The sequence below is a fragment of the Rhodococcus sp. BH5 genome, from assembly GCF_027583855.1.
Classification (GTDB): Bacteria; Actinomycetota; Actinomycetes; order Mycobacteriales; family Mycobacteriaceae; genus Rhodococcus_F; species Rhodococcus_F qingshengii.
The window spans coordinates 1-52,685 of the sequence record NZ_JAJHVW010000021.1 but is presented as its reverse complement, the minus strand read 5'-3'; the positions used below and the strand labels follow the sequence as shown (position 1 = coordinate 52,685).

The window sequence follows — 52,685 nt, the reverse complement described above, 5'->3', positions numbered from 1 at the left end:
GTCTTTTCGTTGCCGCTCAACACCGAGACCAGCACCTTCACGGTCGGCGGAAATTCGGCAGTAGATGAAAGCTCGCATGGCGCCAACAGTACGTCATGTACAGTGACTGTTGTACTGGTTCATGCTGATCATGGTGCTGGGCGCCGAGATCACCGGGGCTTCGGCGATCGTGAACGACTGGGTGCCGTCGATCCCGCAATGGGTTGTCGCCCTGGTTTTCGTGGTGTTCTTCGCCGTGGTGAACCTGGCGAAAGTCAGCAACTTCGGTGAGTTCGAGTTCTGGTTCGCCGCAATCAAAGTCACCGTCATCATCGGCTTCCTGATCATCGGTGTCCTGCTGGTGTTCGGCCTCCTGCCCGATACCGACCCGGTCGGTACGAGCAATCTGTTCGGCCAGGGCGGCTTCATGCCCAACGGGCTGTCCGGCATTGCCGCAGGACTTCTCGTCGTGGCATTCGCCTTCGGTGGGATCGAGATCGTCACCATCGCCGCAGCCGAATCCGAGAATCCGGAACGCTCCATCGCCGTCGCTGTCCGGAGCGTCGTGTGGCGCATCAGCGTCTTCTACATCGGCGCCATCTCGATCATGGTTCTGGTGCTGCCCTGGAACGACCCCGAACTCGAGAGCGGCCCGTTTGTGGCCGTCCTGAACAAGGCGAACATTCCAGGCGTTGCCGGGTTCATGGAACTCGTCGTAGTGGTGGCGTTGCTTTCCGCCTTCAACGCCAACATCTACGGCACCTCTCGCATGGCGTTCTCACTTTCGCGCCGCGGCGACGGACCCGCCTTCATGGCGAAACTGTCGAGCACCGGAGTTCCGACCAATGCCGTTCTGCTGTCGGTGTTCTTCGGCTTCGTCAGCGTCCTGCTCAACTGGCTGCTCCCCGACGACCTGCTCGGCATCCTGCTCAACGCAGTCGGCGCTGCGCTGCTGGTCATCTGGATCTTCATCGTCGTCTCGCATCTGCGACTGCGAAAACAACTCGAAGCGTCGGGCAAGCTGACGGTTCGGATGTGGCTGTTCCCGTATCTGAGCTACGCGACACTCGCGATGCTTGGCGTCTTCGTCGTCCTCATGCTCTTCGACGCCGATGCCCGTGCACAGTTGATCTCGACCACCGTGTTGTTCCTCGTGATCGCGGCATTGGGTTTCCTGAACGCCCGTTGGCGTAAGCAGAATCAGCCCGTCTGATCCGTGTGCCTATGCATCCCGCCTGTTCACGACGACGATGCTGAGACCGAATACGACGAGCACGAAGAGGGCGAAGTAGATCAGGCTGCCCCAGGGTCCCCAGTGGAAATCGACGCCACCGCTGGAACCGAGAAAGTTGTTGGCGTTCATGAACGGCAGGAACGGCATGATCTTCTCGCCGATACTTCCGAACAGGTTGAAAAGATTCTCGATCAGCAAGGGCCACAACAGCAATAATGCGATCGCACCTGCAGACTGCCGGAGCAACGCGCCCACTCCGACTGCTAGAACTACGCAGAAGAACGCGTAGATCGGTGTTCCGTAGACGACCCGCCAGTTCTCGTCGCCGGACAGAGTCAAGAATCTTCCGGCGTCACCTGCCGTGGCCTTCGTGAGGGCGAAGGCGCCGAACGACAACACGAGAGTCAGCACCGCTCCGAACCCACCGATGAGGCCCGCTTTGGCGACGAGCACCGAGGCGCGGTTCGGAACTGCCTGGAAGGTGGTGCGGATGGTCCCGAAACGATATTCGCTGGTGATCGCGAGAGCCGCCATGATCATCAGAACCAACACACCGAAGCCGGTCACTCCACTGAGTGCCCCCGAAACTGTCGGCATCATTGCACCGTTGGGGCTGCTGAGCGACGACTTGGCGCTCAGTCCGAAAACGGTAGCGAGTCCCAACCCGAGCACGATGATGATGATCGTGCACCACAGCGGCGACTTGGTCGTGGTGATCTTGATACGTTCAGCACTGAGAACAGCCATTACAGTGCACCTCCCATAGCCTGCTGCGTGTTTGCCTGCTGTGTATTTGCGTGGTGTGCACCGACACCCGGATCGATACCGGATGCGTGGTACTGGACATCGTCCCCGGTCAACTTCATGAACGCATCCTCGAGCGACCCCTGCTGAGAAGCCAACTCGTACAACACGATCCCCTGCGAACCAGCCAAACCACCGATCACATCGGTGGTCGAATCCACCACCACCAAAGCCGGGGCAACACCGGAACCGTCCTCACGCACCGTCAACCCCTGCGAGAGCAACACACTGCGCAACGCATCGAGCTGAGGACTACGCACCCGCACCGTCGACTCCGACGAACGATCCACGAACTCCGCAACCGTCGAATCCGAAATCAACCGACCCCGACCGATCACCACCAACTGCTCCGCCGTGAGCGCCATCTCCGACAGAAGGTGACTCGACACCAACACCGTGCGGCCCTCGGCCGCCAACCGCTGCATGAACTTACGAATCCAGACGATGCCCTCCGGATCGAGACCGTTGACCGGCTCGTCGAACAACAACACCTTCGGATCCCCCAACAACGCACCCGCCAACCCTAGACGCTGCGACATACCCAACGAGAACCCGCCGGCCTTCTTACCCGCCACCTCGGACAACCCGACCAACCCGAGCACCTCGTCCACGCGGGACTTCGGGATCCCGTTCGAAGCAGCCATCCACTGCAGATGCGCACGCGCACTGCGATTGGGGTGCACCCACTTCGCATCCAACAACGCACCCACCGTCCGCAACGGCGTCTTGAGCTCCCGGTACGGCTTGCCCTCGATCAACGCCGCACCCGACGTCGGCTGATCCAAACCCAGGATCATCCGCATCGTCGTCGACTTACCAGCACCGTTCGGGCCCAGGAAGCCCGTCACGATGCCCGGCTTGACCGTGAACGACAAATCGTCCACCGCTTTCGTCGGTCCGTAAACCTTGGTCAATCCCCTCAGCTCGATCATGAGGACCAGTCAACCATGAAAACCGAACTGTCGGAACTTTCAGACGCCAACGGAGAAAGGCGTTGCGTCCGTTCGCTGTCGAGGCTAGTATCGAATGTATGTTCGACACTACCGGGGGGTAAAAGTGACGACGTAAGTATCTGAACAGGCCATATCCAAACAGGCGATATCCGAAGAGACCATCGGACAATTCCGAGCATCACTCGTCAGCATGGATCGATCCATCGACAACGCAGCACGCGTGGATCTTCTGCGCGCTTTGGAAGAGTTGAAGGCCAGTTGCGCTGGTGCCCAGGCATTGCTGGCTGCCGATCTCGACGCGTTCACCCGCAACGACCGCAGCGAACGGGGAGTGCCGCGCGCATACCAAGGCCGTGGAATCAACGCGCAGATTGCCCTCGCACGGCGAGAGTCGGCTTGGTTCGGAACTCAGCATCTGAACCTGGCCCGCGCACTGAACGACGAGATGCCGCACACACTTCGACTACTCGTCGACGGCTCCATCAGTGAGCATCAGGCGACGATCCTCATGCGCGAGACTTCATGTCTCACCGCCCAGGATCGCGCTACGTTGGATCGCGAGTTCTGCTGCGACGCTGCAATCTTGGACGGATGCGGCAACCATCAACTGACACAAAGAATCCGCGCACGCGCTGCCGAAATAGACTCCGACAGTGTTGCCAGACGAGCACGCAAAGCCGTGGGAGACAGACGAGTGACGTCACGGCCTGCGCCCGACACGATGTGCTGGCTCAATGTGTTTCTTCCCGCGGCCGAAGGTATCGCCGTGCACGCCACGCTCAGGCGCGACGCAGATTCCGTACTTGCCGGCGGGGACAAGCGCACCCGAGCGCAAATCATGGCTGATCTCCTGGTCGAGCGGGTTACCGGAATCGGCCGCGCCACACCGACACCCGTCACCGTGAATCTGGTTGTCTCCGACCAGTCATTGTTGGGCGACAATTCCGCCCCGGCGTACGTCCACGGGTACGGACCTGTACCAGCCGCTATTGCACGCGAATGGATCACCAAGGCCAGCGAAGACTCCGAAACGGTGGCAACGGTCCGAAAGCTCTACGCACGCCCCGATACGGGCGCGCTGACCGCAATGGAATCCACGGCGAGAACCTTCCCGAAGGGGTTGGCGCGATTGATCGAACTCCGTGATCGAAGCTGCCGTACTCCGTGGTGCGACGCGCCGGTTCGCCACCGCGACCACATTCGCGATCACTCGAGGGGTGGACTCACCAGCGCAGCCAACGGTGCCGGGTTGTGTGCGGCATGCAATTACGCGAAACAGGGCTCGGACTGGACTGCCGAACCTGTACCAGGTAACCGGCACACCTTCACCACGACGACACCTACCGGGCACCGGTATTCGTCTGAGGCTCCGCCACTTCCGGCACCCTGGACCAGTCCGGATGCGGCCTAAGTTCCTCGGTGAGCCAATGCGTTCACGAACACCTCGGAAATCTCCGAGGGGTCACGAGCGATGTACGTCGAACCGCCCGTCACGCGGGAGATATCGGCGAGCGCCGCCGCATCTGCGTCATCGGTGATGCCGATGGTGACGATGATGACCGGACGCGCCGGATCCTGCTCGCGTGCAAGAACATCGAGTAACTGTTCACGGCTGATGCTGTCAGGATCTTCGTTTGCGCCGTCGGTCAAGATGATGACGCTGTTGACCGCTCGCGGATCGTACGATTCCTGAACCTTACGGAATGCGGCCAGAGTCGTGTCGTACAAACCTGTGGCGCCACGTTTGAGTTCGGTGAGCCGGTTCGCCTGATCTGCCATCAACTTTCGTTGAGTCACACCGTCGACGATCGTGTCGTAGCGCCTGATCGGCACCAATTCCTGGAAGTCCTGGGTTCCGTTCATACCTTGGGAAAACGCCCAGAGACCGGCAGCGACGCTGTCTGGGAAGACCTGATTGCCGGCCAGAGCAGCAGCAGTGGTCAACTGCATGCGCGTCTTGCCGCCTGCCGCCGGGTAGTCCATCGACGCAGACACGTCGATCGCAACGAGTGTCCGGATCGGCTTGGCCATCAGAGCCCAAGCGCCCAGTGTCTGATCGGCCACCGACTGTTCGGACACGGTCAGTGCCGTGACGTCACCGACTCCACCTTCGACGGCTCCACCGCCGGAAGTACGGAACCCGCTGCGCGTCAGCACTTCCTGAGCAGATTCACTGTGCAACAGCTCGGCGATGGCGTCACTCTTCTTGGCTGCGGCGTAGTGCCGGTCCGGTGCCGAAGCACTGACCACCAGGGGGTAATCCATGATCATGGTTCCCGTCGCCGGTACTGTCGCGGAAATCTTCGACTCAGCCTTCGTGAACTCGACGACCTGTTGCTCGGTCGAAACACCGACCTTTCCGGAGCTGACCAATTCGGTGAGCATCTTCTGTCCTACCGGCTGATCTTCGGTACGAACACTCTCCGCTTGCGCATGGGGTACGAGTGCCGCTCGAACGGATTCGGAGGTGGCCCCGGTCTCCGCGAGAGCTCCGAGAATGGGCGCCGACGCAACCCCTGTGAACAACGGATTGCCCAACGCCAGGTCGGGAACCTGAAGCGCCGTGAGCCAACTGGCAAACTGTTCGCCACCGCCGGAGGCGAGAACGACAGGCGAGGTGGCGATCGAACCTCCCGCGGCAGCGACCGGCCCCTTGGCCGTCAATGCAGCTTTGCCGACCCACGCTGTCGAATCCGGTATCCACATGTCCGGCGCGTCCACGCCCTTACCCAGGGTTCCCGCAACGTCCCCGGGCAGCGCAGAGGTAACCGTGATCCGCGAACAGCCTGTCTGCTCCGGCGACGATTCTGCGAGGATCTCCGTGACTGCCGGCGCGATCGCAGGATCCGCTGCCAGCGAGTACTCGTCGACGCTCTCGCAGGAATCGGACTGTGTTGCCTTGAAGACCACCACCCCGGTGGCGATTACCGCGACGGCAACCAACCCCCCCACTGCGTAGAACCCGATCGACCGCCCGCTGTCAGGACTCGAATGCCGTCCGCCCGCCATGAAATCTGCCCTTCCGAGGCCACTCGCACTCAGGCATACCGACGGTATGCGCGCGACTGGAACTGTCCCTACCGGGCGGTAGTGTAGCCAAGAACACAGAAATTCCAACTAGCGCTGAATCGTCGGAGAACCGGCGAGCCCACATTTCGGGACAGGCCGGCCGAATTCACGAACCTTCAAGCGTCGCAGCGACTTTTCAGCAAACTGACCTGCCTAGAGCAGCTCACGCTTCTGAACCTTGCCCATCGCGTTACGTGGCAGAGTCTCGGCAAATCGAACCTCACGGGGACGCTTGTGCGCCGACAACTCCGCCCCGACCAACTCGACCAATTCGGCTTCGGTGACCTCGGGAGTCCCGGGCTTACGGACTACGACGGCGATGATCCGTTGCCCCAGATCGGCGTCGGGGACACCGATCACCGCAACTTCGGACACCGAAGGGTGCCCGAGGATGGCGGTCTCGATCTCGCCGGCGCCGACTCTGAATCCACCGGATTTGATCAAGTCGATGGATTCGCGGCCGACGATTCGGTGGAACCCACCCTCGTCGATGACGGCGACGTCACCGGTCTTGAAGTAGCCGTCCTCCGTCCAGGACTCGGCGGTTGCGTCCGGACGGTTCAAGTAGCCGTCGAAAAGCATCGGCCCACGTACCTGTAGGCCGCCGATACTCTGGCCGTCGTGCGGCACATCGTTGCCCTTCTCGTCACGAAGACGAGTCTCGACTCCGCGCAGCGGCACGCCGACCCACCCCGGGCGTCGCTCGCCGTCGAAACGCGTGCTCAGGGTCAGCATCGTCTCACTCATGCCGTAACGCTCGATGAGCGTCAATCCTGTTCGCTCCCGCAGCTTTTCGAAGACAGGCACGGGAAGCGGCGCACTACCGGAGACCAGAAGTCGGGCACCGGACAACGCGCGGGCAGCTTCTTCGTCTTCGGCGATACGCGACCAGACGGTGGGGACACCGAAGTAGAGGGAGCCTTTGGCCCTTGCGTAGTTTTCCGGCGTCGGCTTGACGGTGTGGATCACCCGGCTGCCGATCCGGAGGGGGCCGAGGATTCCGAGAATCAGTCCGTGCACGTGGAAGAGCGGAAGCCCGTGTACGAGGGTGTCTCGCCACGTCCAGTCCCAGGCCTCGGCGAGCGCGTCGAGCCCGGCTGCGATAGCCGAGCGACTGAGCAGAACGCCCTTCGGTGGGCCGGTAGTTCCGGACGTGTACAGGACGAATGCTGTGGACTGCGGTGCCGGTTCGGGATAGCTGTGCCACGAGCGAGCGTGCAATCGGACGGGAACCACGGGCAGACCTTCGCAGTGGTCGTCCGTTTCGCCGAGCCACGCCTGGGCACCGGAGTCACGCAGAATGTGCTCTCGCTCAGCCTTCCCCGAGTCCGGCGGGACCGGCACAACGGTGACGCCGGCAATCAACGCCCCGACGACGGCGAGAATCGTTTTTGCTGTGGGAGTTGCCAATACGGCAACCCGATCGGCCTGCGCCACTCGCTCCGCGACCGAGGTCGCGGCACCGAGAATGGCACTCCGCGAGAGAACCGTGTCACCGATCGTCACGGCGTCATCGAGGTCGTCACCGCGGGCAACAGCAAGGGGGTTCAAGGATCTCAGCAGCACCACGACAGCATCTCACAGCGCGGATGGTCGCAAACTTTCTCCTGCCCGACGCGCGTCCATCGAGTGCGGAGGGAACAGCGTCACCAGCGCAGCCCCCAAGAGCGCCCCGGAAAGCACCGCGAATCCGTGTGCGTCGTCGACCGTCACCAATGTTGCGCCGCCGACGACAATCACGACCGTCAGAACAATCTCAGGCATTCGCGGGCGCACCAGAACGCCGATCCCCGCGGCCGCCGCTGCCAGAGCAAGCGTGGCACCGGAGTTGCCTGCGCCGGTCGACGGGAAGACTGCGGTGGTGAGCAAACCGAACAACAGTTGACCGAGCAGGAAGAGAGCCCAGCCACGTGCGGCGCCCCAGAGCCGAAACGCAAGCGGTGCAACCACGGCCAGCGTCGCGAGATTGGTGACAGTTCCTGCGGCCCCTCCGTCCTGAACGAGCACGGAGGTCAGAATGCGCCACCATTGCCCGTCACGAATCAACGCGGGATCACGACGAAACATCTCGAGCAGTCCCGGCATCGCCGCCTGCAAGATGGAAGGCACTGCAACCATCAGCCAGAGGAGAGCTGCCGAGAGTGGGAATTCTCCGAAAACTCGACGACTTTTCAACCACACGAGCATCAGTGCAACCGAGGCAGCAACGACAGCAAAAATCAGTACCGCGTCCAAGCCGCCGGTCCCTGAGGTGGTCACAGCGCGACCTTACATCGGACCGATACCGACATCAGGGAACCTGACACCTGGGAAAGCACACGATTCAGGCGGAGAGGCGCTTTGCTGCCGCGGCGATTCGTTCGTCTGGTGCAGTGAGCGCGATCCGCACGTGCTTGCTCCCGCTCGGTCCGTAGAACTCACCGGGGGCAACGAGGATCCCACGATCGGCGAACCAACTGACCGTCGCTCGACATTCCTCGCCGCGCGTCGCCCAGAGGTACAGACCTGCCTCGGAATTGTCGACGGTGAATCCGGCGCCTCGAACAGCTTCGATCAACACACTACGACGCTCGCGGTACCGCTCGCGCTGGATGTTCTCGTGTTGGTCGTCGCCCAAGGCTGCGGTCATCGCCGCCTGGATCGGTAGCGGCAGAATCATGCCCGCATGCTTGCGCACCTCGAGCAGTTCCGACACCAGAGCCGGATCACCGGTGACGAACCCGGCGCGATAGCTCGCGAGATTGGACGTCTTCGAAAGTGAGTGGACCGCAAGCAAACCGGTCAGATCACCGTCGTTGACACGAGGATCGAGAATGGAGAGCGCATCGGCTTCCCACGTCAATCCGAGGTAGCACTCGTCGGAGACGACGATGGCGCCGCGCTCGCGCGCCCAGGCCACGACCTTCTGCAAGTGCTCGAGGCCGAGCACCTTGCCGGTGGGATTCGAGGGCGAGTTCACGAAGATCATCGCCGCCGACTCGGGACCGAGCTTGTTCAAGCCGTCGGCGCGCAGGACACGAGCACCTGCCAGTTTCGCTGCGACCTCGTACGTCGGGTACGCCAACTCCGGAATGACCACCAGATCGCCGGCTCCGAGACCGAGCAATTTCGGCAGCCACGCGATCATTTCCTTGGTACCGATGGCCGGCAGCACCGCTGCCGGATCGACGTCGGGAATGTTGTAGCGGCGATCCAGTGACTCCGCCACGGCCTCGCGAAGCGCGAGCGTGCCATGAGTCGTCGGGTATCCGGGCACCTCGGCAACAGAGGCCAGAGCCTCCTGAATCACCGGGTCCACCGGATCCACCGGCGTCCCCACGGACAGGTTCACGATGCCGTCGGGATGAGAGTGCGCCTTCGCCGTGACATCGGCGAGCGAATCCCACGGAAAATCAGGAAGCCCAGCGGCCACCGGAGTACGAGACAAGATCTCTATTCCTCACCCATGGGAGGCAGCGCCTTGATGAACGGCGTGTCGTAGTCGACCTTGCCGAGCTTGGCCGCTCCACCCGGTGAGCCGAGATCGTCGAAGAAATCGACGTTGGTGCTGATGTACGCGTTCCACTGGTCCGGGACGTCGTCTTCGTAGAAGATGGCTTCGACGGGACAGACAGGCTCACACGCGCCGCAGTCGACACACTCGTCGGGGTGGATGTAAAGCATGCGTCCACCCTCGTAGATGCAGTCGACAGGGCATTCTTCGATGCACGCCTTGTCCATCACATCTACACACGGTTCAGCAATCGTGTAGGTCACTGCCGATCTCCCTGCCTTCCTGTCGTGCATCGCCGCCGCAACACGCAGTTGCAAGGGGCCGAAAATCCGATACGACTCTCACGTACCGCGGGAACAGCCTATTATCCCCCTGCCGACCGACTCTGAGCAGGCGGGGGTAACACATTTCAGCCTACTGCGGTGATGTTCCTCGACCGAATCGCGATCCACTTCTCCCCCAGAGCGGCCGCGCGTACCAGTGCGCCCCGCTCACCGAGGTAATCCGCCACGACGCCGACCACCGGAATCTTGCCGATGATCTCGTACGGTTTTGTCCGAGACGGCCGCTTGTGCAACTCGTCCGTGATGGCACGAAAAGTCTTGGACGTGCGCCACAACGTTCCGATGAGCGCGAACGGGCGCCAGGTCTCGTCGGCGCCGCCGGCTGATTTCTCGGCGAAGTCCTCTCCGGTGAGAAGCTCTCGAGACTTCGTCTCACGCCGGCACAGCACCGACGCCAGGAGGTCCACCTGCTGATCCCGTTCGGTCACTCCGTGTTCACGGGCAACCGCAACGAGCACAACGGCCTGATTCGCGAAGGCCAGCAGGTCCTGGATCGGCAACCGATTGAGGAGGACGCCGAAGATGCCGGGGAACGCCACGGCAACGGTGTTGAGTGCACCCAACCGGGTCGTCCACCACTTCGAGCGCTGCTCGTCGGTCATCACCGACCACGCCGCCGTCCCGGGGAACTTGACGACGTCGAGGACCCAAGCGGCCGCGTCCAACACCATCGCAGCAGCGTTTCGCTCGGGATCGGTCGGCTCGAACGTCCGACGCTTGATACCGAGCGGATCGCTGTAGGCGAGGTCGAGAACCGGGTTGATCCCCCACACCGCTCGATCGAGAACCTCGACGACCTTGCGGTCCCCCAGTACGTCAGCCATCAGGCAATCACTCCTTCGCGTCGTGCATGTGTGGTGGTTCGTTCGCGTGCCGGACGTCCGATTCCCTCGGCGATGGCGCGCAGTTCTGCGACGGTCTTCTCGGAACCGTGTTCGGAGCCGGCCATCCGCGAGATCGTCTCTTCCATCAGCGTTCCGCCGAGGTCGTTGGCGCCGCCGTTGAGCATCATCTGCGTTCCGGTGATGCCAAGTTTGACCCAGCTGGTCTGGATATTGGGTATGCGGCCGTGCAGCATGATGCGTGCCAACGCGTGTGCAGCGCGGTTGTCCCGATTGGTCGGCCCTGGCCGGGAAGCGCCCGCCAGGTACAGGGGCGCGCTCTGGTGAACGAACGGCAGCAGCACGAACTCCGTGAATCCGCCTGTACGGTCCTGGATTCCGCGAAGAACGTTCAGGTGCCCGACCCAATGGTGCGGCTGATCGACATGCCCGTACATCATCGTCGAACTCGACCGCAGCCCCACCTCGTGGGCCGTGGTGACCACTTCGATCCATTCCGCCGTCGGCAGTTTGCCCTTGGTGAGGATCCAGCGCACCTCGTCGTCGAGGATCTCCGCTGCCGTACCGGGAATGGTGTCCAGGCCCGCCTCACGAAGGGCCGTCAGCCAATCCCTGATGCTCTCACCACTGCGCGATGCACCGTTCACGATCTCCATCGGAGAGAACGCGTGGACGTGCATCGACGGCACGCGCTTCTTGACGGCCCGGACCAGGTCGGCGTAACCGGTGACGGGAAGTTCCGGATCGATACCGCCCTGCATGCACACCTCGGTTGCGCCGGCGACGTGCGCTTCCCACGCACGGTCGGCGACCTGCTCTGCCGACAGCGTGAACGCGTCGGCGTCACCCTTGCGCTGCGCGAACGCACAGAATCGGCAGCCCGTGTAGCAGATGTTGGTGAAGTTGATGTTCCGGTTCACCACGTAGGTGACGTCCTCGCCGACGGCATCCTTGCGCAGCGCATCCGCCAGTGCCACAACGGCTTCCAGGCCCGGGCCCTCCGCCGTGGCGAGGGCCAGGTACTCGTCGTCGGAACATCCGGCCGGGTCGCGTTCGGCACTGCGGAGCGCAGCCAGCAGATCGGTGTCGACGCGAATCGGAGCACTGAGCTCGAGAACCTGTTCGCGCACGGTCTCCCAGTCGCCGAACGCACTGCCCAGGTCACTGCGGGTCTCGGTGTTGCGCCCGTCCGTGTCGATCTCGGTATTGAGATCGACGCGTCCGCTCGATTCCCACGACTCGTCCGGTTCCTGCCACGGCCGACCCACCGGCTTGGTGTCGGGCAAGGCGAGACCGGTCTTGGGATCCGCCAGCGCCTGCACGTGACCCGCAATACGCGGATCGATCCACGGAGCCCCGGCCAGGACATATGCCGGCTGAGCCGCAGTGCGTTCGGTCAGCGTGAAGCCGCCCTCGGCGCTGATCTCGGCCAAGGTCTCGAGATTCGGCCAGGGACGCTCGGGGTTGACGTGATCGGGGGTCAACGGTGATACCCCGCCCCAGTCGTCCACGCCTGCGCCGAGCAGCGCGAGGCACTCGCTGTTCGAGACGAGATTCGGCGGACTCTGGATCCGCATCGTCGGCCCGAGCAGCAGGCGTGCGACGGCGATGGCCGCGAGAAACTCGTCGAGTCCAGCATCAGGCGTATTGCGCATCGCGGTATCGGGCTTGGCCAGGAAGTTCTGAATGATCACTTCCTGGATGTGGCCGAACGCCTTCTGCGACTTGCGTATCGCCATGATCGACTCGGCACGTTCGAGGAAGTTCTCCCCGATGCCCACAAGAATTCCGGTGGTGAAGGGGATGTTCAGTCGGCCTGCGTCGGTCAGGGTGCGTAGCCGAACCGCCGGGTCCTTGTCCGGGCTGCCGTAGTGGCATTCGCCCTTGTCGGTGAACAGGCGGGTTGCGGTCGTCTCGAGCATCATGCCCATCGACGGCGCAACGGGCTTGAGCCGCGAGAGTTCCTGCCAGCTCATCACACCGGGATTGAGGTGCGGGAGCAGTCCGGTCTCCTCGAGTACCCGGATCGACATCGCACGCACATAGTCGAGGGTGGAGTCGTAGCCGCGTTCGTCCAGCCATTGCTTGGCTTCCGGCCAGCGAGCCTCGGGGCGATCCCCCAGCGTGAACAACGCTTCCTTGCAGCCCAATTCGGCGCCTGCCCGGGCAATGTCCAAAACCTCGTCCGGTTCCAGGAACATGCCGTGCCCAGCGGCACGCAGCTTCCCCGGCACCGTGACGAATGTGCAGTAGTGGCACTTGTCCTGGCACAGACGGGTCAGCGGAATGAAAACTTTCCGCGAATACGTCACGGTGTTCGGCCGACCCGCTGCCAGCAGACCGGCATCGCGAACCTTGGCCGCCGAAGAACACAGATCGGTCAGATCGGTTCCCCGTGCCTGCAGCAGCGTTGCCGCCTCGTCGACGTTCAGGGTCGCTCCGTCGCGTGCACGACGGAGAACTCGCCGCATCGCCGACGCTGACGGGCCGGGCGACGGACTGGACGAGGCGGACGCGGAAATACCTGGCATCGGAAGCATGGTGGGTTTGCCGGAGTCATCACCAGTTCGGTTCACCTAGCGATCATGCGCCATGTGGGACGACTAGTGCCACCCGGTGCCAGAAGTAGGAGGCCTCACCGCCCCGACACCGCCTCGATCACGACGGCCGGTAGTCGTCGTCGACCGCAACCTCGACTCGTTGATCCACCACGTCAGCCACTGGCGCGTCGAGCGGAATGTCGGTCAGATCGGGTTCTTCAGGGGCGTTCGGATCTACGGGTGTCGATTGTTCGAGCGCATCTGATTCCGGAGCCTCCGGGTCGAATGTCGCATCTTGTTCGGTCATCACGTGCTCCCTTCGCGGTCGCCACACTCCACGATAGGGCCGATGTCGACAGATCGCCCCTCACTCGACCAAAGTAGTGCCCATGACTGCGCCGCAACCGCTGACCATGGCCGACCCCTTATGGCGACCCAGCACCAAAGCCCCGAGGCTGTGGGCAATCACTGCCTCACTGTTCTGGGTACCCGTCATCGTCGCCGAAATCGTCTGTGCCGTCTTGATACCCGGAATCCCGTCCTGGGTGGTCGGCACCGTATTCGCAGTCACCGTGCTCTTCGCTGCCACCTACATTCTGATGGTCCCGGCGTGGCGGTATCGGGTCCACCGATGGGAGATCAGTGACACCGCGGTATACACCCGCACCGGCTGGTTCACCCAGGAGCGACGCATCGCACCGATCTCGCGCGTGCAGACCGTGGACACCGAGCGCGGACCGATCGACCGCATGTTGGGTCTGGCAACCGTCACGGTCACGACAGCGTCGTCGGCCGGGGCCGTGAAGATCTCCGCACTCGACCAGGAAGTCGCCGACCGCACGGTGGCTCAACTGACGGAGATCGCGGGTACCAACGTGGGAGACGCGACGTGAACGAGAAACAGTTGGGCGACCCGACCGCGATCGAGATCCCGGTAGAGGCGGAAACGGCAGCTGCCGAGGCCGCGGAAGAGGAACAGCCCTGGCTCCGCCTCGACCGACGCATGCTTCTGGTCCACCCCGTCAACGAAGTCGTCAAACTGCTCCCGGTCCTACTCGTCTCCGTAGTTCTCGGCAGCCAATCCGGAAACCACTGGTGGGGACTCGGCGTCGTCACTCTGCTCGTCATCTTCGGTTTGTTGCGGTATTTCACCACCACGTACCGAATCGGACCCGTCCACGTTCAACTGCGCACCGGGGTCTTCCAGAAAAAGCTGCTCTCCGTCCCGCGTAGCCGCATCCGATCCGTCGACGTCGAGGCCGGGGTCATGCACCGGTTGCTCGGACTGTCGATCGTGCGCATCGGTACCGGCCAGCGCGCCGGGAGCGGCCACGATTCGAACAAGTTCGAGCTCAACGCCCTGTCGACCGCCCTGGTTCCGGACCTACGCGCCGCACTGTTGGCCGGCGCCCAGCAAGCACGGCGACTGGAAACCCCGGGCACGCCGGTCGAAAGTATCACCGAACCGGTCGACACCGAAATCGGTCACTGGGAACCGAGTTGGGTTCGCTACGCCCCCTTTTCGTTCACCGGAATCGCCATCATCGCAGCCATCATCGGCATCTCGTTCCAATACGGCATCGGCACTGCCGTCGCGAAATCCTCGGCAGTGAGCGACAGCTTCGACTCACTCGAGAGCCTCGGCATCGCACTGATGGTCGTCATCGCACTCGTCGTGCTGCTGGTGCTGTCGAGTGCACTCGCCTGCGTCCAGTACCTGATCGCGTTCGGCAACATGAAACTCACCGACAACGGCCGCATCCTGCATGTCAGTCACGGCCTGTTGAAGACTCGGCAAACCACACTCGACCGCGCCCGCCTCCGCGGCACGACGCTCAAGGAACCGCTCCTGCTGCGATTGGCCCGCGGCGCGCGGCTCGACGCCATCATGACCGGGGTCAGCGCCGAGAAGAAGGAATCTTCGCTACTGCTCCCGCAGGGACCGCGCAGGGAAGCCGAGCGAGTGATGGCCACCGTGATCGGTGACTCACGCCAGGCGTCCGCCCCGCTGATCCCGCACGGCCCGGCCGCGCGGCGTCGCCGGTACACCCGAGCACTGTTCCTCGCCGCGGTGGCGTTCCTGGTCTGTGTGGCGTGCGCGGCTTCTGGACTCGATGTACCGATCTACGCGTGGTTCGGGGTCGCCGTACTCGCCATCGGTGGCACCGCCCTCGCCTTCGACCGATACAACGGCCTCGGCCACGCAGTACTACCCGGATGGTTGATCACCCGAAACGGCTCGCTCGATCGCCAGCGTCACAGTCTCGAATCCGAAGGTGTCATCGGATGGACGGTGCGCGAGACGTTCTTCCAGAGGCGCGCGGGAGTGGCAACCGTCGTCGCCGCGACGCCCGCCGGCACCGGAAGCTACGAGGTGATCGATCTCCCCGCCGAGAACGCGTGGGAATTGATCGAAGCCGTCACTCCGGGCGGTGGCGACGTGTGGGCAGGTCGTCGATGATGAGCCTCGCCAGCGAACCGAGACGCGATCGCTCGGGCTGGATGGTCGGAACACCGAGGAGTTCCAGCGGAGCGGCCGTGACCGGTCCGACGCAGTAGGTCGGTACCGGTCCGCGCATCGCTGCGACGAACCGCTCCAGCTCGCCCATTTCTTTTGCCGTGCTGAGCATCGAGGAGACCGCGGGGGCACTGGTGAAGGTCAGCGCGTCGATCGCACCGGAACGAACTGCAGCGACCAATGCGCGGACCGGCGACTGATCCGGCGGCCGGATCCACCGATAGACCGATACCGGAGTGACAACCGCGCCGATGTCGGCGAGGGAGGCGCTCAGGTCCGTCAACGGCTCCCATTCGGTGATGGTGCCGTGCAACTGGACTGCGATGCGCAAGCCTGCCACTCCCTCGCTTCCGAGATGTGCCAGAACTTCCTCGGACGACTCACCCGAAGGCGACCATTCCTCGCGCAGTCCGGCGCCTCGGATGGCGCCCGTCGCCTTGGGGCCGCGGGCGATGATGCGCGTGTGGGCGAGAGCCCCGAGGAACTCCTCGGTCAAACCCCACGAGGCGACGGCGTCGAGCCAACCCCTGAAGCCGATCCCGGTACTGATCACGACCAATTCCGGAGGATCGGCAATCAAAGCGGACGTCTGAGTCCTCAGGTCTCGATCGTCCACCAACGGCAGCACATGGATCACCGGTGTCCGCACGATCTCCGCGCCTCGACGTTCGAGGAGCGTCGCAAATTCTTCGACACGCCGTTCTGCGGTCAAGGCGATAGTCGCACCCGCCAAATCATGTTCAGCCACAGGCTGAGTGTCCCTTATGCACGGGTCAGTTTCCTACGCGCGCGCCGAGAACTATTGCGAGCTGAGGGTGGCGAGTCTGTTGATCACCACTTTGAAGAGGAAAACGGCGGCCGGAGCGATCGCACCGACCAGCAGCAGGAAGGTCAGAGGGGACGAAAGCACGAGTACGTCGCCGCCGGGGCCGCCCACCATGCACACCAAGAACCCGACGATCCAACCGGCGAGCGGCAATGCGGCCCTACCCGGCGTCGTAACCGTGCGGGCGGCGATCACCAATACGAGGTTCGCGGTCGCGGCTACGAGAATGCTGATGGGAAATGCCGTCGTACCGAGATGAGTCGGCAAGAACAGGACGGACAACACCGCGCACAAGAACCCGTCGAAAATCAGGACGCCGAGGATGACAGGGTCGAGCCACGACAGCGACGTTCCTGTCGAGGCGTCCGTGTTGTTCTCGACCGTCGTCATGGTTTTGATAGTGGTCTATCGGTCGTCATCGCGCGAGCGCGGGGTCCCTCCCGACAAGCACCCCGGCTCGCGCCCGAAAAGCACGAAGCTGATCAGGGAACCGGCGGGAACCCGAGCAGAGTCAGCAAATGACTCTGCTGATCTGCGAATGCGTAGAGCGACCCGTAATACAAGTCGTGGTAATAACCAGCCATCGGACGCAACGAATCGACGAAGGCGACGATCTGGTTCTGCAGGTCCCAGTTGTACATTTCTTCAGCCCCCAGGCTTTGCTGTTACCGAAAGGACCACCCATCCGGTGACACGCATCACACACCACTACGGCGTCGATCGCAATGCCTGAGAGCCGACGCCCAGGTCAGCTGTGCAGCCCGCCGAACAGATCGCGCTCGCGGCCGTCCTCACCCACCGGACCGAGCGCGCCGGCGGCCAATACGAAATGCTCGACCGTCAGGATCGGTTGGACCACGTTGTTCGACAATGCGAACTCGGCTCGGCTCGGGGCTACCGTCACCTGAGTGGCGTGGGCGCTGAATGCCCTCGCCTTCGCATCGATGACGCCTCGAACGTCGATTGCCGTCGTCACGTCTGCGTCCTCGACACTCGGCAATTCCCCGGGCTCGGGCAGACGCCAGTTCTCCGGGAACTCGGAAATCGCCGCGATGCCGCGTTCGAGTCCGCTGCGCTCGGTCACGGTCCAGTAGAACTTCGGAGTCGACCACGGCTCGCCGGTCTCGGGATACGCGGTCGTTCCTGCAGCTTCGACCGCCGCTGTCGTGATCGCGTGCGCCTGGATGTGATCCGGGTGCCCGTAGCCGCCGTTGGGGTCGTACGTGATCACGACGTGCGGCCGAATCTCACGAATGACGGCGACCACCGCGCCGACTGCTTCGTCGAGTCGAGCATTGACAAAAGCACGGGGATTGGCGGCCGAAGGTGTGCCGATCATTCCGGAGTCGCGATACCGACCGGCACCGGCGAGGAAGCGAGGAGCGGCACTGCCCAGAGCCGACAAAGCAGCGCTCAGTTCCGCGATCCGGTAGCCACCGAGTTGATCGGCCTCGGAAGCCACGAGCCCGGCCCACGCATCACCGATCACTTCGCCTTCCTCCCCCAACGTGCAGGTGAGGACTGTGACCTCGACGCCTTCGGACGCGTATCGCGCGATGGTGCCACCGGTGGTGATCGTTTCGTCGTCCGGATGTGCGTGTACCAACAAAAGCCGCTTCGCCGACGCGGTCACTTTTCCACCCTCACCCAGTCCGTAGCGTTTCCGAATATCCCCACCTGCACCGGCCCGTCGAGGACCACGCCCTCGACTCCGGTCCCGACCGCGACCAGCGCTCGGCTCTGCACGATCGGCAAAACCGCCGCAAGATCCCACAGCTTGGGTTCCGCATCGGCGATCAACGACCCGAGATCCCCGATGCCACTGAGCGCTTCGTCGATCCGACCTTGCAACGCCGGATCACACAGCCCGGACAGGTTGCTCGGAGCCTCGACGCTTGTCGTTCGGATGGGCTCCGGTGTCTGCGACGGCGTCGGTGCGGGCACTGCCGAACTTGTTGCCGGAGTGGAAGGTGCGCTCGGGCAACTGAACCGCGAGGCCAGCGAAGTGGCCGTGTCGGCGCCTGCCCGGCTCCAACCGACGATCATGTCGACGCGTCCTGTCGTCAGGTCCTCGCCGTAGAGTTCCTCCGGCGCCACCGATTCGACGGTCGCCAGGATTCCCACGTCACGCAATTCGTCGGCAGCGGTGTTTGCCACGGCGATCGCGATGTCGTCGTTTTCGGGAGCGCCGATCAGCAGTGTCAACTGGGCGCCGTCACGGACGATCGATCCGACCGTTCCAGTGCCCGTGACGATTCCGGTGGGCGGTGCCGTCAGGTAGCCGGCTGCGGTCAGCTCGCCCAGTGCTTGCTCCCTGGTCGGTTTCGGCGGCGCGGTGGGCGCATATCCCGGATCCGACGGAGCGAGGATCTGAGCTTTCACCGGGGCGGACGCCGATTCACTCCCTGCCGCCACCACGGCGAGCAGGTCCGGATCGAGCAGTCCCAGAACACCTTTACGCACCCGAACATCTGCGAAGTTCTTGCTTCGCCCGTTCACGTTGATGTCGAGAGTGCGCGGAACGTAGGAGAATGCCGTCCTGACACCCGGGATTGCAGACAGCTGAATATCCGTGGCACTACCCGAATGAACCTGCGCCACTTGGGCATCGTCGGTACGCAGCGCATCCGCCAACTGTGCAGCCGTTCCTCCGCGTCGCAGAACTATCTGATCCGGGTCTGAAGGCTTGCCCCAGAATCGGTCGTTGCGTTCGAGCACGATTTCGTCCCGGCCGCGGTCGACCGAGCGCACGTGAAAGTGGGCTCCCGACACCGGAATCCCCTCACTCAGGCCGGTGCTGAAACCGCCGGGAGTGTCCTTGATCAGGTGGGACGGAAGAATATCGGTGAACAACTCTCGCCATGCCGGATACGGCGCACGCATCACGACGTTGACCGTTTTGCCGCCGCCGGACGAGTTCACGTCGTCGATCATCTGATAGCCCGCGGGATTGACCACACCGGGAACCGAGATCATCTGCTGCCACAGGTAGCGAAAGTCTTCTGCCGCAATGGGAGCGCCGTCCGACCATTGGGCTTCGTTGCGCAGTTGGTAGCGAATCGTGAACGGGGCCTCCGACGTCACTTCAGCGGAAACGAGGAAAGAATCGTCGATCGCCCACTCCGTCGCGCCAGGTTGTGTGGGCGAATTGATCGGGCGAAACGCACTGGGCAGTACGAGGTTGCCGACTGCGGAGTTGACCGGCGACTGATCCGCGAGCAGGTGCGGGTTGAATCCGCCTCCCACCTCGTCGATTGCCACAGTGACCTGCTTCATCGCCGGAACGACCGGAGTCGGTGTGGGCTTGACGGTTTCGGTGCTCTCGACCGGAGGCGGCGGATCGGCTGTACATGCAGTCAGTGACAACGCCGTCACTGCCACTGCCAACGCCAGGTAGCGACGTCCTGAGGCCACAGACAATTCCTTCCGTACGGGGCCGCGTCGCCCCTTTGCACTCGATTCCCTGGCAGATCTTTCGCCTGGAAACCATGAAGGCGAATGTACCTTTCCGCCGAAAACTCGGCTGAAAGGCACATCCGCCTGTCAGGTTGTAACCGACGAAAGACTACAGAGCAGCCTTGTCGCGTGCCTTGCTACGTGAACGCTCGCGAGCGCGCTCGGTTGCGTTGAGGTGCACCTTGCGGACGCGGACGTCCTCCGGGGTGACCTCGACGCACTCGTCGCTGGAGCAGAACTCCATCGCTGCTTCGAGTTCGAGCTTGATCGGCTTTGCGAGGGTCTCCATCACGTCTGCGGACGACTGACGCATGTTGGTCAGCTTCTTCTCGCGGGTGACGTTGATGTCGAGGTCTTCCTGACGCGGGTTGATACCGACGACGTGTCCCTCGTAGGTGTCTGCGCCGGGCTCGACGAAGAAGGTTCCGCGGTCGGCCAACTGGATCATGGCGAACGGCGTCACCGTGCCGGAGCGGTCCGAGACGAGCGAGCCGGTGTGGCGCGCACGGATCTCGCCGGCCCACGGGCCGTATCCGTCGAACACGGCGTTGGCGATACCGGTTCCGCGGGTTTCCGTGAGGAAGTCCGTACGGAAGCCGATGAGGCCACGCGAAGGAACGATGAACTCCATGCGAACCCAGCCTGCGCCGTGGTTCGACATCTGGACCATCTTGCCCTTGCGGTTGGCCAGGAGCTGCGTGATGGCGCCGAGGTACTCCTCGGGGCTGTCGATGGTCAGCTCTTCGAAAGGCTCGTGAACCTTGCCGTCGACGAGCTGCGTGACAACCTGCGGCTTACCGACGGTGAGTTCGAAGCCCTCACGACGCATCTGCTCGACGAGGATGGCGAGCGCGAGCTCTCCACGACCCTGGACCTCCCACGCATCGGGGCGACCGATGTCGAGGACCTTGAGCGAGACGTTACCGACGAGCTCCTGGTCCAGGCGGGACTTGACCATGCGTGCAGTCAGCTTGTGACCCTTGACGCGACCGACGAGCGGTGACGTGTTGGTGCCGATCGTGACCGAGATTGCCGGCTGGTCGACGGTGATGCGGGGCAGTGCGACCGGGTTCTCCAGATCGGCGAGGGTGTCGCCGATCATGATGTCCGGGAATCCTGCGACGGCGCAGATGTCACCGGCGACGGCGACCTCACCGGGAACGCGCTCGACACCGATGGTCGTGAGGAGTTCGGTGATCTTGGTCTTCGTGACGACGGGCTCGCCGTCGACCTCGCGGCACCAGGACACGGTCTGGCCCTTGCGCAGCTCGCCGTTGTGGATGCGAACGAGTGCGAGGCGACCGAGGAATGCGGATGCGTCGAGGTTGGTGACGTGAGCCTGCAGCGGTGCGTCGACCGAGCCCTTCGGCGCGGGGACGTACTCCATCAGCACCTGGAAGAGTGCGGTGAGGTCCTCGGCGTCGGGAGCCTTGCCGTTCTCGGGCTGCACGGTCGATGCCTTGCCTTCGCGACCGGACGCGTAGAGGACGGGAAGTTCGAGTGCGAGCTCAGCGGCTTCGGCGGCCTCGTCGGACAGGTCCGATGCGAGGTCGAGGAGCAGGTCCTGAGCCTCGGTGACAACCTCTTCGATGCGGGCGTCGGGGCGGTCCGTCTTGTTGACGACCAGGATGACGGGCAGCGAAGCGGCGAGTGCCTTGCGCAGCACGAAACGCGTCTGCGGCAGGGGTCCCTCGGAAGCATCGACGAGCAGGACGACGCCGTCGACCATGGACAGGCCGCGCTCGACCTCGCCACCGAAGTCGGCGTGGCCGGGGGTGTCGATGACGTTGATGACGGTGATGGAACCGTCTTCGTTGACCTTATGTACTGCGGTGTTCTTCGCGAGAATGGTGATGCCCTTCTCGCGTTCGAGGTCGCCGGAGTCCATAACGCGATCGACCAGCTCGGCGCGCTCCTCGAACGCGCCGGACTGACGAAGCATGGCGTCGACGAGGGTGGTCTTGCCGTGGTCGACGTGTGCGACGATGGCAACGTTACGGAAGCTGGTGATGGTCACGCGATGGCTCTCCTGGCTGAGTTGATTCGGCCACGCGAAAGTCAAGTCGCACGGCTCTTCTGGTGGCCGCTGCACGAGTGTGTGATCCGAATCAGGGCACGAATCGCCTGAGAAGGCACCGCGGCCTAGTAAATACTACTCGCTCCGGGCTGATACTCCTGCATTGTGCGGCCTCTATCACCGCCCCCACCAGCGAATAGTGATCTGCACCACGCCGATGCGCGTAGGATTACGACCTGGAGAAACAGGTCATTTAAGGGTACGCTAACCTCGTTCCAAGAGCGGGCTCTCCGCCGTAGTGAAACAGGAAAGCCGCAGCGTCACATGGGAAAAGTCAAGGCAAGCAAGGTCTCGCAGCTCAAGCCGAAGAAGAAGTGCTGCCGCAAGAAGACGCGGTGCATCAAGTGTCCCGTCGTCATCATGCGGATGAAGAAGCTCGAGAACGAGGGCGCATCCAAGAAGGAACTGAAAGCGGGTCTCAAGAAGGCTCGTGCGGCGTAAGCGCGCTCAATTCCGCGAGTAACTCGGGGATCCAGGCTCGATCGTTGTCCACCAGATCCATCGACAACAGTTCTTCGGCGTCGACCCATGTCAATTGAGCATGGTCGAGCGCGACCGGTTCTCCCGACACCAACTCCGCCCGGTAGGCCCGCAGGACCAACCCCGGCGACAGTGGCACGTCGACACCGATTCTGGCGCCGCATCTCACCTCGACCGCCAGTTCCTCGAGCAGCTCCCGCGCCAACGCGTTCTGTGGCGATTCGAATTCTTCGACCTTCCCGCCCGGCAGCTCCCAACGACCGGCCAAAGCCGGCGGACTCGTCCGCTGCGCGAGGAGCAGCCTTCCCTCGCGGAAGATCGCACCGGCGACAACTTCCCGATCCCTTGCAGGTGCATCACTCATCGCACCATGATGGAGTATGGCCACTTTGTTGTCCGACTCCGCGATCCAAAACGCTCTCGACGAACTGCCCGCCTGGCAACTGTCGCCAGGGTCGATCACTCGCACGGTCGACTCCGCGACATTCCCGGACGCCATCGCACTTCTTCAACGCATCGCGGCAGTCGCCGAGGCCGCGGATCATCATCCCGACATCGACGTTCGCTGGCGAAAGGTCACGTACACGCTTTCGACACACTCGGCGGGCGGTCTCACGGAACTGGACTTCGACCTTGCCCGTCGAATTGACGTACTCGTCGACGATTCGGTCCGTTTCGACTGATCTTCGAGTGAACAAACCTCGCAATCTGACGTAACAGTTGCATCAACTTTCACATAGATCACTTCAGTCACAGGTATGGTCGCCGTAAATCACGATCGAGGCCGGTCATGCCATAGACTCCCCCCGGTGCGTAGCTGCTCAGCAACTGAACAGCTGTACAACCCGGGGGCTCTGTACATAGAGTGACCCCTCGAGCCGTCAAACGCGGAGCTCGCCTAGGCGCCCGCGCGGTATGACTAAGGATGGGGAAACAGTGCTTCGAACCCGAGGTATGCGAAAGGCGTTCACCGCCGTCGCTATTGCCGCAGTAGCAGGACTGGCATTGCCGGCACACGCAATGGCCGATCCGGCAGCACCGCCCGCACCCGAAAGTGTGCCGATCGAGTTCCTCGCATCGTTTGCGCCCGCCATCATCGGCGCCGCCGCAGGTCCGGCCGATGTTGCAGGCGGACCGCAGCAAGCGTTGCTCGACCAGGCTCGCGCGATCCTGAACTCCCCAGGCATTCCGCCCGAGATCAAGGCCACCCTCGAGAAGGTCATCACCTTCCTCGACGGCAGCGGCGGCGGCGGACCGGCGATCCCGGACGAGAACGCCCCCGTCATCGCGCAGTTCCTCTACCCAACGCTTGGCAAGGGCTGCATCTCGGCCACCGCCGATTCGGTCGGAACCGCACTTGCCGTTCCCGGCCCGGCTCACCTGCCTCCTCCCGGTCCCGCTGCCGGTCAGGCCGGATTCGTCTTCACCGCTCTCGGTACGGCTCCCGCCGTCGACGACCAGCCGGTGCCGATGACCGTCACCTGGGTCAACATCGACAACCAGCGCAGCGCCACCCAGAACTTGACCAACGCCGCACGCATCAACCCGGACGGCCCAGCCACTCTGTCGGCTATCGCCGATACCGGCCCCGGACGCGTTCTCTCGGTGATCAGCGGTTCGCTGACCACCCAGCCGGAAGGCGCAGATCGCATCACCTGCAGCTTCCTTCCGACCGTGGGCATGTTCGCGGTAGCTTGATCGAAGTCTTGTGAAAGGGACCCACCGAATTTCGGTGGGTCCCTTTTGCATCTCCGATCACCGTGATAGACCCGATAGATGGGACATCTACGAGTGGACATCACGCACGGTCGTCCAGAGAAGAAATCCGGCCCAGACCAGTCGATACGGTCACACAAGTCGACGCGATCGATACTGTCCATCCGATCCGAGGGGTCCATTCTCTCGATCGGATCGGCGTACTCGATCCTGTCGATCGGTAGCGTCGGCTCTTTTCTTTCGATCGGAAGCATCGGGTCTACGGCGTCGGTCCTGAGTTCGGGCTCGTTCGCCAGTCTCGGGTCCGCGCTGTCCGGTCTCTCACGTTGGTCACTGCTCTCCTGGCGTGGAAATCATGCAGCCCCCGAAGAACACCCGAAACTTGTTGTCATTGCGCCGGAATCGGATTCGAGCGATCCGGACCGCTCACTACGATCCGTCTCGCACTCTCAGACCTGATTCGGTCGCGGCCATTCGCGGCCTTCCAGCGCTTCGACCGAGGTATTGAATTGCCGCAGTAGGTCACCGAGCGCGAGACGCTGCTCCGGCGTCCACTCGCGGAGGACCTTTTCGACACCGGCTGTCGAATGTTCGCGATCAGCACGAAGTTTCGACAGCCCCTGCGCCGTCGGCCGGACCTTTCGCGCGAGCCCTCCGTCCGGATCCTCCACTCGCTCCACCAAGCCCTGACGCCTCAGCGCCCCGATCTGCCGGTTGATCGTGGAGATGTCGAGCGAGAAAGCGCAGGAGAGTTCCTTGAGGCTCATGGGATGTTGCAATTCCAGTCGACCGAGCAGTAGATACGCCGACCGGTCCAGATGAAGTTCGGCCCGTTGTGCGAGCGCGTGGTAACGCGAGAGCAGAGTCAACTCGTACTCGATATTCACCAGATCAGGGTCCCGGTCCATCCTCATATTGTGCAGACTACACACGATGTGTAGCGTGCACACTGGGGCGAACGCACCAATCAGAACACGCCATGGCGGGAGCCGCATGTCCGTTCACGCAGGGTCGTCCAATGTCGACGAGAAAATCCCCGACACGAACTACGCATCCTCGGGTCCAGTGCTCACCGTTCTAGGACTGTGCGGAATCGTCGTCGCCTTGATGCAGACGCTGGTAGTCCCCATCATTCCGCAATTGCCGCACCTGTTGAACTCCACTCCCGCCGACACCTCGTGGGCGGTCACCGCAACACTCCTCGCCGCCGCGGTGATCACGCCGATCAGCGGGCGCCTCGGCGACATGTTCGGCAAGAAACGAATGCTGCTGGTCAGTCTCGCGATGGTCGTTCTGGGCTCGGCCATCTGCGCGATCGCACCTTCACTGATCGTGCTCGTTGTCGGCCGTGCACTTCAAGGAGCATCGGTCGGGGCAATTCCATTGGGCATAGCCATCATTCGTGACGTTCTTCCACCGAAGAAAGTGGCCGGCGCGATGGCGGTCATGAGCGCCACCCTCGGCGTCGGCGGTGCGATCGGACTGCCGATCGCCGCGGTGATCGCCCAGAATGCCAACTGGCACTTCCTCTTCGTCACATCGGCAGCGTTCGGGCTGATCTGCATCGCACTGGTTGCGTTCGTCATTCCCGAATCGACCGTACGACGCCCGGGACGTTTCGACTTCGTCGGTGCGCTCGGCCTCACCGTTGGTCTGATCACCCTGTTACTCCCCATCACCAAGGGCGGAACCTGGGGATGGGGCGACGCGAAAACCCTGGGGCTCCTTGCGGTTTCCGCGCTCAGCTTCCTGGTGTGGGGATGGTGGGAACTTCGACGCAACGCACCGCTGGTGGACCTCCGCGTATCGGCCCGGCCGCAAGTTCTCTTCACCAACTTCGCGTCGATCGCCGTCGGTTTTGCCATGTACGGCAATTCCCTGACGCTCCCCCAACTGCTCATGGCACCGACGTCCACCGGTTACGGACTCGGACTGTCCATGGTTGCAGCGGGGCTCGCACTGGCCCCCGGCGGACTCGTCATGATGGCGCTCTCGCCCGTCTCCGCTCGAATTTCGGCTTGGCGCGGCCCGCGAATCACGTTGATGCTCGGCGCCCTCGTCATCGGATTGGGTTACGCCTTCGCATATTTCACGGTGTCGAGCGTCTGGCAGGTCGCCGTGGCCGGAATGTTCATCGGAGCGGGCGTCGGGCTCTCGTACTCGGCCATGCCGGCCTTGATCATGGGCGCAGTCCCCATCACGGAATCTGCAGCCGCGAACGGACTGAACTCACTGATGCGATCGATCGGCACGTCGACGTCTGCCGCGATCGTGAGCGTCGTCCTGGCCGGAATGACCATCACCGTCGGCACCGCAGTGATCCCCTCGTTCGAGGCGTTTCGTGCCACGTTCCTGATCTCCATCGCCGCCGCCGTCGTGACGATGGTGTTCGCCGGGTTGATTCCCAAACAGAAAGTCTCGTAAGGGAATCAGCCCGGCGGAGGACTCACTTCTCCGAAGAGCCTTCGATGCTGCCCGTCTGCAACTTCGACAGAAGTGTGTAGATGAAATTGATGATGATATCCACGTGGTGCCCTCTCACATAACGGGTCCCCGACCCGACAACGACGGTACCGCAGAACTCTTCTCCATCGAATCGCCGACAATCAATTCTGCAACGTGTTCTAATTTGAGGCGACGACTACCCGAGGAGCCTTTCATGACCTGGACACGCACCGAACTCGAAGACGCCTTCGCGGGTTACCAGAACACCGTTGTCGAGTGCACTCGTTCCGGCGATTGGAACGCCTTCGCGGACATGTTCACCGAGGACGTCGTCTACGTGGAACACGCTTTCGGCACCCTCAATGGCCGAGAGGCCGTACGCAAGTGGGTCACTCGCACGATGACGGAGTTCCCGGGGCACCGCATGACCGAATTCCCGGCCAACTGGTTCGTGGTCGACGAGCAGCGCGGATGGATCGTGTGCGAGATCGACAACCCGATGGAGGATCCGGGTGACGGATCCAAGCACGGAGCCGCCAACATCACGATCCTGCATTACGCCGGCAACGGACTGTGGTCTCGCGAGGAAGACGCCTACAACCCGATGAACTTCCTGTCGATGGCAAAAGCATGGTGCCTCGCCGCGGAAGCGGCGGGCACCCTCCCCGACGACGCCAAGGCATGGCTCGCCAAATTCGGCGCTATGGTGCGATAGATCCTGTCGGCAACGAGGATCCGACCGGCTGAGCCGGACCGACCGCACCGGCCAACGACCACTGCCCGTAGTCCCGAGTGAGGATCGAGTTCAGATCCACGCCGACGCCGTCGACCTTGCGCTTGTCGATCTCGAACTGATGCAGGTTTGCCCGCGGGTGCACATACCCTGCGGGCGAGCCCCAATTGTGCTGCCAGAACCAGGTTCCGACGCCGGCACTGATCATTGCGTCGATCACGCGAGTGTTTCCGTAGACGCCGAGCGCTCCGTTGCCGACAACCGAGGCCCACCCCTCGAGGTACGGCGTGATCAGCGTAGTGATTTCAGTAGTGGTCGGGTTGTCGTCGATCGACGCGTAGATCGGCCGACCGGACGGCCCACCAGCCGCCGCATGTAGTTCGAGGCCACGGGCAGCATGACGCTTGCCCGCTTCGCGGGCCCCGCGCCAGTCCGCCGTTCCGCCCTTGCCGAATTGATAGCAAGAAACGACTTGAAGTCCGGCCGCGGTCAACGCGTCGGTTTCCCGCGCCAGTACGGGCTTGCCGACCATCCAATCGGCGCCCGGGCGCCTGTCCGAGACGTATCGAATGGCGCCCGCATACCCGGCGGCCTTTATCGCCTGAGCGGACGGCACACCGGCGGCGTAATCGAGCAGGGTCCCGAGCGAACCGGCATTGGCCACCGACGTCGTACCGCTCAATGCAGCGAGTCCGGCAGCCGCCGATCCAGCCGCTGCGTACTTGAAGAGGTTTCTTCGCGAGACGTGCACAAAGCTCCGATCATCGGCGTGTCCCGCTCGAAGTGGCGGGCAGGCAAGCTATCTTCTTTCGCTCGCATTCCACCACAGTCACATCATCCCCGCCATGCACTTGGCCAACATGAGCCACATTTGCGACAAATGGGCTCGGTGCCCACTCCACCGCGCAGCTCGACGAAACAGAGAAGTGCCCCCGCGCCACAGGCTCGGGGGCACTTCTTGCTCTGCGGGACTTACTCTGCCGACAGGCCTTCAACGCTTCCGGAGATGAAGTCGAGGAATCCGAAGAGGTCAGCGAAAGCGCCGAGGAAGTCTGAGATGTCGCCGAAACCGATAGTAGGCATTGATATTGCTCCTGTCAGTGATGAACTGTCCGTGATGGCGGGCCACTGGCTGGCTGCCGGGGCTAACACTAGAGCCCTTCCGTTACTTTTACGACACCGAATGTGTCCGGGACGTTACATTTCAGGCCCGCTCGACTGACCTGATATCCACAGGTAACAACCAGTCACGGTGAACAATTTGTCACCATATTGCGCATTCCTGACAAAATTCGAACATGGTTGCCGAGAGCAGTTATCGTGCAGCATCACCGCTGTACCGGTGCGGCAAGAACAGAGGGCTCGACTTCCCCACCCTGAGAGATTCGCCGTCAAAGTCTCTTACTTGCGAATCGATGCCAAATCTCCCCATCCAGGGCACATTGCATCCTGAGCGTGTGCGCAATTTTTCAGCCATAACTTCGGTTAGCGAGATCTTTACGCCGAAACGACCGTCCCGACGGTCCGCGAGACCGTACCTATCGGTCGTCATGGTGACGCTATTCACACTGATTTGAGGAACTCCCGGCACCGATAACAACCGGATCTCGACACCGATTGGACGTTCGAGGGCACAGTGGAGTTCATGAACCTCACAAAGAAGAAGTCCTGGAGTGAGCTGTCACCCGCGCAACGCCGCGTCGTCGCCGTGCTCGCAACGATTCAGTCCCTGTTGGCGATCGCCGCGTGGACAGACCTGGCGCGACGCCCTGCCAATACGGTCAACGGCAGCAAGAAGAAGTGGGCGGCGATCATCTTCGTCAACTTCTTCGGGCCACTCACCTACTTCCGCCGAGGCCGGATTCAGTCGAAGTAGTCCCAGAACTGCAGCCACTTCACCGACGCGAAGAGCGTCAGAGTCACTGCGTACACCGCAATTACCGCCGCGACGCCGCGCCAGTTGGTGCGGGGAACGGCGCCGTCGACCGGGTCCAGCCAATGACGGAACCATCTCGTGACCGTCGGCATCAGGAACCACGTCATGGCGCCGACGCTGACTATCTGGCTCAACCACATCGACAGCCACGGCGGCGCTCCGATCCCGTCGAGCAGCGGCCCGAGAAACCTCGACAGCGTCATCACCGTCGGATAGAGGACGAGCAGGATGATCATCGCCGTCTTCCAATTCGGCGTCGCGCGAGTCTGCCCGTTCTCCGTACGCAGAATGGTGCCGAACGGTGTCGACCGCGTGGTCTCGGTGAAGTCCTCGGCCAACTCGGCCCGCAGTTTCGGTAGTGCTGCGGCCCTCTCGGGCGACGCCATCCACACCGCCAACTGCTGCTCTGTCCGAAACCGAAGGACGGACTTCCACTGGGTGGAGTCGGTGACCGACCGCAACAACATCACCGACTCGTAGCCGGAGAATCGCGAACTGAGATCGATGAGGTGTCGTTGCGTTCGCAGAAACTCGTTCTCCTTACCCACGACGACGGCGTGGTCGTACACACCGATACCGGGCGGCGGCAGCACGCCGTCGATCAGAACGAGATCACTCGTCTGCGCCAGAATTCCCGTTGCAGCAGCTGATCTTTCGAGATCGCGGCGATCAGTCGACTCCAGCCAACGATGAAGATCGTCGGCACTGTCGAAAGTGACGGACACGCCGTGCGACACCGGTTCCGGTTGATCACTGATGCCACAGCTCAGGTAGCCGTCGAATCGACCGGCGGTCTCGGCCGCACGCTCGACCCACGCCCGGAATCCCGAACTCGTTCGGTGGTACCCGGTGATGGCAGTTGCGGACACGTCAGCCCGATATCCGGCACCCTTGCACGTACACGTGCGCAATCGCGGGCTCGCGCATCGCCATCAGGAGCCCGAAGAGCGTCTGGTCGCGGGCGAGTATCGGATCATCCGAACGCGTTCCGTAGTTGACGAGCCCGGCGAGCGGCGGCCACCCGGACGGATCGATCACCAGGAAGTCGGCCTCTTTGCCCTCGTCGAAGTTGCCGATCCGGTTCTCCATGTCCAGCGCGCGAGCACCGGCGAGTGTTCCGGTGAACAGCAGTTCGGCAGGGTGCATCGACACTCCGTCGTCTCCGGCTTCGGAGATGTGAACCTTGAAGGCGTCGCCGAGGACTCGGGTGAGCAGGCACTCGTCGCCGCCACCGAAGTCCGATCCGATCGCGATGTTGACCCCTGACGCAACGGTTCGTTTCCACGGCATGGTGCCGGAGCCGAGAAACTGCTGGGACGTAGGGCAATGTGCGATCGAGGTTCCGGTCTCGGCCATTCGTGCGAGTTCGGAGTCCTGGCAGTGCACCGAGTGCGCGAGTATCGCGCGTGGACCCAGGAAGCTCTTTCCGCCGACCTGTGAGCCGGGGAGGAACTTGCCGTCGTACGTGTCGAGATAGGTCTCGACCTCGTACTCGGCGAGTGTGGTCGCCACCTCGCCGGTTCCGGGCCGATTGTTCTCGTTGAGATGACTGTGGAAGTAGACGCCCCGGTCACGGACGGAGTCGTACAACTCCCCCAAGTCCTTCAGCGTCCGTGTTGTCACCGCGAGAGAGAAGCGGGGAACCACTGCGACGTGAATGAGCGCAGTGTTCACGTCGCCGGTGTCGGCCGCGTGCCACTTGTCGATCTCCTCGCGGGTGAGTCTGATCGCGTCCTCTTCCGAGGTGATCAGCGCGGCAGCGGAGGCCGGGCCGGTGGTCTGAATCCCACGTCCGCTGACCACTCGAAGGCCGCGTTTCAGAGTTTCCGAGAACAGGGCGTCCTGCGCGTGCGGGAAGGCCGATCCGAACACCATCGCGGCCGTGGTTCCCGTGGCGACTCGGCGAGCGCAGAAGGCCTCGGCAGCGTGCTGGGCGAATTCCGGATCAGCGAATCTCGATTCGGAGGGAAAGACGCACAGGTCGAGCCACTCGAGGAGTTGGCCGCCGCCGTAGGCGTCGCCGGCGTAGGTCTGCGGGAAATGAATGTGTGCATCGACGAATCCGGGCAGCAGGAAACCCGGTCGGTGGTCGTGGGTTTCAGCGCCTTCGAGACCGCTCGGGAGTGATTCGAATTCTCCGCAGTAGACGATCGTTCCGGCATCGTCGATCGCCAGGACGCCGTCAGGGATCGAGACGAGCGACTGCGCCGCATCCTCTACCGTCGGACGACCGGAGATGTGGAAGACATGGCCTCGATGAAGGTGCGTCACTTACTGAGCAAAGCACAAAACTACCCGGCGCCGCGCGGCGAATGCTGTCCTTTTTGTCAGATATTGGGATCAAGCAAGAGTTGCATGCCAAACAAGAGCCGCAGCCAGCGCACCTGCACCGTTCAACGACCAATGCAGAGCAATCGGCGCAATGAGGCTGCCGCTGCGATGACGAAGCCAGGTGAAGACGAGACCGGCCGCAGCGGTGGCGAGAACAGCTCCGAGGATGCCGGCGACCTGGCCGACGACTCCGGTACCGAGAAAGCCGGACAGCCCTTCGTTACCGCTGGTCAAACCCATCGACGACGCGATGTGCCACAGTCCGAACATCAGAGAACCGGCAGCGGCGACGCCGCGGAATCCACTGACCCGGTTCAACGTGCCGTGCAGGACGCCACGGAAAGCCAACTCTTCGGGAATGACGGTCTGCAGCGGGATCACGATCATCGACGCGATGATCGCGCCGGAAATAGTGGCGTAGCGATCCGCCATGAAGAAAGGACGTGTGAGCGGAAGCAGAGCGCCGACGGCGACAACGGTCAGCACCAGGCCGACGGCAGCAAGCGCGTACTTCGAACCTCGCCGCAGGTCACGAGGGGACAGCCCCAATTCCGCCCACCCCATTCCCCGGCGCTTGGTGAGCGCCAACAGGACGAGAGCAGAGATGGGTACCGTCGCGATGCTTGCCCAGGCGGTGGTGAAATGCGCGATCAGATTGGTTCCCACCAGCACCACGATCACAACAGCGATATCCACGTATGCATGCATCCGCGGAAAACGAGGAGCGGTCGCTTCGATCTCCACTGGGCCGCCGCTCGTTAGCTGAAAGTTCACTTTTTCCAGTGTACTGACGCACGAGAACTGCCCGCCACTGTTTGCGAACACGCTCACAGTGACGGGCAGGTCCCGAAACAGCTCTGATCAGGCGACGAGCGTGCTCGCAAACTTCGGAACGGCGTTGTCGATTGCGTAGGTCAACCCCGGTACCGAGCCACTCGAGAACGCATTGACGAGTGCCGGGTCATCGAGGATCAACAGATGTCCCTCCTGGGCCGACGGGATTGCGCGCAGTAGCGGATCGTTCGCAAACGCACTGCTGTCGAGGAAGATCGGGAACAGCACGGTCAGGTCGGCGTCGAACAGATTCAGGTTCTCGTTGGCAACCGGGATGTAGAAGTTTCCGGTGGCTTTTTCGGTGATCGCCGTCGGGATCGTGAAGCCGAGACGGGTCATGAAGTCTGCGCGTGCGTCGCCGGGTACGTACGCGCCGTAACCGTCGGTACTGTAGGCGCCGACGGCCGCTGTCTTACCCGCAAAACTCGGATTGGCGGCAATTGCAGCGTCGAACTTGGCGTCGAGGCCGGACAGTAGCGCCTTTCCTTCTGCTTCCTTGCCGAGAGCCTTCGCGACGAGTTCGGTCTGCTGCTCGACCGTCGTCCCGTACGCAGTGGACAGACCCGGCGGCGGCCCGACCGTCGGCGCGATGGCGCTGAGCTTGTCGTAGGTGGCCTGCGTGTTGTCGCTTCTCGTCCACAAAATCAGGTCCGGGTCGAGAGCAATGACGTCCTCGATGCTCAGGTCCATGGTTCCGAGGATCTTCGGGTCCGTGGTGAACTCGTCCGCAATCCAGGGTCCGACGCCCTTGCCACCGAACGCCATCCAGTCCGCGACGCCCACTGGTTGAGTGCCCAGAGCGAGTGCCGTCTCGGCGTCCGACCAACCGAGCGCGACGACGCGCTCCGGGTTGGCCGGGACCTCGACGTCACCGAACATGGTCGAGACGGTTGCTCCCGCCTCCGCGGGTGCGTCAGCGCTGTCGCTGCTGCAGCCGGCAAGTCCGGCGACGGCGAGCGAGGCCGCCAAGGCGGTGACTGCAATCTTCATTCGAGAGACTTTGATTCGCATGGTTACCAGCACTCCTCCAACGCTCAGCGAGAATTAGGGAAGGCTAGCATCAGCTAACGAAGGCTGTCGCCCATCGGCCAGATCGTGTTCAGGACGCGTCTGCGGCCCGTTCGAGCTCCGCGATGTCGATCTTCTTCATCTTCATCATCGCGTCCGTGGCGCGTTGCGCCTTGGCCCGATCCGGATCCTTCATCAGTTCGAGAAGGCGATTCGGGACTACCTGCCAGGACAATCCGAACTTGTCCTTGGCCCATCCGCACGGGCCCTCTTCCCCATCCTCGGTCAGCCTGGACCAGTAGTGATCGACCTCAGCCTGATCGACGCACGGAATCTCGAAAGACACTGCTTCCGAGAACGTGAACATCGGCCCGCCGTTCAATCCGGTGAATCGCTGACCGCCGAGTTCGAAGCTGACGGTCATCACCGAGCCTGCCGGCATTCCGGAGGGCGATCCCTCGACGTACCTTTCGATTCCGAGTATCTGCCCGGAACCGAACACCGAGATGTAGAAGTTGGCTGCTTCTTCTGCTTGGTTGTCGAACCACAAACAGGGAGTGATGGAAGGCATGTTCTGTCCTTGTCGGAGAGGTTACGAAACAGGTGTACAGGGTTATAGACCCGACCCGAAACGAAAACTCATCGCCAGGAACTGCTCAAGCGGACAACGCAGATTCGAGCATCGGCCAGGAACGAACGAGTTCGTCGCGCCAGTACGGCCAACCGTGCGTCCCCACCGGCTGAGCGCTGCGGGTGACATCGACTCCGCGATCACGCAACACCTGAGTGATCTGGTCGGTGCACAGGTTCGATCCCAGTTCCATGACCCCGCCAACGACCAATACCCGGCCCAGGGCAGGAGTATCGAGAGTTTCGTGCGGACCTGGTAGTCCCGATCCCGAGGCGAGATACACCTTGGTGCCGCGCAGCTTGTCGGCATTGGCGAAGATGTCGTGCTCTTGCCAAGCCTCACTGCCGGCCGGACCCCACATCTGCTCCGAACGGGCATTTCCGTTGATCACCACAAGATCGGTCAACGCCTTGCCGAATCCCCCGACAGTTGTGTAGCAGCCGCTGTAGCCGGCGACCGCGTCGTACAACCCGGCTGAGCGCTGGGCCAGGATCAGCGCGGCTTCTGCGCCCATCGAAATCCCGCCGATTGCGTTGTGCCCGTTGGTGGCGAACCTCGTGTCGATCAGTGGGGGAAGCTCTTTCGTCAGGAACGTCTCCCACTTCAGACGACCGAATTTCGGGTGGTCTTCCTGCCAATCGGTGTACATGGTGCCGGTTCCACCGATGGGGAGTACGACGTTCACGTTTTTGTCGGCAAAGAACGGGACGATATCGCCGTTAGCCGGAGCCAGCCAGTTGTTCTCTTCGATCTGCCCGGAATTGCCGTCCAGGAGATACAGCGTCCCGCGCGGTTCCGAGCGGTCGGCAGGAAGCAGCACTTTCACCTGCATGGTGCGCCTCATGGCGGGACTCGCGACGTCGAGAAGCACCAAGCGCGAAGACAGTTCGGTGACACTCGTTATCTGCGGAGTCTCGTCGGCGAGCGCGGTCGAAGGCGGCGCCAGTACTGAAATCAAGGCGAGCGCGCCTACGAGAACGACGCTTCGAAGACTTGCTCGTTGGGGCCTCACACGCCGAGCGACGCGGCGATCATCGGCCACGAGTCGTGTAAGTCGTCTTCCCAGTATCCCCATGAATGCGTTCCTGCCGGCTTGAAGTTGTAGCGAATGTTGTTCATACCCAATGCGTTCGTCCTGTCCGCAAGCTGGGTGGTGCAGTAGTGAGTTGCCGCCTCGATTCCGCCACCGAGAACAAGCTGCAACGCCAAATCTGTGACGTCGTTGTCGATCCGCGGATCGGCAAGTCTGTCGTACGGACCCGGAATTCCGGTTGCGGTTGTGATGTACATCGGGATTCGAGGTAGCTTGTCCGCGTTGACAACCGGATCGTGAGCCGGCCAACCCGGACCATCGTACGGACCCCACATGTTTTCCGCGTCACCCCCACCGACGGCGACCACGAGTTTCACGAAGTCCTGCCCGATGCCCGGACTCGTCATCGCGCACCCGCTGAAGGACCCGACACTCTTGTACAGCGCGGGCGCCGCCATAGCCAGATCCAGTACCGACGTGCCTGCCATCGACAGGCCTGCCAGTGCGTTCTCGCCGGTCGTCCCGAACGTCGAATCAATGACTGGCGGTAGTTCTTCCGTCAGGAACGTGGTCCACATGGTGACCCCGTTGTTGTTGCCGGATTTCGCGAGGCCGGGGTCCGGCCGCTCCCAATCGGTGTAATAGCTGAATGCTCCACCGAGAGGGGTGACCACGTTGACGTGCTTGTCCGCGAAGAACTTCGGTGCGTCGGTCCGCACCGACCACGTCGCGTCGTCTTTTCCTCCGTCTACTCCGTTGAGTAGGTAGAGCGTCGGAGCAGGCGTCGAAGTATCAGCCGGCCGCAAGACCTGCAACGGAATGTCGCGCCCCATCGACGGTGAGTACACCGAGATGTCGACCAGCCTGCTGTCCGCCGACTGAGCGTGACCCGGTGCGGTGAGGAGCTGGAGCCCACACACTGCCGTGGCCAACGCCACGAAGACACGGAAAACCGTTCGTAACGCACGAGTCTCGATCATCCGGGTCACTCTCTTCGGCAGCGGAACCTTTCGAACGGTACCGCCTGAAACAGGCAAACCCGACGTGATCGGAAATACTCGATCCGGTCGACACGGAAAGGCTCACGCACCGAGTGCGTGAGCCTTTCTCGTCAGACGACGCTTACTTGGGCGTAACCGTGCCGCCGCTGAGCGTGGTCAGTGCGTCGACGAGACGCTGACCGAGGTTGTTGACGCTTCCGATGGCTTCACCGAGAGATCCCATGAGTTTCCTCCTGCAGTTTGTCGAAATTGAAGTAACTACACCCGGAGCGGGCGTGGCAATGTCGCGCTGAATTAGGGGGTGGGGTCCTTGGAGATGGTCTCTACCGATCCCATGAAGGTCTTGAGCAGACCGTCAGCGCTGAACAGTGATCCCAGGCCCTGAACAACAGCGCCGAGAATTCCTTCCATTGAACCCATGTGAATCTCCTTGAGAGGTCAGAGGTCAGCTGCCAAAAGCACCCGACAGTGCTGTGACAGCTGCGTCACATCTGTAATGTATCCGTGACGTGGGTAACAGTAATCATACGAACGACCAGTTGGCAAAGGATTCCGACAATGGGGTCATTATTTCGACTAATAAGGTCTGCTACTGAAAAAATTCCGGCCAATCGGTCGAATTTGACCAATTCTGTCGCCGCATTGATCAACCGCCCCAAATCCTGCGGTTACCCACCAGTAAACTGAAATCATGTCTAGCGCAACCTCACTCACGCAGGTAGCTAATTTCCGGTGGCACCGCCATCAACTCGACCGAGCGGTTGTCGGTGACGCCGATCACAGCGATTGCAGCATTCTCGATCTCGGGATTCAGAACACCGGACCTGACGGAGCCGCCTGGGCCCTGCGGATCCGCGGCGTCCGCGTCGACGCCACTGAGCTCGCTCTTGCCTGGACGTTGCGCGGAGCCCCCCACTATTACCGTCGGGGTGACCTGCCTGCCGTCGCCGCCGCCACGTCGCCGTTCAGCGAAGCCGATGCAGCCAAGCGCATTTACGACGCGAATCGGCCCCTGAAGGCCGCCGGCATCCCGACGCTGACTGCCCTGCAAACAGTTGCTGCTGCGATGCGGGACATCGTCTCGAAACCAACCGTCAAGGGCGAGATGTCCGCGCAGTTGACCAACCGATTGACCGAGCCCTATCTGAGATTCTGCCGCCCGTGCAACGCCACTCATCTGTACGAGATGCCGTTCCGGCTCGCGGCACTCCAGGCAGGCCTCGAGCTACAGCCGGACACATCTCCCCCAGTGCTCGAACGCATTCCGGGTTGGCGCCGACGCCCATTCAGCGCCACGGGCGCAGACGCAGATTCCCGCTTCGACGTGATCCGGGGTTATCTGCGGTTCTACGGCCCCGCGACTCCTGCTCACGTCGCGTCGTTTCTCGATGCTCCGGTCAGGGACGTCAAAGCCCACTGGCCAATCGATGCCGAGGAGATCGAGGTGAACGGCGAGAAGCGGTGGATTCTCGAACAGGACCGCGAAGACTTGTTCGGCTCCCCCACCGATTCGAGTACGCGCTTGCTCGGGCCTTTCGATCCGTATGTACAGCTCAAGGATCGGGAGACCCTGGTCCCCGATCCGACCGCCCAGAAGACGGTGTGGCCGCCCCTCGGGCGACCGGGCACGGTGGTGGTCGGTGGCACGATCACCGGATTGTGGCGACCACGAGCATCCGGAAAGAAGCTGAAGGTCGCGATCACCCCGTGGGGAACGTGGTCACGATCGGCCCGCGCAGCAATGGCCCAGCAGGCCGAAATACTTGCCGAATTTCGCGGCGTCGAGCTCTCCGAACTGGTCGAAGTATCTTGATCGAGCCAGTGGCATCCGGATAATTCCAGCTCACACCCGCCCCGATTCGGAGAAGGAAACCCCCAACGATAACCTGAATGCGACCTTCGCACGCACCCTTGTTCAGGAGAGATGATGGCCGACTTCCTCTATGAGGACCTGTTGCCGATCGGTGATGACACCACCGAGTACCGATTGCTCACCACCGAAGGGGTGTCGACAGTCGAGGGACCGGACGGCCGCACCTTCCTGCAGGTCGAGCCGGAAGCGATGCGCTTGCTGACTGAAACGGCGCTGCACGACATCTCTCATTACCTGCGCACGGATCACCTGACGCAACTCGCGAGCATCCTCGACGATCCCGAAGCGTCGAACAACGACAAGTTCGTCGCGCTCGATCTGCTCAAGAACGCCAATATCGCCGCTGCCGGGGTTCTGCCGATGTGCCAGGACACCGGAACCGCCATCGTCATGGGCAAGCGTGGACAGCATGTGCTCACCCCCGGCGACGACGAGAAGTCCATTGCCCGCGGTGTCTACGACGCCTACACGCGTCTGAACCTGCGCTACTCGCAGAACGCCCCCATCACGATGTGGGACGAGAAGAACACCGGCAACAACTTGCCCGCGCAGATCGAGCTGTACGCCGATACTGCTGCCGGACACGAGAACTCGTACAAGTTCCTCTTCATGGCCAAGGGCGGCGGAAGCGCCAACAAGTCCTACCTGTACCAGGAAACCAAAGCGATCCTCAATCCCGACTCGATGATGCAGTTCCTCGAGGCGAAGATCCGCTCACTCGGCACCGCAGCCTGCCCGCCCTACCACCTTGCAATCGTCGTCGGCGGTACTTCGGCCGAGTTCGCGATGAAGACGGCGAAGTACGCGTCGGCGCACTATCTCGACGAATTGCCCACCGAAGGCGCCATCACGGGTCGCGGCTTCCGCGATCACGAGCTCGAGAAGAAGGTTTTCGAGCTGACGCAGAAGATCGGTATCGGAGCACAGTTCGGCGGCAAGTACTTCTGCCACGACGTCCGCGTCGTCCGACTCCCCCGCCACGGCGCTTCGTTGCCCGTCGCCATTGCGGTGTCCTGCTCGGCAGATCGACAGGCGAAGGCCAAGATCACCCCGGAGGGCGTGTTCCTGGAACAGCTCGAATTCAACCCGGGCCGTTTCCTGCCCGAGGTCACGGACGCTCAGCTCGACGAAGAGACGGATGGCATTTCGGGTACCGGCAAGGGCGCTGCGGTCAAGATCGATCTGACCAAGCCGATGTCGGAGATCCTCGCCGAGCTCTCCAAGCACCCGGTGAAGACTCGTCTCTCCTTGACCGGTCCGCTCGTCGTGGCACGCGACATCGCGCACGCCAAGATCAAGGAACGCCTCGACGCAGGCGAAGAGATGCCGCAGTACCTCAAGGATCACCCGGTGTACTACGCCGGCCCCGCCAAGACGCCCGACGGTATGGCATCCGGTTCGTTCGGCCCGACCACGGCCGGCCGTATGGACTCGTACGTCGAGCAGTTCCAGGCCGCCGGTGGCTCGATGATCATGCTCGCCAAGGGAAACCGCTCCAAGCAGGTCACCGACGCCTGCAACTCGCACGGCGGTTTCTACCTCGGATCCATCGGTGGACCGGCCGCTCGCCTGGCGCTCGACTGCATCAAGAAGGTCGACATCCTCGAGTACGCCGAACTCGGGATGGAAGCCGTCTGGAAGATCGACGTCGAGGACTTCCCCGCGTTCATCGTCGTCGACGACAAGGGCAACGACTTCTTTGCGCACACCGGTGAAGTGACCCTGACGATCGGTAAGCGTCCAGGCCTGTAGACACGTCAACAGCAAAGAGCCCCGGCGAGTTTCGATCGCCGGGGCTCTTTTGTGTCTTTGTCAGGTCCAGAGCGCGGCCACGAAGACGGTCACGATCGACAACCCGCCGACGACGTGTACCAGATTCGGATTGGGCTGGCCCTTCTTCTGCTTCGCCCGGGTGATCTCGGCAAGCGCCACGATGACCAGCGAAAGCACCAGCTTCACAGCGATCTTCGCGTGAATGTAGTTCTTGTCCAGGGCGCCTTCGCCCAACCCGACGATGATCAGGCCGGACACGAACTGCATCCTGGCACCCCACACCATGACCTCGGTGATCGAAGGAGCCTTGAGGACGGTGAAGTAGCTACCGACCAGGGCAGCCATGCCGAGTAGGTGAATCACTACAAAGACGTTGTATAGAACAGACATACAAGCACTTTAACTTGTACCTTGTTCTGGCCGAACGGAACTGCGACTTCTCTCAGAGAATTCCGGCTTCGGATGCGGCGGAACGATATTTCGCTGCCAAGGTGTCCACCGTCTCGTGTGCGTTGAGACCACTGGGATTGGGCACGATCCACAGTTTTGCCCCCTCGAAATCACGGTCCTGACGCCCGGCCTTCGCCTTCTTGTCACCGAAAGCTGTTCGATAGGCGGTGATCCCGGCGAAGGCAACGACTACTGGATTGGTTGCGCGCACGATGTTTCGGACCCGAACTCCGCCAGTTGCGAGTTCCTCCGACGTCAATTCATCGGCGCGCGCAGTTGCCCGCACCGCCAAATTGGTGATGCCCACTCCCCGATCGATCAGATGCTGTGTGTCAGCGTCCGACATACCCGCGGAAGGATCGATCGCATGCTCGATTATGCCTGCCCGCAGCAGTGCCGGATAGAACCGATTACCCGGTCTGGCGAAATGCGCGCCGGTCGCCGCCGTCCACAGTCCCGGATTGATACCGACGAACAACAGCCGGCAATCCGGCCCGATCAGATCCTCGATCTCGGCGTCTCGGAACGATTCCAGTTCGGCGCGCGTGAATCCCATGCAGCCAGTACATCAGGCCGTCACGACAGCGCTTCGCGCACCTCGTCGATCGCGTCGTGCATCATCTGCTCGTACACATCGATGTCCGGAATCGAGGCCGGACTGCTGGTGATGCTGATCGTCACAGTGTCCCCGATCCCGTGTACGCCGTGGGTCAACGACATGACCGGCGACAAACTCGGGAAGCCCGCTGTGAACCGAACGACGCCGCCTCCGAGCACCAGATCCGCGTCACCGCGCGCGACACTCGACACCACGGTGTTTCCAGTGACCTCGTCGGGTACTGCCGTGAAATCGTATTGCTGCACGCCCCAACGGACCAGCGGGCCGGGAACCGCGTTCAGCGCGAGATCCGACGCTGCGCTGGATGGATGGGACGCACGTGCGCGACGCTCGTCCATCGACTCCCTGATCAATTGGGCTCGCTCACGAAGATCATCGACTTCCGGGAACAGCCCGACACCTGCATTGCGGAAGTGATTGCGCGCCGTGGGTGTACCTGCCTTGGCGATGGTCACCTCAGCTCCCAATTCGGGCGGTACCGAGCCGTCTCGCTCGGTGAGGTAGTTCGCCATCGCTACCGAGATGGCTGTCATCGCTCCGACTGTGACGGATACGCCGTCGCCACGGAAATCGGCGCTGTCCCGCACGACCATGCGCACCAGTCGGTGCGGTCCGGGAGGGATGTTCGAGCGCACCTTCGGACGGCTCGCCGCCTGCGGCGCAACAACTCCCGATTCGGTGTCCGCCTGCAGCTGTAACTGCGCGCGGTGCCCCGCCCGGCCGTCGCGGAACAGCGAAACGAGTTGGCCCGGAAGGCGCAGGGCGGCGCGGCCCAGAATCTCGGCTGATCCGCTACGCCGCACGTCCGTCTTCTGCTTCGCGAGCGGTTGCGGCGAGAACAGTTGGCGAGCAATCGCCGACGCGCGTTTGCCGTCCGCCAGAGAATGAGCGACCTGCAGAACTGCGATCAGCGCCGGGCCACTGCAGCGCGGCACGCCGGTGACGCCGTGAAACAGGTGCAGCGTCCACGGGGACTCGCGCGGGTCGACGTGGTTCTCGAGTAGTTTCTCGATTCCGGGAATGCACGAGAGCCACGAGTTTTCGGGCAGCTCATGCACTCTCACCAAGGAGGCGTCGACCGGCATGGGCTCCCACACCGGATAGTCGAGGTGCCACGGCGATTCACGAATCCGAACATTGAGATCCGGAATGAGCGACGCTCTTTCCACCACCGAGCGTCGTAGCTCGTCCATGTGCTGGCTCTGCCCGTCGAAACAGTAGAGCAGCAGCTGATCGTTCGGGATCTTCTCCGAAATCCAGAAGGTTTGGGCATCGGTGGGCGTCATCCGTAACACCGGGAGACGGTACCACCGGCTTGTCAGCTCTTTTCTGCAGCAGCTTTCAGCTGGGACAGGCCCTTCTCGAAATCCTTTCCGACAAGCTTGTCCATGCTGAAGATGAAACCGAAGATCTTGAAGAACAGATTCTTCTTTCCGGTCATCTTCCACGTCACCTGAACTTCACCGGAATTCGGCGAGATGAGAAACGTGGTGACGTTCTGCGCCTTGAACGGCTTGAGGAAGGCCAGGTCCAAAACTACTCGTTCATTCGGGACGGATTCGGTGATCACCATCGAACCGGAGCCCGCCTTCTTGTTTCCCGCCCAGGCGTACGAAGCCCCGACGCCCGCGTCAGGCCCCGCGTACGTACGCTGCATCGCCGGGTCGAGACCTTCCCACGGCGACCACTGAGTCCACTGATGGAAATCGTTGATCAACGCGAAGACGACCGGTGCTTCTGCCTTGACGATCTTCGTACGTTCTACCAGGAATTCGTTGGAATTCTGCGAAGCCATCGTCGATCTCCAATTCTCGGGCGTGACAAGTGTTCGGAATTATCCACGGTCGACGAGATCGGAGCGAGTCGACACTCAGTCCCGCAGGCACAGGCAGAAATAGTGACCGACCGGGTCGCGGTACACGCGGAAAGTCTGATGCTCCGGAATGTCGGTCACCCGCTGCGCTCCAAGGTTCGTCACCCAAGCCTCGGCGGGGTCGAGAGAATCCACGAACAGATCCAGATGGATCCCGACACCGGAGGTCGGCCAGTCCACCGGAACGAAATCCGGAGCGAGCTGAAACGCGAGCCGCTCCCCGCCGGGTCCTTCGATCACGTGCCAATCATCCTCGTCGCGAACACTTTTCCACTCGAGGACCTGGACGTAGAAGCTGGCCAATGCGGCCGGATCCGGGCAGTCCAGGACTGTGTAGTCCATACCGATGTTCGGGCGCGTCACTGTGCCTTCTTCTCCTGAACTTTCTTACGCACGAACAACAACGGAAGAACCAGCGTCGCAACGGCGGTTACCAGCCACACGACGACGGTTCCCAGAATCCACGTCGAGACACCGGAGATCGACAGATTGGAGAAGAGCGACGCCACCAACAGCGCGACAAATGTCGACACCAATCCGATTCCGCCGAGAAATGCCGGTGCATGGCGCTTTGCCACCGTGGCGATGAACGGCGCCAGGACCGACTGCGCAATCGCAAAGATCACGACCGCAACGATGAATCCGGATGTGGGCGCCGAGAAGCCCGAAAGAATCAACGACGCAACTAGAAGCCCGACAGCGGCAGAACCCAGGAAGATCGCGGCGCGAATCAGGAAGCTGATCATTTGTTGATCCTATATGTCGGATATCAAGGAGAACAGATATTCACAATCCCAGAGATTCCTGCACCTCTCGCAATGTCCGGGCAGAAGATCGGAGCCCCGAAGCCTCTCCTTCCGATAGCGGTACTTCGAGGACTCGGCCGGCACCAGCACGACCAACCATCGTGGGAAGGGACAGGCAAACGTGCTCGAGTCCGTGGACGCCGCTCTGCAAAGTCGACACCGGCAGAACCCGTTGTTCGTCCCGCAACACGACTTCCGCGATGAATTCGCTCGACAATCCGATGGCGAGGTTGGTCGCACCCTTACCCTCGATGATCTCGTAAGCACTCTCGACTACAGACTTCGCTACTTTCGCGCGTAGGTCGGGGCCGAGGACGCCACCCGACGGTCCCACGAACGAGGTTGCCGGCACTCCGCCGATGGTTGCGCTCGACCAGAGCGGAATCTCGGAATCCCCGTGCTCGCCCACGATGAAGGCATGAACGTTCTCCACCGCGACTCCGAGTTCGGTAGCCAGCAGGAATCGCAATCGGGCCGTGTCCAGCACGGTCCCAGATCCGAAAATTCGGCCGCGGTACGACGGTCCCGCAGCCTGGATAGCTGCGTAGGTCGCCACGTCGACCGGGTTGGTGACGAAGAGAAGGACCGCGTCCGGTGACACCGCCAACAGTTGTTCGGTCAGTGTCTGCGCGATCTTGACGTTCACCGCGGCAAGTTCGAGCCGCGACTGACCGGGATGCTGTTTGGCGCCCGCGGTGACGACGACCAAGTCGGATCCCGCGGTGACCGAGATGTCATCGCCTCCGTCGACAGTGCACGGCGGTGTGAACTGGGTGCCGTGGTTGAGATCGAGAACTTCGGCCCGGACCTTTGCGCTGTTGGTGTCGTAGAGGGCGAGCGCGTCGGCCGATCCGCGTATCAGGCACGCATACGCAATTGCGGTGCCGACACTTCCCGCACCGACAACGGACACTTTTCGTCTGGATGAACGATTCGGCGTCGTCATGGGTAAATGGTGCTCGCTCGATAACGATTTCGCAGTACAACGGATTGCCAGTCTCTTCTCAGGGTTTGGATGCAGACCTCTCAGAATCGACGTGGATGATCGCTGACATGGCTGAGGTAACCGTTCTTGCAGTTGGCGGCACCGGCGAATCCCACGTCGGCGACCACGGCGCCCGTGTGCGCGGACTCCTCAGTGCCGTCACCGACGAACTCGACAGTCGATTCGATTCTCGCTGGGTCGCTTATCCCGCATCGTACGGTCCGGTCGCCGACGGTGGCCTGAGCTTTCGGCACAGCACCGCGATGGGTGTGAAGGCCCTCACCGCCGAAATCGCACAGACAGACGGCCCGGTCATGCTGATCGGATACTCACAGGGATGCACCGTGATCCGCTCGGCTCTTCCGACGCTGAACCGCGCCAACATCATCGGAGTCGGACTGATCTCCGATCCTCAACAACCGGCAGGCGTGATCGAAGGTTGTGAGGGACACGGAGTTGCCGGCGACGGACCCGAGATCCAGCCGTGGATTCCGGTCAAGTGGATCGGGCACCCGCAGGACATGATCTGTAATGCCAGCGACGACAGCTACATTCGCGACATCGCAGACTTGACGCGCTGGATGTCCTTCTCGCAGGCACGCGTGTGGGCAGGAAAGGTTTGGGAACTACTTCGTAGCAATGCTTTCCAGAATGCGCAGAAGACTCGTTTCAGTCCCAAACAGTGGCGTACCGATCTACGACGTATTCGCACCGCGTTCCTCGAAGTACTTGGTTACCTGCCGACGAAGTTGAACCTGAACCGATTTCAGCTCAAGAACCCTCGCGGCGGTAGACACATCAGCTACGCGATCGAACCTCTCGACGAGAGCGGACTGACCGGGTGTGAGCTTCTGGCGTCGTGGATGAAGGTCCACGCGAGCGGCGTCGGGCAGCGCATTCACGCGGCCTGACCTTTACCGTTAGTTTACCTAACGAACCCCGGCGAGCCATTCGACGCCTCTACGTTCCTTTCATGCAACTGAGCAGAATATTGTCGTGCGCCGCCGTGACCGTCGCACTCCCCCTCACCGCCCTGGCGGCCCCGGCCGCCGCATCGCCAACCGGCAGTCTCGACTGGTCCGGTTCGTTCGGTAGTTCAGCGCCCCAGCCGGTTTCGACGTTCGACGTCCAAGCCCACCGCGGCGGGCTCGGCCTGTACACGGAAAGCAGCCTGGCCGCGTTCGCGAATGCCCTCGAAATGGGCGTCAGCACACTGGAACTCGATACCCAGATCACCGAGGACGGGATCGCTGTCGTCACGCACGATCGTAAGATCTCGAACAAGAAATGCCTCGACACCGAGCCCGCAACTGCGGGTGACCCGGAGTTCCCGTACGTCGGCAAATTCGTCAACACGCTGAGCCTGCAGCAGATCAAGACCATGGACTGCGGCACTCTCCCCCTTGCCGGATACCCTGAACAGCAGAATGTTCCGGGAGCGAAAATGCAGACGCTCGAAGAAGTGCTTGCCCTGGTGAAGTCGTACAACGCACCCGGAATCAAGCTCAACATCGAGACCAAGGTGGAAGCGGGAGCGCCTCACGAGACCGCCCCGCGTGAGCAGTTCGTCTCTGTAGTCCTCGATACGATCCGGGCAGCCGGATTGTTGGACAGCGTCACCATTCAGAGCTTCGACTGGGGCTCGCTCATGCTCACCCGTCAACTCGCGCCGAGTGTCCCCGTCGTTGCGCTCACAAACGGCGACTTTCTCCAGGTAGGCAAGGACGGAGCGTCACCGTGGCTCGGCGGTCTGGACATCGATGATTTCGGTGGCGACGGCATCGCGGCGGTAGCAACCTTTGGTGCCTCCGCCTACTCCCCCGTCCAAGGAACTCCGCAGGGCGGAAAGGTCGGGGATCCCGGTTTCACCCTCTATCCGACAGCCGACATGATCGCGAGCGCACATGCGCGTGGCATGAAGGTCATCCCGTGGACCGTCGATGATCCCGCTACCATGCACGCCCTGATCGACCTCGGTGTCGACGGGATCATCACCGACTACCCCGATCGTCTCCGAGCCGTTCTGGCCGAGCGAGGCATGCCACTACCTGCACCTGCGGTCAAGAAGTAGCCTCCACCGCGCACCGAAGCAGGTACCTGAACAGGTACTACGGCCGATGTCCCCGGGGTCCGGTCGGCCGCATCCTGGACAGGTACTTGCTCGGGTGATCGGAGGTGAATTCTGATGATGTCTTTGAAGGATCAGTTGGACAACTGCGAATACCTACTTGCCGACGCGGAAATGGCCGGCGACTGGAATGCGGTCCGGCGATTCAGGGAATACCGGCTCAGGCTCGTTCGACAACTGTGCAGGCAAAGGGCCGCCGGCCTCTGCGCCTAGAGGCCCGACCTCCGTATCTGAGCTGGTCCCTCTGGGCGGTTACGATCCGCCGTCGCCCGAGTCACAGTCGGGTGCTCTCACCAATTGAGCTACAGAAGGTATGGACCGCAGCGCTTTTCGACTGCGATCTTTCTCTGCCGAACCATACGGGCCCGCATCTCGTCCGCGCTACTGATTTTCGAGTAGACGATCTACACCGACCACCGCTGTGAGTTCGGTTTCCGCGTCCCCGCGGGGACGTCCTCGGCAAGGCCACACCGAATCACCGCTGACCAGCAGTCGATGGAATGATGACCTGCGTGTCCATGTCTCCACCGCTGCCCGTCAAGAACGGGGTTGGCCCGACGCGCCTACGCATCCCGCTCTCGGGGCCGTGGGCGACGATCGCCGAGTACGTCGTGGCCAAGTTCGACCATCTGGACGCCGAGAACCTGTATCGGCGGTTCGACGACGGCGAGTTCGTGGGTATCGACGGCCAGTCGCTCTGCCGGAGCACAGAACTCAGTGCGCACCGGTTCGTCTGGTACTACCGCGAGTTGCCGGCGGAGGACCCGGTGCCGTTCCACGAGGAGATCCTGCACACCGACGACGATCTCGTCGTCATCGACAAGCCACATTTTCTCCCGACCACTCCGAGCGGGCGATACCTGCGTGAGTCGGCGCTCATCCGCCTGCGGGTTCGTCTCGACAACCCAGATCTGACCCCGATCCATCGACTCGACCGCGGCACCGCAGGGGTGGTGATGTTCTCGGCCCGCCCCGCGACGCGCGGCGCGTACCAGTCACTGTTCGAGAAGCGTCAGGTCACGAAGGTTTACGAGGCGGTGTCGGCGCGACCGACCCGGCGGGGCCGGGATGCACCAGCGCTCGACGTCCCTCTCGTTTACCGCAACCACATCGAAGCTCGACGCGGCCAGTTGCGAGTCGTCGTCGACGACAGCCGTGAACCCAACTCCGAGACCATGATCGAGGCGCGAGGGATGGGCGTGAGCGCCTCCGGACGTGCTGTGCTGCACACGGTTCTACGTCCGCAGTCCGGACGGATGCACCAGTTACGGGTGCATCTGGCAGCTCTCGGCACCGGGATCCTGGGCGACCGGCGATACCCCGACCTGCTTCCCGACGCCCCGGACGATCATTCCCTCCCACTCCAATTGCTCGCGAGGGAACTCGAATTCACCGACCCGCTGTCGGGGAAAGCGCGGCGGTTCGTCACCCGTCGGACGCTCAGCGAGATGCCCGTGGGGTGACGACCAGAAGCCGCGGATTTAGACGTTGAAGCGGAACTCGCTCCTGGGCGTTTGCAGGAATTGGTGCGATCAAGAAAAGCCTGCGATCAGGCAAAAGGGCGGTTGACAGTGTTGGACAGGATGTGACGTTCTCGGCACTTCTGCGTACCGACTGCGTACTCTCCGGGCAACGCCATAGAGTGCCGGGCATGACTGACGAACACGCAGACCTTGTCCAGCTTGCTGAGTCGATCGGCCATTCCATTTCCGTGGCCGGCCGCGTCTGGTCGATCCTTCGTGGATCGTCCGACCACCAGCGGCCCGTCTTCGTATCGGACAACCTCGATGAGGCTCGCAACTATCTCGCGCAGCGGACGGCAGGCGTCTGGTGGCACCTCGACATGGATGATCCGACGATCCGGGTTGAGCATCCCAAAGGATCGGGAACCACGACGACGGCGCTGATTTTCGACATGAACGACCCTGATGCAGCTCCAGTATTAGTTCACGGCGGCGTCGGCGGCGAGGCCACTTCCGGATCGATATTCTCCGTCATGGTTCGCGACGGTCAGGTGCCTAGCATCGGGCACTGGTACAAGTAGTGCGGCACTTAAGACTGCGCGACCCCTATGCCATTCATGCCGCCGCGACCGCAATGAAGTCGACCACCTGCGGATCGGCGTACACCCCTTCGGTGCCGACTACGAACTCGAACAGTCCTGGGTAGGACGTCCGGAGATCGTCGGGCACGGGATTCGATTCGATGTCTGCCCACAGCAATCTTTGCTCGTTCGACAATCCGACCCACCAACTCTGCAGTTCGATCAGCACACCGTCGACGTAGTCGGCTACGTCATCGGGAAGGTGAAAGTGCTCGACATCGTTGATATCGGCAAACCATAGCTCGGCGAGCTTGGCTCCTTTGGTGAGTATCTCGTCGACGGACTCGCTCGGAATCTCGGCGCGGGGACAGGCGAAGAGAACGCGGCGGCCCGGCTATCGAGCGCGGTGAACCAGCTCGTGATCTGATCGACAGCGGGAGTGGGCGATTCGCCACGGGTCGTCATGGGGTGATTCTAAGAGTGTCGGATTGTTCGCCCGCATGACCTCTGCTGTCACGGGTCGAGTAATGGGATAGTAATCTGTTCGGGCACCCTTTCCTTGCCAGGTCCGGGCGCGCGGCTCGTCGGCGACGCGGCCACATGCCATTCCGGCGGGCCCTTGATCTCGTGCCGTTTCCTTGTCCGTTCCGGCACGTATGGCCTACCTCTCCAGATCTGCCGGGCCGGGTAGGCCACCTAGACTGCGTACCTAAGCCAATCAGCGGGCGGGGGTGCGCATGGTTCGCTCTGGGAGGTAGTCACTCACACTCCAGAGCGAACCGCCCAGACTGCGCGTTGACGGGAAATCAAGGGCTCGTCACGCGCACGGCCTGCCCGCGGTGTTACTGACGAACACCGTGGGCAGGCCACCCGGAGTGCGGAAGAACTCCGTTCATCCGCACAAGAATTGGTCGGCCTCGCCTTATCTCCTGAAGCTCCACGCCGAAATTCCGTCGGCTATGGCTCCACGAGCCCTAGCGTGAGGGCGTCGCCAACGGAATCGCGTGCACGTCCATTGGCTTCCTTCCTGGCAGAGCTCTTGCGGAACTCCTCCTGAATCTGGCAAGTCCTTCGAAGGCTAAAACTGCACGATGCGCTGCGACGTCACCGGGATTCATCGGTAAGGAACGCTCATGACCTACGTGAACGCTTCAGTCTGCTCAATCCCTCACTCAACCTGTCGACATCCTTCGCCCCTCGCCTAACACTGTGCGCCAAGTAGATCGAAGTTGTCGCCAGATCTCGATGCCCAAGCGCAGCCTGCACGTCGCGAATGTCTGCGCCGAGGTCACAGAGCGACGTCGCGAACCGGTGCCGCAGTGTGTGCAGCGTGTACGGGAGGCCGATCCCTTTCAAGTGTGCCGACGCTATCTGCGTAACCACGTTCGGAATAACCGGCTTGCCGTTTGGGCGCCGGAAAATCAGGCCTTGCCGATGTAGGTACCCATCGAGTTCAGCGAGCACTTCAGGCGATACTCGGACAACTCGATCCGCTCCCTCTTTGCCGTGAACCGTCAAGAACGCGCCGCCTTCCACATCAATCCGGATGTCGTCTCTCGCAACTCGCGCAATCTCCGCCGCCCGTAGGCCGCAGTACCCGGCGAGCAGTAACCACGTGAACAGCTGATGATCGTGGCGCGACGCAATCAGTGCGAGCTCGAGATCCTTCTCCGGTATCGGTCGCGGGACCCGCCTCGCAATTTTCGGCATCACGAGATTCTTCGCGGGATTCTCGGCGATCAGTTCCGAGTCGTGCGCCCACTCGTAAAAGGCACGGACATGCGAGCTGTAGGTCTGCACGCTCGACATTGAGACGCGGAGACTCTGTTGCCATCGATCGAGGTCTTCTACGGTCGCGCCGAGGAGAGGTTTGTCTAGAAACTCCGATAGTCGATTCAGTTGTCCGCGACGGTGATCCATAGTCGACGGCTGCACGTTGCGACGGTTCAGGTAGGAGATGTGCTTGGTTATCGTTTCATCGTTCACGACCGAATCATGGACTCACCGAGCAAGTGTGATCACCGGAGGTTGCCTACCGTTAGTCCTCGTGGTTGTGATCACATCCGGTCGCCCCATAGAAGCTAGCAGTCGTACAATCCGACCGATCTTCCTGTTACGTCCAGTGCGTCTGGTTTGATACCGAGTTATGACGACGCAGAGTTCAGGGCCAGACCTAAATCCGGACGCCGCTTGGCAGGATGGATATAACCTCGGCCTCGCCCACGGAGAAAAGCTCGCTGGCAAGCCGAGTGTCTGGCCCTGGATCCTGCTCGGCGCTGGTGTTGTCATCGGCATTGAACTCATGGTGGTCATTGCAGCTTTCGTCGGTGTCGCAGCGTTCTCAGCTTCCTGACGCGACCCAGCCCAACCTGTCCCCACCCCCCACCCCATCGCGCGGGGTCGGGAGGGTAAGGGAAGACTGGCTCGGGCCCGCACAGACAACAAGACGCCCCACCTCGCAACGAGGTGGGGCGTCTTTGCATTCCGAAAGGTCGTTGGCCGCTACGGCAGATGCACAAGGCGGCGGGAGGCAATTCCACTATCCGCCTCGCCGAGCGCCTGAGCTTCTTTGCCGAGCACAGCGTCAAGCATGTCCGCCACCAAGCTTTGGGAGGTGAGTCCAAGCTTCTCAAACGGCCAACTCCTATGCCCAGTCAGCTTTCCATCGAGCACTGGCACGGAGTACAGCACGTCGTCTCCGCCGTAGATCCCGACTGTGGCACCTGCGCCAGGCCCTAACTGTTCCTCAACCCATCCGAGTGTGTCTGAGCCAACGACGGCGATCAGTATGCGCTCGGTCGTGACGGAGATCGGCTGACGAGACTTAAGATCAGCGTCGTTTCCAGATAAAACGCCACTTACGAGACGGTTTGCTGCCTCAAGCCGATCCTCTGAATCGTCATCGAGGATTCGAACAAGGTACTCATCACCCTCGGGGTCGATGTAGTGATGCTGTTCGTGGATCCATCGCTTGGCATCCGGGTCGGCGCCAGCGAACTCCAGGATCTCGTCCGTGTCAGCCATCAGCTCAGGCAAGGTCTTCCGGCCCCCGATCAGGTCGGGGATCTGCGGCGACGACAAGGACCATCCGTAGTCGGGACCATACGACGTGTAGATGATATGCAGGTCAGCCATTGCCGACCACCTTCCTTGCTTCCTCGATACTCAAACCGACTTGTACGACCAGAATATTTCTGACGACACCCGGAGCGATCGTTACCCCATTGTGGAACGCCCAGAGTAGGTCAGGTCTTCCCTCGGACCTCAACTTAGTATGACTTCCAGATCCGCTCTTGGGTACTGGACGGTAGCCGAGCTGCTTCTTGAGGATCGATTTCAGCTTGGTTGCCTTGTAGGAGGGAAAACCTCCGTTGTTCACCATGACGAGAACGGATCTTGCTCGACGCAGCGGCGGGTACCCTGACTCATGTCGACATCAACCTGTCGGCCGGGCCCTGGAGATGTTTGCCGCATCTGCCGGGGCTGATCTTTTGCAGCCCCGGAATCATCGCACGCTGCAATTCATCAGCATCATCCGAACCGGGCTAATCGGTCGGAGAACCCACAAAGGCCCCACCTCGGTGCGAGGCGGGGCCTTTGTTGTGGGGCTACTGCGCGAGATCGGTTCGTTTGCCGCGGCCAGGGCGGTTGGCGTTCCATTTGTCGATTGTCTCGGGTAGCCAGCCGCGTACGGAGCCGCGAGGGATGGTGCCGTCGTCGTTGACCGGGCCCCCGACCCCACCGCTGGATGCGATGAGATCGGGGGCGTTGTCGTGCGAGTGCAGGGGTCGGGCGGGGTCGGATAGTATGGTTGCGCTGCGGCGATCGAGGGAGTCGGTCCGCCGCGCACG

Annotated in this window: 55 protein-coding genes, 1 tRNA gene and 2 pseudogenes; 18 read left to right on the top strand and 40 right to left on the bottom strand. The window is 62.1% G+C overall.

The window, feature by feature from the left end:
* Window positions 1–109: 109 nt before the first annotated feature.
* A pseudogene (locus tag RhoBH5_RS29945) lies at window positions 110–1,192 on the top strand (amino acid permease); the annotation flags it as partial.
* 9 nt (window positions 1,193–1,201) lie between these two features.
* On the opposite strand, the gene RhoBH5_RS29940 reads toward RhoBH5_RS29945, so the two are convergent.
* Window positions 1,202–1,960 carry an ABC transporter permease gene (locus RhoBH5_RS29940; RefSeq protein ID WP_065455456.1) on the bottom strand — a complete coding sequence of 253 codons (759 nt, stop codon included), beginning with the start codon at window positions 1,958–1,960 and terminating at the stop codon, window positions 1,202–1,204.
* Window positions 1,960–2,949 (bottom strand): ABC transporter ATP-binding protein, encoded by a 990-nt coding sequence (locus RhoBH5_RS29935; protein ID WP_058038516.1) that lies wholly within the window; start codon window positions 2,947–2,949, stop codon window positions 1,960–1,962. The genes RhoBH5_RS29940 and RhoBH5_RS29935 overlap by 1 nt, the downstream gene beginning before the upstream one ends.
* Window positions 2,950–3,160: 211 nt before the next feature.
* Here RhoBH5_RS29935 and RhoBH5_RS29930 point away from each other — a divergent pair, with 211 nt between their 5' ends.
* On the top strand, window positions 3,161–4,381 hold the full coding sequence (locus RhoBH5_RS29930; RefSeq protein WP_231915225.1) for an HNH endonuclease: 1,221 nt from the start codon (window positions 3,161–3,163) through the stop codon (window positions 4,379–4,381).
* Here the strand turns inward: RhoBH5_RS29930 and RhoBH5_RS29925 are convergent.
* The 8 genes from RhoBH5_RS29925 to RhoBH5_RS29890 form a co-directional block, all read right to left on the bottom strand.
* The gene (locus tag RhoBH5_RS29925) at window positions 4,378–5,979 is read right to left on the bottom strand and encodes a substrate-binding and VWA domain-containing protein (RefSeq protein WP_118603639.1); all 1,602 of its coding nucleotides are present in this window, start codon (window positions 5,977–5,979) and stop codon (window positions 4,378–4,380) included. The genes RhoBH5_RS29930 and RhoBH5_RS29925 overlap by 4 nt on opposite strands.
* Window positions 5,980–6,192: 213 nt before the next feature.
* Window positions 6,193–7,605, bottom strand: coding sequence for an acyl-CoA synthetase (locus tag RhoBH5_RS29920; protein WP_270009204.1), 1,413 nt, complete (start codon window positions 7,603–7,605; stop codon window positions 6,193–6,195).
* 12 nt (window positions 7,606–7,617) lie between these two features.
* The gene (locus RhoBH5_RS29915; RefSeq protein ID WP_007726255.1) at window positions 7,618–8,298 is read right to left on the bottom strand and encodes a hypothetical protein; all 681 of its coding nucleotides are present in this window, start codon (window positions 8,296–8,298) and stop codon (window positions 7,618–7,620) included.
* 64 nt (window positions 8,299–8,362) lie between these two features.
* Entirely contained in the window at window positions 8,363–9,466 is a 1,104-nt protein-coding gene (dapC, locus tag RhoBH5_RS29910; RefSeq protein ID WP_065351201.1) for a succinyldiaminopimelate transaminase, read from the bottom strand.
* 5 nt (window positions 9,467–9,471) lie between these two features.
* Complete coding sequence (gene fdxA / locus RhoBH5_RS29905; protein WP_003945248.1) at window positions 9,472–9,795, bottom strand: ferredoxin; 324 nt, start codon at window positions 9,793–9,795, stop codon at window positions 9,472–9,474.
* Window positions 9,796–9,941: 146 nt separating this feature from the next.
* Window positions 9,942–10,700: a hypothetical protein gene (locus tag RhoBH5_RS29900; protein WP_003945247.1), complete on the bottom strand. Its 759-nt coding sequence runs from the start codon at window positions 10,698–10,700 to the stop codon at window positions 9,942–9,944.
* Window positions 10,700–13,258, bottom strand: a complete 2,559-nt coding sequence (locus RhoBH5_RS29895; RefSeq protein WP_116058071.1) for a bifunctional FO biosynthesis protein CofGH — start codon at window positions 13,256–13,258, stop codon at window positions 10,700–10,702. Before RhoBH5_RS29895 ends, RhoBH5_RS29900 begins: the two co-directional genes overlap by 1 nt.
* Before the next feature lie 118 nt (window positions 13,259–13,376).
* A complete protein-coding gene (locus RhoBH5_RS29890) occupies window positions 13,377–13,565 on the bottom strand; it encodes a hypothetical protein (RefSeq protein WP_003945217.1) in 189 nt (62 codons plus the stop codon).
* 82 nt (window positions 13,566–13,647) lie between these two features.
* On the opposite strand from RhoBH5_RS29890, the gene RhoBH5_RS29885 reads away from it, so the two are divergent.
* Both RhoBH5_RS29885 and RhoBH5_RS29880 read left to right on the top strand, forming a co-directional pair.
* The gene (locus RhoBH5_RS29885; RefSeq protein WP_007726268.1) at window positions 13,648–14,151 is read left to right on the top strand and encodes a PH domain-containing protein; all 504 of its coding nucleotides are present in this window, start codon (window positions 13,648–13,650) and stop codon (window positions 14,149–14,151) included.
* Window positions 14,148–15,719: a PH domain-containing protein gene (locus RhoBH5_RS29880; protein ID WP_082239048.1), complete on the top strand. Its 1,572-nt coding sequence runs from the start codon at window positions 14,148–14,150 to the stop codon at window positions 15,717–15,719. The genes RhoBH5_RS29885 and RhoBH5_RS29880 overlap by 4 nt, the downstream gene beginning before the upstream one ends.
* Here the strand turns inward: RhoBH5_RS29880 and RhoBH5_RS29875 are convergent.
* The 6 genes from RhoBH5_RS29875 to typA form a co-directional block, all read right to left on the bottom strand.
* Window positions 15,679–16,524 carry a uroporphyrinogen-III synthase gene (locus tag RhoBH5_RS29875; RefSeq protein WP_003945251.1) on the bottom strand — a complete coding sequence of 282 codons (846 nt, stop codon included), beginning with the start codon at window positions 16,522–16,524 and terminating at the stop codon, window positions 15,679–15,681. The two genes, RhoBH5_RS29880 and RhoBH5_RS29875, sit on opposite strands and share 41 nt — an antisense overlap.
* Before the next feature lie 51 nt (window positions 16,525–16,575).
* Window positions 16,576–16,992 carry a hypothetical protein gene (locus RhoBH5_RS29870; protein WP_270009201.1) on the bottom strand — a complete coding sequence of 139 codons (417 nt, stop codon included), beginning with the start codon at window positions 16,990–16,992 and terminating at the stop codon, window positions 16,576–16,578.
* Window positions 16,993–17,084: 92 nt separating this feature from the next.
* Window positions 17,085–17,243 (bottom strand): hypothetical protein, encoded by a 159-nt coding sequence (locus RhoBH5_RS29865; RefSeq protein WP_003945210.1) that lies wholly within the window; start codon window positions 17,241–17,243, stop codon window positions 17,085–17,087.
* 107 nt (window positions 17,244–17,350) lie between these two features.
* On the bottom strand, window positions 17,351–18,235 hold the full coding sequence (mshB, locus tag RhoBH5_RS29860; protein WP_270009200.1) for an N-acetyl-1-D-myo-inositol-2-amino-2-deoxy-alpha-D-glucopyranoside deacetylase: 885 nt from the start codon (window positions 18,233–18,235) through the stop codon (window positions 17,351–17,353).
* A complete protein-coding gene (locus RhoBH5_RS29855) occupies window positions 18,232–20,016 on the bottom strand; it encodes an ABC transporter family substrate-binding protein (protein WP_030536226.1) in 1,785 nt (594 codons plus the stop codon). The genes mshB and RhoBH5_RS29855 overlap by 4 nt, the downstream gene beginning before the upstream one ends.
* 151 nt (window positions 20,017–20,167) lie before the next feature.
* Entirely contained in the window at window positions 20,168–22,075 is a 1,908-nt protein-coding gene (gene typA, locus RhoBH5_RS29850; RefSeq protein WP_007726276.1) for a translational GTPase TypA, read from the bottom strand.
* Between the two features lie 324 nt (window positions 22,076–22,399).
* Here typA and RhoBH5_RS29845 point away from each other — a divergent pair, with 324 nt between their 5' ends.
* Complete coding sequence (locus RhoBH5_RS29845; protein ID WP_003945207.1) at window positions 22,400–22,576, top strand: hypothetical protein; 177 nt, start codon at window positions 22,400–22,402, stop codon at window positions 22,574–22,576.
* Here RhoBH5_RS29845 and RhoBH5_RS29840 read toward each other — a convergent pair.
* Entirely contained in the window at window positions 22,554–22,979 is a 426-nt protein-coding gene (locus RhoBH5_RS29840; RefSeq protein ID WP_007726279.1) for a (deoxy)nucleoside triphosphate pyrophosphohydrolase, read from the bottom strand. The genes RhoBH5_RS29845 and RhoBH5_RS29840 overlap by 23 nt on opposite strands.
* Before the next feature lie 16 nt (window positions 22,980–22,995).
* On the opposite strand from RhoBH5_RS29840, the gene RhoBH5_RS29835 reads away from it, so the two are divergent.
* From RhoBH5_RS29835 to RhoBH5_RS29825, 3 genes are all read left to right on the top strand, one after another.
* On the top strand, window positions 22,996–23,298 hold the full coding sequence (locus RhoBH5_RS29835) for a 4a-hydroxytetrahydrobiopterin dehydratase (RefSeq protein WP_003945236.1): 303 nt from the start codon (window positions 22,996–22,998) through the stop codon (window positions 23,296–23,298).
* Window positions 23,299–23,569: 271 nt separating this feature from the next.
* Window positions 23,570–24,313 carry an Rv1157c family protein gene (locus tag RhoBH5_RS29830; protein ID WP_270009203.1) on the top strand — a complete coding sequence of 248 codons (744 nt, stop codon included), beginning with the start codon at window positions 23,570–23,572 and terminating at the stop codon, window positions 24,311–24,313.
* Between the two features lie 78 nt (window positions 24,314–24,391).
* The gene (locus RhoBH5_RS29825) at window positions 24,392–24,790 is read left to right on the top strand and encodes a hypothetical protein (protein WP_042448789.1); all 399 of its coding nucleotides are present in this window, start codon (window positions 24,392–24,394) and stop codon (window positions 24,788–24,790) included.
* On the opposite strand, the gene RhoBH5_RS29820 is transcribed toward RhoBH5_RS29825, so the two are convergent.
* The gene (locus RhoBH5_RS29820; protein WP_003945257.1) at window positions 24,781–25,239 is read right to left on the bottom strand and encodes a MarR family winged helix-turn-helix transcriptional regulator; all 459 of its coding nucleotides are present in this window, start codon (window positions 25,237–25,239) and stop codon (window positions 24,781–24,783) included. The two genes, RhoBH5_RS29825 and RhoBH5_RS29820, sit on opposite strands and share 10 nt — an antisense overlap.
* 85 nt (window positions 25,240–25,324) lie before the next feature.
* Between RhoBH5_RS29820 and RhoBH5_RS29815 the strand changes: the two genes are divergently transcribed.
* The gene (locus RhoBH5_RS29815; RefSeq protein WP_054188751.1) at window positions 25,325–26,755 is read left to right on the top strand and encodes an MFS transporter; all 1,431 of its coding nucleotides are present in this window, start codon (window positions 25,325–25,327) and stop codon (window positions 26,753–26,755) included.
* A 235-nt stretch (window positions 26,756–26,990) separates the two neighbouring features.
* Window positions 26,991–27,491: a nuclear transport factor 2 family protein gene (locus RhoBH5_RS29810; RefSeq protein ID WP_007726289.1), complete on the top strand. Its 501-nt coding sequence runs from the start codon at window positions 26,991–26,993 to the stop codon at window positions 27,489–27,491.
* On the opposite strand, the gene RhoBH5_RS29805 is transcribed toward RhoBH5_RS29810, so the two are convergent.
* A complete protein-coding gene (locus RhoBH5_RS29805) occupies window positions 27,478–28,260 on the bottom strand; it encodes a DUF1906 domain-containing protein (RefSeq protein WP_030536231.1) in 783 nt (260 codons plus the stop codon). The two genes, RhoBH5_RS29810 and RhoBH5_RS29805, sit on opposite strands and share 14 nt — an antisense overlap.
* Before the next feature lie 894 nt (window positions 28,261–29,154).
* Here RhoBH5_RS29805 and RhoBH5_RS29800 point away from each other — a divergent pair.
* Complete coding sequence (locus tag RhoBH5_RS29800) at window positions 29,155–29,385, top strand: PLD nuclease N-terminal domain-containing protein (RefSeq protein ID WP_007726301.1); 231 nt, start codon at window positions 29,155–29,157, stop codon at window positions 29,383–29,385.
* Here the strand turns inward: RhoBH5_RS29800 and RhoBH5_RS29795 are convergent.
* From RhoBH5_RS29795 to RhoBH5_RS29760, 8 genes are all read right to left on the bottom strand, one after another.
* Window positions 29,373–30,314: an antibiotic biosynthesis monooxygenase gene (locus RhoBH5_RS29795; RefSeq protein WP_007726302.1), complete on the bottom strand. Its 942-nt coding sequence runs from the start codon at window positions 30,312–30,314 to the stop codon at window positions 29,373–29,375. The two genes, RhoBH5_RS29800 and RhoBH5_RS29795, sit on opposite strands and share 13 nt — an antisense overlap.
* A gap of 1 nt (window position 30,315) precedes the next feature.
* Window positions 30,316–31,716, bottom strand: coding sequence for an amidohydrolase family protein (locus RhoBH5_RS29790; RefSeq protein ID WP_270009198.1), 1,401 nt, complete (start codon window positions 31,714–31,716; stop codon window positions 30,316–30,318).
* A gap of 69 nt (window positions 31,717–31,785) precedes the next feature.
* Complete coding sequence (locus tag RhoBH5_RS29785; protein WP_020908494.1) at window positions 31,786–32,484, bottom strand: CPBP family intramembrane glutamic endopeptidase; 699 nt, start codon at window positions 32,482–32,484, stop codon at window positions 31,786–31,788.
* A 153-nt stretch (window positions 32,485–32,637) separates the two neighbouring features.
* Window positions 32,638–33,600 (bottom strand): ABC transporter substrate-binding protein, encoded by a 963-nt coding sequence (locus tag RhoBH5_RS29780; RefSeq protein WP_231915195.1) that lies wholly within the window; start codon window positions 33,598–33,600, stop codon window positions 32,638–32,640.
* Window positions 33,601–33,709: 109 nt separating this feature from the next.
* A complete protein-coding gene (locus tag RhoBH5_RS29775; RefSeq protein WP_050656019.1) occupies window positions 33,710–34,189 on the bottom strand; it encodes a VOC family protein in 480 nt (159 codons plus the stop codon).
* A gap of 85 nt (window positions 34,190–34,274) precedes the next feature.
* Window positions 34,275–35,207: an alpha/beta hydrolase gene (locus RhoBH5_RS29770; protein WP_270009197.1), complete on the bottom strand. Its 933-nt coding sequence runs from the start codon at window positions 35,205–35,207 to the stop codon at window positions 34,275–34,277.
* A 50-nt stretch (window positions 35,208–35,257) separates the two neighbouring features.
* Window positions 35,258–36,262 carry an alpha/beta hydrolase gene (locus RhoBH5_RS29765; RefSeq protein WP_007726311.1) on the bottom strand — a complete coding sequence of 335 codons (1,005 nt, stop codon included), beginning with the start codon at window positions 36,260–36,262 and terminating at the stop codon, window positions 35,258–35,260.
* A 315-nt stretch (window positions 36,263–36,577) separates the two neighbouring features.
* The gene (locus RhoBH5_RS29760) at window positions 36,578–36,703 is read right to left on the bottom strand and encodes a hypothetical protein (RefSeq protein WP_019744544.1); all 126 of its coding nucleotides are present in this window, start codon (window positions 36,701–36,703) and stop codon (window positions 36,578–36,580) included.
* 271 nt (window positions 36,704–36,974) lie between these two features.
* Between RhoBH5_RS29760 and RhoBH5_RS29755 the strand changes: the two genes are divergently transcribed.
* Both RhoBH5_RS29755 and RhoBH5_RS29750 read left to right on the top strand, forming a co-directional pair.
* Window positions 36,975–38,096 (top strand): winged helix DNA-binding domain-containing protein, encoded by a 1,122-nt coding sequence (locus RhoBH5_RS29755; protein WP_270009196.1) that lies wholly within the window; start codon window positions 36,975–36,977, stop codon window positions 38,094–38,096.
* Window positions 38,097–38,210: 114 nt separating this feature from the next.
* A complete protein-coding gene (locus tag RhoBH5_RS29750; protein WP_007726313.1) occupies window positions 38,211–39,908 on the top strand; it encodes a fumarate hydratase in 1,698 nt (565 codons plus the stop codon).
* 60 nt (window positions 39,909–39,968) lie between these two features.
* On the opposite strand, the gene RhoBH5_RS29745 is transcribed toward RhoBH5_RS29750, so the two are convergent.
* The 7 genes from RhoBH5_RS29745 to RhoBH5_RS29715 form a co-directional block, all read right to left on the bottom strand.
* Window positions 39,969–40,319 carry a hypothetical protein gene (locus tag RhoBH5_RS29745; protein ID WP_003945214.1) on the bottom strand — a complete coding sequence of 117 codons (351 nt, stop codon included), beginning with the start codon at window positions 40,317–40,319 and terminating at the stop codon, window positions 39,969–39,971.
* A gap of 52 nt (window positions 40,320–40,371) precedes the next feature.
* A complete protein-coding gene (locus RhoBH5_RS29740; RefSeq protein ID WP_003945221.1) occupies window positions 40,372–40,935 on the bottom strand; it encodes a mismatch-specific DNA-glycosylase in 564 nt (187 codons plus the stop codon).
* Between the two features lie 20 nt (window positions 40,936–40,955).
* Entirely contained in the window at window positions 40,956–42,284 is a 1,329-nt protein-coding gene (locus RhoBH5_RS29735; RefSeq protein WP_270009195.1) for a WS/DGAT domain-containing protein, read from the bottom strand.
* Between the two features lie 32 nt (window positions 42,285–42,316).
* On the bottom strand, window positions 42,317–42,793 hold the full coding sequence (locus RhoBH5_RS29730; protein ID WP_030536240.1) for an SRPBCC family protein: 477 nt from the start codon (window positions 42,791–42,793) through the stop codon (window positions 42,317–42,319).
* Window positions 42,794–42,868: 75 nt separating this feature from the next.
* The gene (locus RhoBH5_RS29725; RefSeq protein ID WP_042448820.1) at window positions 42,869–43,234 is read right to left on the bottom strand and encodes a VOC family protein; all 366 of its coding nucleotides are present in this window, start codon (window positions 43,232–43,234) and stop codon (window positions 42,869–42,871) included.
* Window positions 43,231–43,617 carry a phage holin family protein gene (locus RhoBH5_RS29720; RefSeq protein ID WP_003945275.1) on the bottom strand — a complete coding sequence of 129 codons (387 nt, stop codon included), beginning with the start codon at window positions 43,615–43,617 and terminating at the stop codon, window positions 43,231–43,233. Before RhoBH5_RS29720 ends, RhoBH5_RS29725 begins: the two co-directional genes overlap by 4 nt.
* A 40-nt stretch (window positions 43,618–43,657) precedes the next feature.
* The gene (locus tag RhoBH5_RS29715; RefSeq protein ID WP_270009194.1) at window positions 43,658–44,623 is read right to left on the bottom strand and encodes an L-lactate dehydrogenase; all 966 of its coding nucleotides are present in this window, start codon (window positions 44,621–44,623) and stop codon (window positions 43,658–43,660) included.
* Window positions 44,624–44,730: 107 nt separating this feature from the next.
* Here RhoBH5_RS29715 and RhoBH5_RS29710 point away from each other — a divergent pair, with 107 nt between their 5' ends.
* Window positions 44,731–45,573: a PE-PPE domain-containing protein gene (locus RhoBH5_RS29710; RefSeq protein ID WP_037126338.1), complete on the top strand. Its 843-nt coding sequence runs from the start codon at window positions 44,731–44,733 to the stop codon at window positions 45,571–45,573.
* A 62-nt stretch (window positions 45,574–45,635) separates the two neighbouring features.
* A complete protein-coding gene (locus RhoBH5_RS29705; protein WP_179090764.1) occupies window positions 45,636–46,733 on the top strand; it encodes a glycerophosphodiester phosphodiesterase family protein in 1,098 nt (365 codons plus the stop codon).
* A gap of 293 nt (window positions 46,734–47,026) precedes the next feature.
* Here the strand turns inward: RhoBH5_RS29705 and RhoBH5_RS29700 are convergent.
* Window positions 47,027–47,102 (bottom strand) — tRNA-His (locus tag RhoBH5_RS29700).
* 188 nt (window positions 47,103–47,290) lie between these two features.
* On the opposite strand from RhoBH5_RS29700, the gene RhoBH5_RS29695 reads away from it, so the two are divergent.
* A complete protein-coding gene (locus RhoBH5_RS29695) occupies window positions 47,291–48,253 on the top strand; it encodes a pseudouridine synthase (protein WP_270009193.1) in 963 nt (320 codons plus the stop codon).
* A gap of 188 nt (window positions 48,254–48,441) precedes the next feature.
* Window positions 48,442–48,834: a hypothetical protein gene (locus RhoBH5_RS29690; protein WP_270009192.1), complete on the top strand. Its 393-nt coding sequence runs from the start codon at window positions 48,442–48,444 to the stop codon at window positions 48,832–48,834.
* 34 nt (window positions 48,835–48,868) lie between these two features.
* On the opposite strand, the gene RhoBH5_RS29685 is transcribed toward RhoBH5_RS29690, so the two are convergent.
* Both RhoBH5_RS29685 and RhoBH5_RS29680 read right to left on the bottom strand, forming a co-directional pair.
* Window positions 48,869–49,063, bottom strand: a complete 195-nt coding sequence (locus RhoBH5_RS29685) for a hypothetical protein (protein WP_270009191.1) — start codon at window positions 49,061–49,063, stop codon at window positions 48,869–48,871.
* 902 nt (window positions 49,064–49,965) lie between these two features.
* Window positions 49,966–50,643 (bottom strand): tyrosine-type recombinase/integrase, encoded by a 678-nt coding sequence (locus RhoBH5_RS29680; protein ID WP_270009190.1) that lies wholly within the window; start codon window positions 50,641–50,643, stop codon window positions 49,966–49,968.
* 337 nt (window positions 50,644–50,980) lie between these two features.
* Between RhoBH5_RS29680 and RhoBH5_RS29675 the strand changes: the two genes are divergently transcribed.
* Window positions 50,981–51,187: a hypothetical protein gene (locus RhoBH5_RS29675; RefSeq protein WP_270009189.1), complete on the top strand. Its 207-nt coding sequence runs from the start codon at window positions 50,981–50,983 to the stop codon at window positions 51,185–51,187.
* A gap of 149 nt (window positions 51,188–51,336) precedes the next feature.
* Here RhoBH5_RS29675 and RhoBH5_RS29670 read toward each other — a convergent pair whose 3' ends face one another.
* From RhoBH5_RS29670 to RhoBH5_RS29665, 3 genes and pseudogenes are all read right to left on the bottom strand, one after another.
* On the bottom strand, window positions 51,337–51,969 hold the full coding sequence (locus tag RhoBH5_RS29670) for a hypothetical protein (protein WP_270009188.1): 633 nt from the start codon (window positions 51,967–51,969) through the stop codon (window positions 51,337–51,339).
* Complete coding sequence (locus RhoBH5_RS32805; protein WP_442972488.1) at window positions 51,962–52,216, bottom strand: type II toxin-antitoxin system HicA family toxin; 255 nt, start codon at window positions 52,214–52,216, stop codon at window positions 51,962–51,964. The genes RhoBH5_RS29670 and RhoBH5_RS32805 overlap by 8 nt, the downstream gene beginning before the upstream one ends.
* Before the next feature lie 226 nt (window positions 52,217–52,442).
* Window positions 52,443–52,685 (bottom strand): annotated as a pseudogene (locus RhoBH5_RS29665) (hypothetical protein); the annotation flags it as partial.

Bases quoted from the DNA above. Each gene is read 5' to 3' on its own strand.
- RhoBH5_RS29940 (WP_065455456.1), bottom strand. From the start codon at position 1,960: ATGGCTGTTCTCAGTGCTGAACGTATCAAGATCACCACGACCAAGTCG.
- RhoBH5_RS29935 (WP_058038516.1), bottom strand. From the start codon at position 2,949: ATGATCGAGCTGAGGGGATTGACCAAGGTTTACGGACCGACGAAAGCG.
- RhoBH5_RS29930 (WP_231915225.1), top strand. From the start codon at position 3,161: ATGGATCGATCCATCGACAACGCAGCACGCGTGGATCTTCTGCGCGCT.
- RhoBH5_RS29925 (WP_118603639.1), bottom strand. From the start codon at position 5,979: ATGGCGGGCGGACGGCATTCGAGTCCTGACAGCGGGCGGTCGATCGGG.
- RhoBH5_RS29900 (WP_003945247.1), bottom strand. From the start codon at position 10,700: ATGGCTGACGTACTGGGGGACCGCAAGGTCGTCGAGGTTCTCGATCGA.
- RhoBH5_RS29895 (WP_116058071.1), bottom strand. From the start codon at position 13,258: ATGCTTCCGATGCCAGGTATTTCCGCGTCCGCCTCGTCCAGTCCGTCG.
- RhoBH5_RS29890 (WP_003945217.1), bottom strand. From the start codon at position 13,565: ATGACCGAACAAGATGCGACATTCGACCCGGAGGCTCCGGAATCAGAT.
- RhoBH5_RS29885 (WP_007726268.1), top strand. From the start codon at position 13,648: ATGACTGCGCCGCAACCGCTGACCATGGCCGACCCCTTATGGCGACCC.
- RhoBH5_RS29870 (WP_270009201.1), bottom strand. From the start codon at position 16,992: ATGACGACGGTCGAGAACAACACGGACGCCTCGACAGGAACGTCGCTG.
- RhoBH5_RS29865 (WP_003945210.1), bottom strand. From the start codon at position 17,243: ATGTACAACTGGGACCTGCAGAACCAGATCGTCGCCTTCGTCGATTCG.
- RhoBH5_RS29845 (WP_003945207.1), top strand. From the start codon at position 22,400: ATGGGAAAAGTCAAGGCAAGCAAGGTCTCGCAGCTCAAGCCGAAGAAG.
- RhoBH5_RS29840 (WP_007726279.1), bottom strand. From the start codon at position 22,979: ATGAGTGATGCACCTGCAAGGGATCGGGAAGTTGTCGCCGGTGCGATC.
- RhoBH5_RS29835 (WP_003945236.1), top strand. From the start codon at position 22,996: ATGGCCACTTTGTTGTCCGACTCCGCGATCCAAAACGCTCTCGACGAA.
- RhoBH5_RS29830 (WP_270009203.1), top strand. From the start codon at position 23,570: ATGCGAAAGGCGTTCACCGCCGTCGCTATTGCCGCAGTAGCAGGACTG.
- RhoBH5_RS29825 (WP_042448789.1), top strand. From the start codon at position 24,392: ATGGGACATCTACGAGTGGACATCACGCACGGTCGTCCAGAGAAGAAA.
- RhoBH5_RS29820 (WP_003945257.1), bottom strand. From the start codon at position 25,239: ATGGACCGGGACCCTGATCTGGTGAATATCGAGTACGAGTTGACTCTG.
- RhoBH5_RS29815 (WP_054188751.1), top strand. From the start codon at position 25,325: ATGTCCGTTCACGCAGGGTCGTCCAATGTCGACGAGAAAATCCCCGAC.
- RhoBH5_RS29810 (WP_007726289.1), top strand. From the start codon at position 26,991: ATGACCTGGACACGCACCGAACTCGAAGACGCCTTCGCGGGTTACCAG.
- RhoBH5_RS29800 (WP_007726301.1), top strand. From the start codon at position 29,155: ATGAACCTCACAAAGAAGAAGTCCTGGAGTGAGCTGTCACCCGCGCAA.
- RhoBH5_RS29785 (WP_020908494.1), bottom strand. From the start codon at position 32,484: ATGCATGCATACGTGGATATCGCTGTTGTGATCGTGGTGCTGGTGGGA.
- RhoBH5_RS29780 (WP_231915195.1), bottom strand. From the start codon at position 33,600: ATGAAGATTGCAGTCACCGCCTTGGCGGCCTCGCTCGCCGTCGCCGGA.
- RhoBH5_RS29775 (WP_050656019.1), bottom strand. From the start codon at position 34,189: ATGCCTTCCATCACTCCCTGTTTGTGGTTCGACAACCAAGCAGAAGAA.
- RhoBH5_RS29765 (WP_007726311.1), bottom strand. From the start codon at position 36,262: ATGATCGAGACTCGTGCGTTACGAACGGTTTTCCGTGTCTTCGTGGCG.
- RhoBH5_RS29760 (WP_019744544.1), bottom strand. From the start codon at position 36,703: ATGGGTTCAATGGAAGGAATTCTCGGCGCTGTTGTTCAGGGCCTGGGA.
- RhoBH5_RS29755 (WP_270009196.1), top strand. From the start codon at position 36,975: ATGTCTAGCGCAACCTCACTCACGCAGGTAGCTAATTTCCGGTGGCAC.
- RhoBH5_RS29750 (WP_007726313.1), top strand. From the start codon at position 38,211: ATGGCCGACTTCCTCTATGAGGACCTGTTGCCGATCGGTGATGACACC.
- RhoBH5_RS29745 (WP_003945214.1), bottom strand. From the start codon at position 40,319: ATGTCTGTTCTATACAACGTCTTTGTAGTGATTCACCTACTCGGCATG.
- RhoBH5_RS29740 (WP_003945221.1), bottom strand. From the start codon at position 40,935: ATGGGATTCACGCGCGCCGAACTGGAATCGTTCCGAGACGCCGAGATC.
- RhoBH5_RS29735 (WP_270009195.1), bottom strand. From the start codon at position 42,284: ATGACGCCCACCGATGCCCAAACCTTCTGGATTTCGGAGAAGATCCCG.
- RhoBH5_RS29730 (WP_030536240.1), bottom strand. From the start codon at position 42,793: ATGGCTTCGCAGAATTCCAACGAATTCCTGGTAGAACGTACGAAGATC.
- RhoBH5_RS29720 (WP_003945275.1), bottom strand. From the start codon at position 43,617: ATGATCAGCTTCCTGATTCGCGCCGCGATCTTCCTGGGTTCTGCCGCT.
- RhoBH5_RS29715 (WP_270009194.1), bottom strand. From the start codon at position 44,623: ATGACGACGCCGAATCGTTCATCCAGACGAAAAGTGTCCGTTGTCGGT.
- RhoBH5_RS29710 (WP_037126338.1), top strand. From the start codon at position 44,731: ATGGCTGAGGTAACCGTTCTTGCAGTTGGCGGCACCGGCGAATCCCAC.
- RhoBH5_RS29705 (WP_179090764.1), top strand. From the start codon at position 45,636: ATGCAACTGAGCAGAATATTGTCGTGCGCCGCCGTGACCGTCGCACTC.
- RhoBH5_RS29695 (WP_270009193.1), top strand. From the start codon at position 47,291: ATGATGACCTGCGTGTCCATGTCTCCACCGCTGCCCGTCAAGAACGGG.
- RhoBH5_RS29690 (WP_270009192.1), top strand. From the start codon at position 48,442: ATGACTGACGAACACGCAGACCTTGTCCAGCTTGCTGAGTCGATCGGC.
- RhoBH5_RS29680 (WP_270009190.1), bottom strand. From the start codon at position 50,643: ATGTCGAGCGTGCAGACCTACAGCTCGCATGTCCGTGCCTTTTACGAG.
- RhoBH5_RS29675 (WP_270009189.1), top strand. From the start codon at position 50,981: ATGACGACGCAGAGTTCAGGGCCAGACCTAAATCCGGACGCCGCTTGG.
- RhoBH5_RS29670 (WP_270009188.1), bottom strand. From the start codon at position 51,969: ATGGCTGACCTGCATATCATCTACACGTCGTATGGTCCCGACTACGGA.
- RhoBH5_RS32805 (WP_442972488.1), bottom strand. From the start codon at position 52,216: ATGGTGAACAACGGAGGTTTTCCCTCCTACAAGGCAACCAAGCTGAAA.